Origin of the sequence: Pedobacter sp. HMWF019 (assembly GCF_003061025.1) — a bacterium.
Classification (GTDB): domain Bacteria; phylum Bacteroidota; class Bacteroidia; order Sphingobacteriales; family Sphingobacteriaceae; genus Pedobacter.
Genome location: NZ_QAIL01000037.1, coordinates 1 through 57,671, shown reverse-complemented (window position 1 = coordinate 57,671; position 57,671 = coordinate 1). Strand labels below are relative to the sequence as shown.

37 protein-coding genes (1 of these 37 running past the window's edge) are annotated in these 57,671 nt (G+C 40.7%); 30 read left to right on the top strand and 7 right to left on the bottom strand.

Translation table 11 applies throughout. The features are described 5' to 3' along the window. From DBR11_RS02455 to ligD, 4 genes are all read left to right on the top strand, one after another. Positions 1 to 1,512: the 3' portion of a S41 family peptidase gene (locus DBR11_RS02455; RefSeq protein WP_108550024.1), read on the top strand. 21 nt of this gene lie to the left of the window's left edge; the window shows 1,512 of its 1,533 coding nt (coding positions 22–1,533); the start codon falls outside the window, past its left edge; the stop codon is at positions 1,510 to 1,512. A 1-nt stretch (position 1,513) separates the two neighbouring features. Continuing rightward, entirely contained in the window at positions 1,514 to 1,834 is a 321-nt protein-coding gene (locus DBR11_RS02450; RefSeq protein WP_108550023.1) for a DUF6686 family protein, read from the top strand. 9 nt (positions 1,835 to 1,843) lie between these two features. Then, positions 1,844 to 2,830, top strand: coding sequence for a helix-turn-helix transcriptional regulator (locus tag DBR11_RS02445; protein WP_108550022.1), 987 nt, complete (start codon positions 1,844 to 1,846; stop codon positions 2,828 to 2,830). 82 nt (positions 2,831 to 2,912) lie between these two features. Continuing rightward, on the top strand, positions 2,913 to 5,546 hold the full coding sequence (ligD, locus tag DBR11_RS02440) for a DNA ligase D (protein WP_108550021.1): 2,634 nt from the start codon (positions 2,913 to 2,915) through the stop codon (positions 5,544 to 5,546). Here ligD and DBR11_RS02435 read toward each other — a convergent pair. Both DBR11_RS02435 and DBR11_RS02430 read right to left on the bottom strand, forming a co-directional pair. Then, positions 5,543 to 5,779 (bottom strand): hypothetical protein, encoded by a 237-nt coding sequence (locus DBR11_RS02435; RefSeq protein WP_108550020.1) that lies wholly within the window; start codon positions 5,777 to 5,779, stop codon positions 5,543 to 5,545. The two genes, ligD and DBR11_RS02435, sit on opposite strands and share 4 nt — an antisense overlap. 34 nt (positions 5,780 to 5,813) lie before the next feature. Beyond that, positions 5,814 to 6,722: a hypothetical protein gene (locus DBR11_RS02430; RefSeq protein WP_108550019.1), complete on the bottom strand. Its 909-nt coding sequence runs from the start codon at positions 6,720 to 6,722 to the stop codon at positions 5,814 to 5,816. Positions 6,723 to 6,955: 233 nt separating this feature from the next. On the opposite strand from DBR11_RS02430, the gene DBR11_RS02425 reads away from it, so the two are divergent. Next, positions 6,956 to 9,412 (top strand): glycoside hydrolase family 2 TIM barrel-domain containing protein, encoded by a 2,457-nt coding sequence (locus DBR11_RS02425; RefSeq protein ID WP_108550018.1) that lies wholly within the window; start codon positions 6,956 to 6,958, stop codon positions 9,410 to 9,412. 1 nt (position 9,413) lies between these two features. Here DBR11_RS02425 and DBR11_RS02420 read toward each other — a convergent pair whose 3' ends face one another. Beyond that, complete coding sequence (locus DBR11_RS02420) at positions 9,414 to 10,214, bottom strand: hypothetical protein (RefSeq protein WP_108550017.1); 801 nt, start codon at positions 10,212 to 10,214, stop codon at positions 9,414 to 9,416. Positions 10,215 to 10,397: 183 nt separating this feature from the next. On the opposite strand from DBR11_RS02420, the gene DBR11_RS02415 reads away from it, so the two are divergent. The 10 genes from DBR11_RS02415 to DBR11_RS02370 all read left to right on the top strand — a co-directional run bounded on the left by DBR11_RS02415 (position 10,398) and on the right by DBR11_RS02370 (position 23,204). Next, positions 10,398 to 11,207: an alpha/beta hydrolase family protein gene (locus DBR11_RS02415; protein ID WP_108550045.1), complete on the top strand. Its 810-nt coding sequence runs from the start codon at positions 10,398 to 10,400 to the stop codon at positions 11,205 to 11,207. Positions 11,208 to 11,502: 295 nt separating this feature from the next. Beyond that, positions 11,503 to 13,596: a HEPN domain-containing protein gene (locus tag DBR11_RS02410; RefSeq protein WP_108550016.1), complete on the top strand. Its 2,094-nt coding sequence runs from the start codon at positions 11,503 to 11,505 to the stop codon at positions 13,594 to 13,596. Further along, positions 13,593 to 14,381, top strand: coding sequence for a uroporphyrinogen-III C-methyltransferase (gene cobA / locus DBR11_RS02405; RefSeq protein WP_108550015.1), 789 nt, complete (start codon positions 13,593 to 13,595; stop codon positions 14,379 to 14,381). The genes DBR11_RS02410 and cobA overlap by 4 nt, the downstream gene beginning before the upstream one ends. Before the next feature lie 12 nt (positions 14,382 to 14,393). Beyond that, on the top strand, positions 14,394 to 15,857 hold the full coding sequence (locus DBR11_RS02400) for a TSUP family transporter (RefSeq protein WP_108550014.1): 1,464 nt from the start codon (positions 14,394 to 14,396) through the stop codon (positions 15,855 to 15,857). Positions 15,858 to 15,861: 4 nt separating this feature from the next. Then, positions 15,862 to 16,569 (top strand): phosphoadenylyl-sulfate reductase, encoded by a 708-nt coding sequence (locus tag DBR11_RS02395; protein ID WP_108550013.1) that lies wholly within the window; start codon positions 15,862 to 15,864, stop codon positions 16,567 to 16,569. 10 nt (positions 16,570 to 16,579) lie between these two features. Next, positions 16,580 to 17,485, top strand: a complete 906-nt coding sequence (cysD, locus tag DBR11_RS02390) for a sulfate adenylyltransferase subunit CysD (RefSeq protein ID WP_108550012.1) — start codon at positions 16,580 to 16,582, stop codon at positions 17,483 to 17,485. After that, positions 17,485 to 18,735, top strand: a complete 1,251-nt coding sequence (locus DBR11_RS02385; protein ID WP_108550011.1) for a sulfate adenylyltransferase subunit 1 — start codon at positions 17,485 to 17,487, stop codon at positions 18,733 to 18,735. Before cysD ends, DBR11_RS02385 begins: the two co-directional genes overlap by 1 nt. 356 nt (positions 18,736 to 19,091) lie before the next feature. Continuing rightward, the gene (locus tag DBR11_RS02380; protein ID WP_108550010.1) at positions 19,092 to 20,162 is read left to right on the top strand and encodes a hypothetical protein; all 1,071 of its coding nucleotides are present in this window, start codon (positions 19,092 to 19,094) and stop codon (positions 20,160 to 20,162) included. 352 nt (positions 20,163 to 20,514) lie between these two features. Beyond that, on the top strand, positions 20,515 to 21,921 hold the full coding sequence (locus tag DBR11_RS02375) for a glycogen synthase (protein ID WP_108550009.1): 1,407 nt from the start codon (positions 20,515 to 20,517) through the stop codon (positions 21,919 to 21,921). 11 nt (positions 21,922 to 21,932) lie between these two features. After that, positions 21,933 to 23,204 (top strand): glucose-1-phosphate adenylyltransferase, encoded by a 1,272-nt coding sequence (locus tag DBR11_RS02370; RefSeq protein ID WP_108550008.1) that lies wholly within the window; start codon positions 21,933 to 21,935, stop codon positions 23,202 to 23,204. On the opposite strand, the gene DBR11_RS02365 is transcribed toward DBR11_RS02370, so the two are convergent. Then, entirely contained in the window at positions 23,205 to 24,560 is a 1,356-nt protein-coding gene (locus tag DBR11_RS02365; RefSeq protein WP_108550007.1) for a PAS domain-containing sensor histidine kinase, read from the bottom strand. Beyond that, positions 24,560 to 25,930, bottom strand: coding sequence for a sigma-54 dependent transcriptional regulator (locus DBR11_RS02360; protein WP_108550044.1), 1,371 nt, complete (start codon positions 25,928 to 25,930; stop codon positions 24,560 to 24,562). Before DBR11_RS02360 ends, DBR11_RS02365 begins: the two co-directional genes overlap by 1 nt. Positions 25,931 to 26,133: 203 nt before the next feature. On the opposite strand from DBR11_RS02360, the gene DBR11_RS02355 reads away from it, so the two are divergent. The 15 genes from DBR11_RS02355 to DBR11_RS02285 all read left to right on the top strand — a co-directional run bounded on the left by DBR11_RS02355 (position 26,134) and on the right by DBR11_RS02285 (position 54,289). Continuing rightward, the gene (locus DBR11_RS02355; RefSeq protein ID WP_108550006.1) at positions 26,134 to 27,378 is read left to right on the top strand and encodes an efflux RND transporter periplasmic adaptor subunit; all 1,245 of its coding nucleotides are present in this window, start codon (positions 26,134 to 26,136) and stop codon (positions 27,376 to 27,378) included. 51 nt (positions 27,379 to 27,429) lie between these two features. Then, on the top strand, positions 27,430 to 28,128 hold the full coding sequence (locus tag DBR11_RS02350) for an ABC transporter ATP-binding protein (protein ID WP_108550005.1): 699 nt from the start codon (positions 27,430 to 27,432) through the stop codon (positions 28,126 to 28,128). A 1-nt stretch (position 28,129) separates the two neighbouring features. After that, on the top strand, positions 28,130 to 30,493 hold the full coding sequence (locus DBR11_RS02345; protein ID WP_108550004.1) for an ABC transporter permease: 2,364 nt from the start codon (positions 28,130 to 28,132) through the stop codon (positions 30,491 to 30,493). A gap of 17 nt (positions 30,494 to 30,510) precedes the next feature. After that, positions 30,511 to 32,874, top strand: coding sequence for an ABC transporter permease (locus DBR11_RS02340; protein ID WP_108550003.1), 2,364 nt, complete (start codon positions 30,511 to 30,513; stop codon positions 32,872 to 32,874). Positions 32,875 to 32,892: 18 nt separating this feature from the next. Further along, complete coding sequence (locus DBR11_RS02335) at positions 32,893 to 35,256, top strand: ABC transporter permease (protein WP_108550002.1); 2,364 nt, start codon at positions 32,893 to 32,895, stop codon at positions 35,254 to 35,256. Positions 35,257 to 35,273: 17 nt separating this feature from the next. Next, positions 35,274 to 37,637 (top strand): ABC transporter permease, encoded by a 2,364-nt coding sequence (locus DBR11_RS02330; protein WP_108550001.1) that lies wholly within the window; start codon positions 35,274 to 35,276, stop codon positions 37,635 to 37,637. An 18-nt stretch (positions 37,638 to 37,655) separates the two neighbouring features. Beyond that, on the top strand, positions 37,656 to 40,022 hold the full coding sequence (locus DBR11_RS02325) for an ABC transporter permease (protein ID WP_108550000.1): 2,367 nt from the start codon (positions 37,656 to 37,658) through the stop codon (positions 40,020 to 40,022). Between the two features lie 21 nt (positions 40,023 to 40,043). After that, positions 40,044 to 42,422: an ABC transporter permease gene (locus tag DBR11_RS02320; protein WP_108549999.1), complete on the top strand. Its 2,379-nt coding sequence runs from the start codon at positions 40,044 to 40,046 to the stop codon at positions 42,420 to 42,422. A 16-nt stretch (positions 42,423 to 42,438) separates the two neighbouring features. Continuing rightward, a complete protein-coding gene (locus tag DBR11_RS02315; RefSeq protein WP_108549998.1) occupies positions 42,439 to 44,832 on the top strand; it encodes an ABC transporter permease in 2,394 nt (797 codons plus the stop codon). 20 nt (positions 44,833 to 44,852) lie between these two features. Then, positions 44,853 to 47,243: an ABC transporter permease gene (locus DBR11_RS02310; protein ID WP_108549997.1), complete on the top strand. Its 2,391-nt coding sequence runs from the start codon at positions 44,853 to 44,855 to the stop codon at positions 47,241 to 47,243. A gap of 141 nt (positions 47,244 to 47,384) precedes the next feature. Further along, positions 47,385 to 48,068 (top strand): ABC transporter ATP-binding protein, encoded by a 684-nt coding sequence (locus tag DBR11_RS02305; protein ID WP_108550043.1) that lies wholly within the window; start codon positions 47,385 to 47,387, stop codon positions 48,066 to 48,068. A gap of 25 nt (positions 48,069 to 48,093) precedes the next feature. Beyond that, positions 48,094 to 50,466 carry an ABC transporter permease gene (locus tag DBR11_RS02300; RefSeq protein ID WP_108549996.1) on the top strand — a complete coding sequence of 791 codons (2,373 nt, stop codon included), beginning with the start codon at positions 48,094 to 48,096 and terminating at the stop codon, positions 50,464 to 50,466. 25 nt (positions 50,467 to 50,491) lie between these two features. Continuing rightward, a complete protein-coding gene (locus DBR11_RS02295) occupies positions 50,492 to 52,864 on the top strand; it encodes an FtsX-like permease family protein (protein ID WP_108549995.1) in 2,373 nt (790 codons plus the stop codon). A 40-nt stretch (positions 52,865 to 52,904) separates the two neighbouring features. Beyond that, positions 52,905 to 53,705, top strand: coding sequence for an ABC transporter substrate-binding protein (locus DBR11_RS02290; RefSeq protein ID WP_108549994.1), 801 nt, complete (start codon positions 52,905 to 52,907; stop codon positions 53,703 to 53,705). Positions 53,706 to 53,716: 11 nt separating this feature from the next. Continuing rightward, on the top strand, positions 53,717 to 54,289 hold the full coding sequence (locus DBR11_RS02285) for a DUF1572 domain-containing protein (protein WP_108549993.1): 573 nt from the start codon (positions 53,717 to 53,719) through the stop codon (positions 54,287 to 54,289). Here DBR11_RS02285 and DBR11_RS02280 read toward each other — a convergent pair. Together DBR11_RS02280 and DBR11_RS02275 are read right to left on the bottom strand one after the other, a co-directional pair. Further along, positions 54,286 to 54,816 (bottom strand): OmpA family protein, encoded by a 531-nt coding sequence (locus tag DBR11_RS02280; protein ID WP_108549992.1) that lies wholly within the window; start codon positions 54,814 to 54,816, stop codon positions 54,286 to 54,288. The genes DBR11_RS02285 and DBR11_RS02280 overlap by 4 nt on opposite strands. A gap of 186 nt (positions 54,817 to 55,002) precedes the next feature. Further along, entirely contained in the window at positions 55,003 to 57,477 is a 2,475-nt protein-coding gene (locus DBR11_RS02275; RefSeq protein ID WP_233260619.1) for a M1 family aminopeptidase, read from the bottom strand. Positions 57,478 to 57,671: the final 194 nt, after the last annotated feature.

Genomic DNA, 57,671 nt, shown 5'->3' with positions numbered 1-57,671 from the left:
GGGCTCTTTTTGTTACTTCTTACAGGGTTCTTTGCCTGTAAGAAGACTTCTGTTATAGAAACTGAACTTCCCGTTTCCCCAACAACAGGCAGCAGAACGGCCTTTACGCTCGACTCCATTTACCTGTATGCCAGGCAAACTTATTTATGGAATGATGCCTTGCCCGATTATTCCGTATTCAATCCACGAAGATTTACCAGCGGCGCAACAGATCTTCAAAATTTTAAAGCGGCATTATATGCCTTCAGCCAATACAAGATCAATACTGCATCAGGTTTCCCGTTTGAAAAAGGTGCATTGCCCGGTGTACCAAAATACTCTTTTATTGATCTGTATACAGGGAATAAAGGCGTTGTCGCAAGCCTGGATACAGAGGGAAATGGTTATGGTTTTGGGCTGGAGTTCGCTTCATTTGGAGAGGAATTCTACGTGAAACTGGTATATCCTAATTCTCCGGCCGCCATGGCGGGTATAAAACGGGGAGATGAGGTCAGATTTGTGAACGGAACAGCGGCTTCTTCTGCAAGTTTACTGGCTGGCTTGGATGGAGCCTCTCTGACACTGGACCTGCTCAGGCAAGAAGGACTACCGGTAGCTGTCGAGCTTCAAAAGGCTTCCTACCGTAGTGATCCGGTTTTAGATGCACAATTACTTCGCGTAGCAAACAAACCTGTTGCTTATCTTGCCTATGGGCATTTTGCGCCGCTCAGTAGCTCAAAAGAGGGGTTAAATAAAAACTTTGCTGATTTTGCTGTCGGTGGTCATATAGAAACGATGGTCATAGATCTTCGTTACAACCATGGAGGCTATGTGGAAACAGCCAGGTATCTGGCCAATTTGCTGGCAACAAGTGCACTAAATAATAAGGTGATGTGCAGCGAACAATACAACAGTTTGATGCAACAGGGAAAAGCTACCCTCCTGAAAAATCAGCTCTATTTTGATGGAAACGGACAAGCGGTCTATTTAAATGGGCGAAGGGCAACTTATGCGGATGTGGACTTTTCTACAACAGGGAATACTTATCGCTTTAGTAAGGCTGGAAGTTTGCAGACCCTTCAGAATATCTATTTTTTAATTAGCAATGAAACGGCCTCCGCCAGTGAAATGCTGATCAATATTTTAAAACCTTATTTTAAAGTCAAACTGATCGGTAGCCAGACCTATGGAAAACCTGTTGGTTTTTTCGGCATTAAAATAGATCAGTACAACCTGTATACAGCAGGCTTTCTGATCAAAAATGCACAAGGAAACAGCGATTATTTTGATGGCTTTATTCCTGACATTGCTGCAGATGATGACGTAACACATAACTTCGGAGACCCTCAGGAATCCAGCCTGCAGGCCGCCTTACAGGATATCGGACAAACGGAATCGGGGCCGAATAGCCAGCAAAGCAGTGTTGTTAAACAAAAATATGGGTTAAGGCCCAGCGTACAAAGGCTGTCTGGTAATGGCCCGTTTTTTTCCGGCATGATCAAACAGGAAATGAAACTTATAAAAACAGAATGATATGTGTAAGACAAGGGTATTAAGCACCAGGGGAAACACGGTATTGAGCAGTTGTGCAGGCTGCGGAGTATATTACTTATGGCATAATAATTTACTGCTGAATTTTACAGAAGAGGCTTTTCTCTTATTTAGAGAAGTTGTGAACAGTTTGCCTTTTGAAGATAATAGCTTGCCATTTCCTAATGGTGAGAAACGTATTGTGTTGAATACGCCCAATCATGACATCTGCTTCGCTTTTGCAGAAGAGGAATTTGAGGAGTTTAAAATGGCGATAGATGAAGCTATTTATATGAATGAGGTTTATCAGCTGATGCGTAAATAAGAATTAAAGATGAAGATCAAATCGAAAATAGAGGGATCAGATGAATGGCTTTTTATAGAAGAAATTCCCGAACTCTACGTGGCTCATACGCCTTTGTCCGAGAAACAGGTTAATATTAAAAGCCTGCCGGCAGAAAAGCTGGTTAACTATCAGCTCAGTGCCGGTGGTTTATTCCTTGTGCACTCTACCATGCAATTTAATGAGCACGTTAAGGTCATTTCTGAAGTAGAAGGTGAAGCGATTACCTCCCAGTTTATTTTCTACGGATCTTCTTCCTCCATGGAAAAGAATGCGCCCAAAAACAACAGAAGAACAGGCAGCCGGCACAATATCCGTTATATTCCTTCCTTAAAGGGAAAGTATCCAATGATGCCGGAGCTGGAGTATAAATATTTTTTGCTGGTGATGTCCAAACAATATTATTTTCATTTGATAGATCAGCACTCCCTGTTGCATTCTGAGTTTGTAAAGGAAATCCTTAAAGGAAAGTATAGCTCGTTTGCAGCCAAAGATCTCTCCGTTACATCGGAAATGAAGAGGGTGATCAATGATATCTGTGAGTGTAAAAGAACAGGTGAACTGAAAAGACTGCATACAGAGGCCAAAATATTGGAACTGCTGATGCTACAACTTGAACAGATGCATTCAGGGACGGAAGTAGACAAGTACCTGATCAAGCAGGATGACCTCAAAAAAATTGAACATGCCAGGGATATCCTGGATGCCACCTACCAATATCCGCCAACCATTATTGAGTTGTCTAAACAGGTAACTCTAAATGAATTTAAGTTGAAAAAGGGCTTTAAAGAGTATTACGGAACGACCATTTATGGTTATGTGACTCGTTTAAGAATGGAAGAAGCGAGGAGGCTGATTCTGGAGGAACGGAAAAGTATAGGCCAGGTGGCTGCGGCCGTTGGATTTAACCATCAGAGTCATTTAACGGAAGCTTTTAAACGTTACTTCGGAATTTTACCCAGTGAAGTGATGGTCTAAAGGTTTAATAACCTGGTTTTTATTAAATTCTAAACCATATCATTTTTTAGATTGTTAACCCTGCAGTCAAACCTACAGGGATATGAGTCTGGAAAAATACAGTGCCAAGCGCGATTTTAGTAAAACGAAAGAGCCTGAATCAGGAAAAAGTAAGGATCGGGAAAAACTTTCATTTGTTATTCAGAAACATGATGCCAGCCGGCTTCACTATGATTTCAGGCTGGAAATGGATGGTGTACTGAAAAGCTGGGCGGTGCCTAAAGGTCCTTCTACAGACCCTAAGACCAAACGTCTGGCCATGATGGTAGAAGATCATCCCTTTGATTACCGGAATTTTGAAGGACTGATCCCAAAAGGGGAGTATGGAGGAGGAACTGTAATTGTATGGGACCAGGGTACCTACGAACCTATAGAAAAAATTAAAGGAAAAAAGGCCCAGGAAAGATTTCTGCTCAAACAGCTGGAAGCAGGTTCATTGAAGTTTAAACTTCATGGTGAAAAGTTACAAGGTGAATTTGCCCTGGTGAAAACCCATGGAATGGCGGAGAACAGCTGGTTGCTGATCAAGCATAATGATGATTATGCATCGGTGAAGGACATCACTAAAGAAGATAAATCTGTGATTTCCAATAAAACCATTGCCCAGGCGGAGAAGAGCAGTGACCAGATCTGGCACAGCAATCAAAAGGATGTAAAAGCCCAGCTAAAAAGTACGGCAAAAATGAAATTTCCAACAGCCCAGAAACCTATGCTGGCTACCCTGGTCGATGGACCTTTTGATGATCCTGATTGGCAATATGAAGTAAAATGGGATGGATACCGTGCTTTGGCTTACCTGAATAACGGAAAAGTGGAACTCCTATCTAGAAATAAGAAAAGTTTTAACGATAAATTTTACCCGATTCGTGACTTGCTGGAGGGCTGGAAGATGAATGCAGTACTGGATGGTGAGGTTTTGGTCTTAAATGATAAAGGGGTTTCTAATTTTGGAGATCTTCAGAACTGGAGAAGTGAAGCTGACGGAGAACTGGTTTATTACGTATTTGATCTGCTGTGGTATGATGGTAAAGACCTGAGAGAATTGCCCTTGTGCCAGCGTCAGGATATTTTGAAGACCATTTTACCGCAACAGGACGACCGGGTACGTTTGAGCAAAGTGTTTAATGCCAGAGGTATAGATTTCTATGCGGCTGCAGAGCGAATGGGGCTTGAAGGAATTATTGCAAAGAAAAAAGACAGTACTTATTCTTACAACTACCGTTCAAAGGAGTGGGTCAAAATTAAGGTCCATAAAAGGCAGGAAGTAGTGATTGCAGGTTACACAAAGAATGCCAATACCCCTAAAGCCTTCAGTTCCCTGTTGTTGGGTGTTTATGAAAATGGTAAACTCCAGTACGTTGGGAAGGTGGGTACTGGGTTCAACGATCAGTTGCAAAAGGAAATGATGGCTCAATTTAAACCTTTAATTACAGATAAAAGCCCTTTTGAAGAACTCCCTGATGTCAATAAACCTTCAAGGTTCAGGCCGAACCCTCCAAATGCCAAAGCCACTTGGCTAAAGCCGGAACTGGTTTGTGAGGTTGCTTTTTCAGAAGTGACTTCTGATGGGGTATTCCGGCATCCTTCTTTTAAAGGGATGCGTATAGACAAGAAAGCGAGAGAGGTGCTGCGGGAAACCGCAGCGCCGAAAGAAGATATTTTGGAAAAAACAGAAAAGATTGTGAAAGAAGAAGCTACAGATAGGCATCAGGAAGCCATAACACCTCCAAAAAACAAACAAAGAAAAACCCTGTTGAACCCTAAAGATGAAACGCAGGTTCGAAAGATCTGCGGGCATGAATTGAAGTTTACACATTTGAGTAAACTCTATTGGCCTGAAGATAAAGTAAGTAAACGAGACCTGTTTAATTATTATTACCAGGTTGCTGAATATATTTTACCTTACCTGAAAGACCGTCCAATGTCACTGAACCGCTTTCCCGGAGGCATTCATGGAAAAGGATTTTACCAGAAAGATGTGACCAATACGGCACCAGACTGGGCGAAGACCTTTCCTTATACCACCAGTGAAGGAGAGGAAAAGGAGTATCTGGTTGGTGCCGATGAGGCAACATTACTGTGGATGGCCTCACTGGGTTGTATCGAAATGAATCCCTGGTTCAGTCGGGTAGAATCTCCCGATCAACCCGACTATTGTGTCATAGATCTGGATCCGGATAAGAATACCTTTGATCAGGTCGTTGCTGCAGCGCTTGAGGTGAAAGAGGTGTTGGATGCTATCGACCTACCTTCCTTCTGTAAAACATCTGGATCAACCGGTATGCATATTTATATTCCTTTGGGCGCAAAATACACCTACGACCAAAGCCAGATGTTTGCCCGGATCATTGTGAATCTGGTCCATAAACAAATTCCGGAATATACCAGTCTGGAAAGAATGGTGGCCAACAGAAAAGGAAAAATGTATCTGGATTTTTTACAAAACCGGCCGGGAGCAACTATCGCCGGCCCTTATTCTCTTCGCCCTAAACCTGGAGCCACAGTGTCTATGCCGCTGCACTGGGACGAAGTAAAACCTGGTTTAAAAATGCAGGATTTTACGATTTTCAATGCCATAGACCGGTTGAAAGTAAAAGGAGACTTGTTTAAAGGTGTACTTGGTAAGGGGATTGACCTGGAGAAAGCCATTCGGAAAGCGAAATCTGTCTTCGGCTAAATACCTTCTGCGGGGGCTTCATAGGCGTCGATCTGTTTGCCGATGAGATTAATGATTTCCATTGGTATGGGTTCATCAGAACACCAGCAGTTGTTGTTATCGGTGTCTTTATAAACCACACCAAGGCGGTTTTTGTCTTCATAAACCTCATAGATCGGCTCATAAGGATCTGGAAAAACCAGCAATGTGGTTATATTTCCTGAAATGTTGATCTGGATGTCAAATGGTTCCATAGTTTTTACATAACAATACTGTGCAAAAATGGTTTTACTGGATCAATACCCCCGCTATTCCGCAACATGCTTTCACCAAGATCAATCCATCAATGACGATCAGGTAGAAGAGGATATTTTTTCGCTTGTTCATTGAATAGGCTACAATTGTGGTCAGTACAAAGGGAATAAGGTTTAAGACGACACTCATCAGCAAGAAATGTTTGAGGTAAGCAAAAATGCATAGAGAAAGCATCCCAACCAGCAGCAAAGGAATCAATACATTAAAAATGGTTTTCCTCAAGCCCATTCTAACGGTGAAGGTTTTCAGCTCCCTGTTGGCGTCAATCGCATAATCTTTCATGTCAAACATGATGGCATTAACGGTACAGAACATCCAGTTCTTCATGAAGAGCCATATCCAGAAAACGCCTTCTGCTCCATTGATGCCTGTTTCGATTCTAAGCACCACCAGCGGTACGATATTGGCTGTACAAGCCCAAACAAAACCAATCACAAAAGGCTTTAACCAGCCCGTGTTTCTTAAGTTGAGGTTGAAAAAATAGGAAGGGAGCAGACCATAATATAATACTGCGGCCAGCAGCAGGACAAATACAATGATCCAGTAAATGATCGGAAGATGAAAAATTGCGTAAAAATTATGAAAGAACAGGTAGAGGAAGATCAATATACTGGCTGAGCCCAGAATTAACTGACTCAACTTTACAGTAGGCTGATGTTCTGAATACCATTTTGATCTTGGATTGAGGTCAGAAGCAAATTTATTGACCCCCATATAAGCATAGGTGTAGTACACCACCGGGACCAGGGAAATCAGGATATAGTACCATAAAGAATTGAAAGGCAGTTTTAGCTGGAGGGTGGATTCAATGGTTAAGGCGAGAGCAAGCAGGCCAACAAAGTAGTTTCCAAAAAATATAAATTTTACAATTTTTAATCCCATTTCATTGGCAGCTGTACATAACTATCCTTTTGCAAATAACCTTTGTAATTTAGGAACAAAGAGGCATTATATTGGAATGGAATCTATAAAATATTTTGTGGCCCCTAAAATAGGTTGTAAAAACTGAATCTTTTGCCAATTTAACAGAGTGTTGTGGTAACACTTTGGTTAACTTTGAGATTTATGCCCCTAATTCCTGAAATTAGGCATTTAATAGTAGCCAAATAACCTTTATGTTGAAGAGAAATTTACTTTTGATCTTATTGATCCTGTGCAGTCCGTTACTTCATGCACAATCCTCCAAACGACTCATCCAAAACTGGGAATATCTTAAAGGAGACCTGGGGGGAATCTGGGAAGCTGTAAGGCCCGTTAAAGAGGGGAATCCGGAAAGCCTGCCAATTTGGGAAAAAGTAAATCTGCCACATTGTTTTAATGCACATGATGCCGTAGATCCCGATGTAAATTACTATCAGGGCCCAGGCTGGTACCGCATTTTGCTGGATGTGAATAATCCTTATGCAAAAGGACGGACCCTGCTTCACTTTGAAGGTGCCGGCCAGAAAACAAAAGTATATCTCTATACCACTAAAGTAGTCGAACATACGGGTGGCTATGATGAATGGACCGCCGATCTGACCGAGGCTGTCGAAGCCTTTAAAAAAAGGCCTGAATTTCAGACCCAGTTTAAAGGTAAAGTTCCCCTGGTCATTCGGTGCGACAATTCCAGAGACTTGGAAATGATTCCTTCTAACTTATCGGATTTTAATGTGTACGGAGGTCTTTATAGATATGTAAATCTGGTTTATACCCCAGCTTTGTCGGTTGATAAGCTGTTTGCCCATGCGGAGGTGGATGCAAAAGGAGAAAATGGTAAATTGGATATTAAAGCCAGATTATACAATCCTGATCAGATTGCTTCAGCAATGGTCAAGATTAGTGTGAAGAATCCCTCTGGGAAAGTGGTTTATAATTTTAATAAGCAATTGAATACGTTTAAAAGCGACTCCTTGTTGAGCAATATCCAGGTCAAGTCGCCAAAGCTTTGGTCGCCCGACGTTCCTCAGTTGTATACGGTAAACTTAAGTATAACAGCCAACGGAGAAACGGTGAAAAAGGAAGAAAAGATAGGCTTCCGGAATTTTGAGTTTGTAAAAAAGGGGCCGTTCATGCTGAATGGCAAAAGATTGCTACTGCGCGGAACGCACCGTCATGAAGATCATGCTGATGTTGCGGCCGCGATGACCGAAGATATGATTCGGACGGAAATCAGGATGATGAAAGAAATGGGCGTAAATTTTATTCGCCTTGGTCATTATCAGCAATCCAGAATTGTGCTCAACTTGTGCGATAGTCTGGGCATTCTGGTCTGGGAAGAAATTCCATGGTGCAGAGGTGGTTTGGGTGGACAGATCTATCAGGATCAGGCCAAAAGGATGCTGACCCATATGGTAGAACAGCATTACAATCACCCATCCATCATTATTTGGGGAATGGGAAATGAGAACGACTGGCCGGGTGATTTCCCGGAGTTTGATCAGCAGAAAATCAGGACATTTATGAAGGAACTTAACGACCTTTCCCATCAGCTGGATCCTTCCAGAAAAACCGCCATCCGAAGGTGTGACTTCTGTAAAGACATAGTCGATGTGTATTCTCCCTCCATCTGGGCAGGCTGGTACCGCGGAAATTACACAGAATATAAAGCAGTAAGTGAAGAGGAATTTAATAAAGTAGATCATTTTTTACACGTAGAATGGGGTGGCGACAGTCATGCAAGAAGACATTCGGAGAACCCGGACAATGCCTTAAGCAAAATTAAAATTGGTGGCGGAGCAGATGAACGTGCCGGAGATGCCTCACTTTATGGTGGTGCAGCAAGGGTATCTAAAGATGGTGATTGGAGTGAAAGCTATATTAGTAATCTGATCGATTGGCACTTGAAGGAGCAGGAAAAAATGCCTTGGTTAAGCGGGGCAGCTTACTGGCCATTTAAAGATTTCTCTACCCCTGTGAGGCCGGAAAACCCGGTTCCCTATGTAAATCAGAAGGGTGTTATAGAAAGGGACTTCACAAAGAAAGAAGCTTTCTATGTTTTTCAGTCTTACTGGACAACCCAGCCTATGGCACACATTTACGGTCACAGCTGGCCAGTGCGGTGGGGTGAGGAAGGAGAAGAAAAAATGGTTAAGGTGTATTCCAACTGTGATGAGGCGGAGTTATTTGTGAATGGCAAAAGTTACGGTGTGAAAAAGCGCAATAGTCAGAATTTCCCAGCTGCAGGTTTGCGTTGGCAGGTGCCCATGGTAAAAGGAAAATATACCTTTAAGGTGGTTGCCAAAAAAGGAAAAACAACAGTGACCGATCAGATAGAACAGGAATACCAAAGTGATAAATGGTCTAAGCCAACTAAATTTGTGCTCCAGAAAGCGGGAGAACAGGACGGAATAGCCACACTGGAAGTTAAAGCTTTTGATTCAAAAGGTGTCCTTTGTCTGGATGCGATGAACCTGGTGGAATTCTCTTTGACCGGTGATGGCAGCCTGATCCAGGACCAGGGAACATCAACCGGTTCCAGAAAAGTTCAGCTCTATAATGGCCGCGCCATTATCCGGGTAAAGACAAATGGAGGAAAAAGTGTAGCAAGCGTCAAATCAGCCGGTCTTCCAACAGCCTTTGTAAACTTATAAATCAGGGAAGGGTTTTGTAGGTCAGGGTGAAGGTGGTCGTCAGGCCGCCTTCCATTAAGGTCTGTTTTGAAGGATAATTTTGCGAATTGTATGCGTAACTGCAGGTATAACCTTTGTCAGTGGATATAGCGGTTTTGCTTAATAAGTTGCCTGTAACCGAATAGAAAAGGAATTTGTACTGGCTTTCTAGATTAAACAGGAGCGCATTTGGGACAGCGTTGCACAGTCCCTTTTTTTGATCATAAGTGCAAATGCAGGTCTCTGATTTTAAAGAAGGCTTTTCAATTTCGGTACGGATCAGATTATCCTGCTGGTCATAAGTATAAATTTTATGCTCCAATAGCCGATCATGCAAGTCAAAGGTGCTGACTTCTGATATTCGGTTACCAGAATCATATCCGATCGATAGATGACCAATAGGCGTAAATGCAGGGCCGCTTATTTTAAATTGGTTAATGGTATTTACCCTGCCACCGGCATCCCGAAAATAATCAGATGAATAAACAATCTGGTTGTTTTCGTAGATTTCAAAGCCGGAAGCCAATTTGTTTTTGTTGTATTTGATCAGCTCTTTTCTGCCCGTATTATCTTCTGCAGAAAGGAGCATATTAGAGTTTTCAAGGTATTTCAACTGTATCTGCTGTTTGGGAGATTCCAGCTTAACAGGAATAAATAACTGATTGTTGTTTACCGTAGGAACGACGATTGGTTTTTCTTCCGAAGGCGTAATTTTTCTGCAACCGGTTTCCCAAAAAATGATTACCGTTAAGGCGAATACAGTGGTTTTTACTACAAAATTCATGATGAAAAGAATTGGTTCCTTTCAAATGTGTTCTTTATTTTTACGAAAAAAAAATTAATAACCTAAAAAAGAATGTAATTTCTAAAATAGGTAGTGAATGTCGTTTAATGCAGATGGTCAATGCTTTTTTTTAAAAATTTGAACCTATTTTATATCTTAACCAAAATAAACCGAACCCTTGCTATGAACAAACTCTTTGGAACACTATTGCTGATTTTTTTAACAACATCATTATGGGCCGCAAAAGTAGATACCGCTCTTACCTATAGTCCCTCCATGAAGAAAAATATCAAGGCCGTGGTTGTTTTGCCAGATGGATATGAAGGTCAGTCTCATTTTCCTGTAGTGTATCTTTTGCACGGTCATGGAGGAAGCTATAACGATTACATCAAGAATATTCCGGCCATTAAAGATGTTGCCGACCAATTTCATATGATACTGGTTTGCGCCGATGGAAATGTATCCAGCTGGTATCTGGACAGCCCGGAAGACTCCGGCTGGAAATATGAAACTTATGTTAGCTCAGAATTGGTGAGCTGGATCGATCAACATTATAAAACAATAGCCTCCAGAAAAGGCCGGGCCATTACCGGGCTGAGTATGGGTGGACATGGCGCGCTTTCCCTGGCGATTAAACATCAGGATGTTTTTGGCGCTGCCGGAAGCATGAGTGGTGGGCTTGACCTGCGACCTTTCCCTGACAACTGGAACATCTCTAAACGTTTGGGAACCTATGCTCAATACCCGGAGAGATGGACCGCAAACAGCGTAACCGAGATGTTGCCCCTGCTCAGTAAACATCAACTTTCTCTGATTATTGATTGTGGAAAAGACGATTTCTTTTACCAGGTTAACCTGAAATTTCATGAGAAACTGCTCTATAATAATATTCCTCATGATTTTATTATTCGCCCTGGCAGCCACAACTGGGATTACTGGTCTAATGCCATCACTTATCAACTACTTTATTTCCATAAGTTTTTCCAAAGCTAGGCTATAATCGGTTTTTCTATTGTAAAATTCATAAGCTTTCTCTAGTTACAGTAGCTTGTATTATAGGTTTATAGCCCTTTCTTAAAAATATATAAAATAATTTCATCCATAAAGACTATATATCCTATATACTTTATATATTTGTGATATGAACAAAACAACCATGATTAAAAATAATATGATGTTCCTGTGTTGTAGGCGCAGCGCTTAAGACTGTTATGGGGTAAAATATATAGAAACTTCTTCGGTCTAACCAACGGGGAAGTTTTTTTTTAATCAAAAACTTAGAATAAACATGCAAAGTTTTAGAACAGAACTTGAAAATCCTGTCGTAGAGCAGGATATCATTGATCTTGAAAAAAAGATCCGTCTCTTTAGGGAAGGTCTTATTCATGATGAAAAATTCAGGAGCCTGCGTCTGGCCAGAGGGATTTATGGTCAGAGACAACCTGGGGTGCAAATGATCCGCATTAAGCTGCCCTTTGGTAAAGTTACTTTCAGGCAACTGCTGAAAATAGCCGATGTTGCCGATGAATATGGCAGTGGTAATCTGCATTTGACCACAAGACAGGATATCCAAATGCACTATGTAAGCCTGGACAGAACACCCGAGCTCTGGGATCAGCTGGAAAGAGATGACATCACCTTGCGTGAAGCCTGCGGAAATACCGTTAGAAATGTAACTTCATCACCTGATTCTGGTATTAATCCGGAAGAACCTTTTGATGTTTCGCCTTATGCACATGCTGTATTTTCTTATTTCCTGAGGAATCCGATTTGCCAGGAAATGGGCCGGAAGATTAAGATTTCCTTCTCTTCAACAGAGAAAGATACTGCATTCAGCTATATTCATGATCTGGGTTTTATTCCAAAGATTAATGAAAAAGGAGAACGCGGGTTTAAGGTCTTGTTTGCAGGAGGTTTAGGGGCACAACCATTTTTAGCCCATCCGGTACATGAGTTTCTTCCGGAAGATCAGATCATTCCTTATACAGAATCTGTATTGCGTGTTTTTGATCGTTATGGAGAGCGAAACAACCGGAATAAAGCACGTTTAAAATATCTGGTTCAAAAGCTTGGATTGGATGAAGTGTTAAGACTGGTAGATGAAGAACGTACGGCCAATAAATCTAAAAGTTTTAAAATCGACCTAAATACCGTTCCTCTGCCCGAACCGCCGCCAGCTTTACCTGCTGAAGCGACAGAAGCAGAAGATACACCGGCCTATCAGCGTTGGCTGGCTACTAACGTGTTTGAACAAAAACAAACAGGTTTTTACGGCGTCTATATTAAAGTAAGAATAGGGGATATCCGCACATTTATGGCCCGGGAACTCGTTGCAGCAATACAACCTTATGTTGCCGACGAGATTCGCATTACGCAGAACCAAGGCTTGCTGTTGAAATTTGTACGTAAATCGGCCTTGCCGGTTTTGTTTGAAAAGTTAAACGCGCTGGGCTTTGCTGCCCCGGGCTTTGACAGTATTGCAGACATTACCACCTGCCCTGGAACAGATACTTGTAACCTGGGAATTTCCAACAGTATGTCACTTGCGGCGACGCTCGAAGAATTGGTTTATGAAGAATATCCTCATTTAATCTATGATAAAGATATCAAAGTGAAAATTAGTGGCTGTATGAATTCTTGCGGTCAGCACGGTCTGGCACATATTGGTTTTCATGGCAGTTCGGTCAAAGCCAATGGCAAAGTAGTACCTGCCGTTCAGGTGATGTTGGGTGGTGGAACAGTAGGGGACGGTGAAGGCCGGGTATCTGAGCGCGTAATTAAAGTCCCTTCAAAAAGAGCCACCTCCGTTTTAAGAGTTGTGCTGGACGATTACCACGGTAAAGCGGAAGAAGGAGAAACTTTTCACCAGTATTATGATCGTCTAACCAAAGATCATTTTTATCAGTTGTTGAAGCCATTGGCTGATCTGACCAATCTGAAGGATGAGGAATATGTAGACTGGGGCCATGAAGAAACTTTTGAAACTGCTATTGGCGTGGGCGAATGTGCAGGTGTAGTGATTGACCTGGTTGCGACCCTTTTATTGGAAGGAGAAGAAAAACTGGGATGGGCAAGAAGATCTTATGAGGCAGGTGCCTGGGCAGATGCCATCTATCATACCTACAGTGTTTTAGTCAATACAGCAAAAGCTTTGTTACTGGATAAAAGTGTCAATAGCAGTACACAAGCCGGAGTAATCCGTGAGTTTGATGCTAATTATGTAGATAGCGGAGAGGTACAGCTAAATGGCAGTTTCAGTGATCTGGTATTGCAAATCAATAAGAATGAACCGACTGAACAATTTGCAACCACTTACCTGGAGGCTGCAGAAAGATTCTATCTGGAAATGAAAGCAAAAAGAGAGGGGGCGTTTCAACAATGATTACACAAAAAACAGGGTTCAAAGAACCCAGAATCACTTTAGTTGGGGCAGGTCCGGGAGATCCTGAACTAATCACGATGAAAGGGGCTAATGCCTTGAAATCAGCAGATGTAATCCTTTATGATGCTTTGGTAGACGAGGCCATCCTGGACTACGGACATGCAGATGCGATACGGATTTATGTGGGTAAAAGATCAGGAGAACACTCCTTATCCCAGGATAAGATCAATAAACTGATGGTTGATTATGCCTTGAATTACGGACATGTGGTGCGTTTGAAAGGCGGAGATCCCTTTGTTTTTGGAAGAGGTTATGAAGAACTGGACTATGCTGCCGGATACAGTATTCCGGTACAGGTTATTCCGGGTCTTTCCAGCTCCATTTCTGTTCCAGGGCTTCAGCAAATCCCGGTAACCCACAGGGGCTTAAGTGAAAGCTTTTGGGTGGTTACTGGTACAACAGCATCTGGTGCCATTTCTAACGACCTTTATGAAGCTGCAAGAACGAAAGCGACAGTAGTGGTGCTGATGGGATTGGGTAAACTGAAAGAAATTGTAAAACTTTTTCAGAATGAAGGAAAAAATAAACTTCCTGTAGCTGCCATTCAGAGTGGTTCAACCGAAGAGGAAAAACTGGCGATCGGAATTGTAGATACCATTGAAGAAATTGTTTTGGAAAAAGGAATCAAAGCACCAGCCTTGCTCGTTTTTGGAGAGGTGGTTTCTTTACATCCTTCTTTCCAGCCCATCAAGGATTTTTACAAAGCATTAAAAGAAGAACTCTAAGCAACAGACAATTTGGAAGGCAACCAGTTATTTCCCGTTTTTATTAAGCTAGATACTTTACATACACTGGTAGTGGGCGGAGGGCCTGTTGGATTAGAAAAATTATCTGCACTACTGAACAACAGCCCTTCAGCAAAGATCACCTTGGTTGCTTTGGAAATTTTGCCCCAATTGAAAGAACTGGCAGCAAAATTTCCAAATATAAGCCTTACGCAGCGAGCCTTTGAACTTGGAGATCTGGACACGGCGGAACTGGTCATTGCTGCAACCAATAATGCAGATTTAAACGAGAAAATCCGTGCGGCAGCCAAGGAACGGAAGATTCTCGCCAATTTTGCAGATAAACCCGAGCTGTGTGATTTTTATCTTGGCTCCATTGTTAAAAAAGGAGACTTGAAAATTGCGATATCCACCAACGGAAAATCGCCAACGATTGCCAAAAGACTGAAAGAAACTTTAAATGATGGTTTACCCGACGAATTAAATATAACTCTTCAACAGATGCAGGAACTCAGAAATAAACTAGAAGGTGATTTTACAGATAAGGTTAAGAAGCTCAACAAAGTTACTTCCTTACTGGTCGAAGACCAGAAAAGCAAAGCGATGAAACTGAACTTTAAATGGCTGGTCTGGATCACTATTGTGCTGTCCATCTCTGTAGTCATTGCTGTTTTTTGGCATAAAGAACCAGAGTTTCAAACTTTCCTGCTCAACCTGAATCCTGTATTCTATTGGTTCTTGCTGGGTGGATTTGTTTTTGCGATGATTGATGGTGCAATAGGTATGTCGTATGGGGTAACCTCTACTTCTTTCTCTCTTGCAATGGGTATCCCACCTGCATCAGCCAGTATGGCGGTCCATTTATCAGAGATTCTGAGCAATGGAATTGCGGGCTGGATGCATTATCGTATGGGTAATGTGAATTGGAAACTGTTCCGTTTACTGATCATTCCTGGTATCCTGGGTGCAGTAGCGGGAGCTTATTTGTTGTCCTCACTGGAGCACTACAGCCAGTACACCAAACCGCTGGTTTCTATTTATACCTTGATTCTGGGCGGGGTGATCCTATCTAAAGCCTATAAAACCGGTAAGCCAACTGCAAAAGGAAAGATCAAGAAAATTTCTTTGCTGGGGCTGCTTGGTGGCTTTATTGATGCGGTAGGCGGAGGAGGCTGGGGCTCTATTGTTTTGTCCAGCTTAATTGCCGGAGGTAGAAATCCAAGATTTTCTTTAGGAACGGTAAAAATTACCCGTTTTTTTATAGCTTCGATGAGTTCTTTAACTTTTTTAACGATGTTGAACGGTGCCCACTGGGAAGCGGTTGCAGGCTTGGTTATCGGCAGCGCTTTGGCGGCACCTATTGCAGCGAGGGTGTCCAATAAGATCTCTGTGAAAACCATTATGGTAGCCGTAGGGATTATTGTGATTCTGGTGAGCCTGCGCAGCATCTTTGGTTTTATTTTAAAATTGTTTTAAGACAATGAATACCTATTTAGCAGATATCGCGAAAGACATACAGGGCCTGGACCCGGTGGCGTCACTTCAGTATTTTGCACAAAAATATCCCGGAGAAATTACCTTTTCAACCAGCTTTGGCTGGGAAGACCAGGTGATTACCGATTTAATTTTCAGAAATGATGTTCCAATAGAGGTGTTTACACTGGAAACCGGGAGATTGTTTCCGGAAACTTATTATGTTTGGAACCGTACCCTGGAGATTTATAAAAAGAAAATTCATGCCTACTTTCCACAAGCGGCGCCTTTGCAAGCTATGGTTGATCAGAAAGGGCCAAACAGCTTTTATGAATCTGTAGAAAACCGGAAAGAATGCTGTCATATCCGCAAGATAGAACCCTTAAAGCGGGCCTTAAACGGTAAAAAAATCTGGGTAACCGGGATTAGGGGAGAGCAATCTTTGAACCGTCATGATATGAGTAATATAGAATGGGATGAAGGCAATCAGTTGTTGAAGTTTCATCCTTTGTTCAACTGGACATTGGAAGAAGTAAAGGCTTATATTAAAGAAAACAACGTGGTATACAATACCTTGCACGATAAAGGTTTTCCCAGCATTGGCTGTGCACCTTGTACCCGTGCAGTAAGAGAAGGAGAAGATTTTCGTGCCGGAAGATGGTGGTGGGAAGATCAGTCAAAAAAAGAATGTGGTTTACATGCCACTCAACAATAAGAAATAAGATATGAGTAAGGTTAATTTAGATTATTTAGATGAGCTGGAAGCGGAGGCCATTCACATCTTACGTGAGGTAGCGGGTCAGTTTGAAAAACCAGCTTTATTATTTTCCGGAGGTAAGGATTCTATTACGCTGGTTCGTCTTGCTGAAAAGGCATTCCGGCCTGGAAAATTTCCTTTTCCACTGGTTCATATAGATACAGGCCACAATTTTGAAGAAACCATCACTTTTCGTGATCAGATGATTGATAGAATTGGTGAGAAACTGATTGTGGGTTATGTACAGGAATCCATTGATGAAGGGAAAGTGATTGAACAGACCGGTAAAAATGCCAGCAGAAATGCTTTGCAAACCGTGACTTTACTGGATACCATCGCTAAATACGGTTTTGATGCCTGTATTGGCGGAGCCAGGAGAGATGAAGAAAAAGCAAGAGCGAAAGAACGTATTTTTTCAGTTAGGGATGAGTTTGGGCAGTGGGATCCAAAACGTCAGCGCCCGGAACTTTGGAACATTTACAACGGAAGGATTCATAAAGGAGAGAATGTAAGGGTTTTTCCAATCAGCAACTGGACAGAGCTTGATGTATGGAATTACATTAAAAGAGAGAAAATGGAATTGCCTTCTATTTATTTCGCACACGAAAGGGATTGTATTACCAGAAATGGCCAGCTAATGGCTGCCTCTCCTTTTTTAAATATGGATGAGGAAGATATCGTTGAACGTAAAAAAGTACGTTTCCGTACAGTGGGTGACATGAGTTGTACTGCTGCGGTCAGTTCAGATGCGACTGAGCTGGATGATATTATCGCTGAAATCAGTGCATCTAAAATTAGTGAACGTGGTGCCAGAATGGATGATAAAGTATCGGAAGCCGCTATGGAAGACCGTAAGAAAGGAGGGTATTTTTAATGAACATATTAAAATTTTTTACAGCAGGTAGTGTTGATGATGGTAAAAGTACGCTGATTGGCCGCTTGTTATATGATACAGATTCTATCTTGGCCGATCAGCTGGAAGCGCTGCAGGCCAGTAACCGTAAAAATGATGACGGTACTATTGACCTGGCGATTTTAACAGATGGTTTAAGGGCGGAGCGGGAACAGGGTATCACTATAGATGTTGCTTATAAATATTTCCAGACGGAAAAGCGTAAATTTATTATCGCCGATACCCCTGGTCATATTCAGTATACGAGAAATATGGTTACCGGTGCTTCCACAGCGAAACTGGCGATCATCCTGATTGATGCCCGTAATGGCGTTGTGGAACAAACCATCCGGCATTCTTACCTGGTTTCTTTGCTGGGTATAGAACATGTAGTGGTGTGCCTAAACAAAATGGACATGGTAGGCTACAGTGAGACGGTATTTAATGCGATTACGGAGAAATATAAGGCTTTGGCGGCAGAACTTAACCTTAAGGAGGTGACCTTCATTCCGGTGAGTGCTTTGAAAGGGGATAACGTAGTCAATGAGTCTGAGCATATGCAATGGTATCAGGGTAGAAGTTTATTGCATTTTCTGGAGAGTGTGGATGTGGAAGATGCATTGCCTTATAACCTGGCCAGGATGCCTGTGCAATGGGTGATCCGCCCACAGACGGATGAATTACATGATTATCGTGGTTACGCTGGCCGTATTTTGAGTGGTTCTTTTAATGTTGATGATAAGGTAACGGTGTTGCCTTCCGGGCACAGTTCTGTGATTGACCGGATAGAGATCTTTGATCAAAGACCTGTAGAGGCTTTTGCAGGGCAGTCGGTTACGATTCACCTGAAAGATAATATTGACATCAGCAGGGGTGATGTATTGGTGAATTCTGATCATTTACCGCAAAGTTCGCAGGTGATTGAGGCAGATTTGTGCTGGATGGATGCGCGTCCGCTGGATGACAGTATTACGTATTTGCTGCAGCACAATAGTAAGATCACTAAATGTAAGATTAGGGAGATTGTATATAAAGTAGATATCAATACGCTTGCAAAACAGGATGCGCATGATTTTAAGCTGAACGATATTGGACGTGTGGTTTTGAAAACGGCTGATGAGTTGCCTTTTGACTTATATACCGAGAATAAGGCAAATGGTGCGGCGATATTGGTGGACAGCAGGACAAATCTGACCGTAGCTGCATTGATGTTTAGAAATGTAAGCTATTAAGTAAAAAATCGATATACTCTTCGGATACTACGCTTTCTGCGCGCCGCTTTGCGGCCTGCTTCGAAAGCTGAGGTCTCCTCTGAGTAATATCGATTTTTTCTGGGCGCTTAGCTGGGGGGAGAGTCCGGGCTGGGCGTATAGGAGTTGATACGTCTTACCCGGTCACCACCCTTCTCTGCAATTTGCTGCGGAAAATTTTCGTACGCTGCGGAAAGACCTCAGAGATCTGTCCGCTCCTTCAGCGGATCTGATATCGTTAGTCTTGAAGCAGCTGTACAGAATTTTCTGACATAATTCTCTTCCCTTCCTCGCTAAGCCAAAGAAATTTCTAATCTTTGTTTACCTAAGAAAACAATATGAATTTGAACATCTATCTACAAAGAGTGGGGATTGTATTGGCGTTTCTGACGCTTTCTGTGTCCGTTCAGGCGCAACATTTCAAGCTTAAAAAATTTAGTGAGGAAGACCTTGATTTTTTCCTTTTAACCGGGAAAACGTCTGCTGAAAAGCAAATCAATACTTTTTTGCATGGTGCTGAGCTGCACAGTCTGCCTGGTAAGTATAAGCAAAGTCCTTTTGAATCTATAAGGCCGGCTGCTGGCTCCAATCAGGGGGTAACCGGATTGAGGTATACTGTGCTGAATAATACCAGCCAGATCTTTTCGGTGGAGGTGAACGGAGAATACAGTTCGGCTTCTCTCAATGAATATGGACATGTCTATAATTTTGATGCTTCTACCGGAAAACTGATTAAATTCAGGGACTTGCTTACGGATGCTGGGTATGAAGCCATAAATAAGATGGTGATTTCCAATCGCAAGAAACGGTTGAGTGCTTATCTCAAAACCATGAAAGATGTTACCGGGGAGCATAAAGCTGTTTATACGACCTATTCAGAATGTCTCCGGGATATGGATGGGGATGAGCTCAACGACGATGACCTGAAATTCCAAAAGGAGGGCTTACTGCTCATCAGGAGGTCTTGTTCGGGGCAACATTATTTCCAGGCACTGGAAGACAAAGCAGATGTTTATAATAACCGCTTAACTGTAAAATCTCTGGAACCATATCTGAACGCTTATGTTAAATGCCTTTTACTGACCAAAAATGCGAACTGCAGTCCAGCTATTGCAAAAGGCTTTCATGAAGGGCTTTATACTGGAAAGATCAATCATCAATATGCGATTACTTTAGTGATTGACCGGATTTATAAAGACCGGATTTATGCCTCCTATTACTATGACAAGGTTGGAAAGGAGATCAACCTAAGGTGTAGTATGGAGAAAGGACAGTTAAAAATGAAAGAAGACAGTATGGATGGTAAGGAAAATACACCTGCCATTTTTCTGATTTCTCTGCCTTCTAATGGAAAGATGACCGGGACCTGGAGTAATGGAAAAAACACATACCCTGTAGAACTTCAATAAGCAAAGTACCCGGTCACCTCCTTCTTCTGCAATTTGCTACGGAAAATTCTCGTACGCTGCGAAAAGACCTCAGAGATCTGCGGCTTCTGCAGCCGCCTGATATCGTTAGTCTTGAAGTAGCTGTACAGAATTTTCCAACATAATTCACTTCCTTTCTTTTTTCTAAACGACTATAATTTTTTATTTTTTTCTGACGATCTGAACTTTACTTCTTCGTAAAACCCAACATACTTTCAGATGGTCTATTTTTCGAAATTAGATCAAATCGGGCTAAACAAAATTATTTTGGGCTAAATATTTGCTTTACGTATTCTAATCCCTAATTTGAGAGGGTTTTTGAAACTGTTAAATTATGGAGATTATACATGTAAGCGCCGAGTGTTATCCCGTTGCAAAGGTAGGGGGATTAGGAGATGTGGTTGGTGCTTTACCCAAATATCAGAATAAGCTTGGGCATTTTGCAAAAGTAGTGATGCCGGCCTACGAAACCCGGTTTATGCAGGAAAATGAATTTGAAGTGGTGTATGATGGCTGGGGTAAACTGGGCTTTCGTGATTTTACGGTACGAATATTCAGGGAAAAGACCAATAAACTCGGATTTGATCTTTTTCTTGTCCATATTGCCGGGCTGACAGACCGTCCTCAGGTGTATGGTTACGAAGATGATACGGAACGTTTCCTTGCCTTTCAGATAGCCATTTTAGACTGGATAGAACAATGGGAGCATCAGCCGGATGTTTTGCACTGCCATGACCATCATACGGGTCTAATTCCTTTTATGATGTCACACTGCGTGCGCTACAGGAAACTCAGCAGGGTACCCAGTGTATTGACTATTCACAATGCGCAATACCAGGGCCAATTCGGATGGGACAAGCTCCATTATATACCCGCATTTGATACCTGGAAATCTGGTCAGCTGGACTGGAAAGGTGCAATCAATCCACTTGCGGCTGCAATTAAATGTGCCTGGAGGGTAACTACTGTATCACCAAGCTATTTGGAGGAGATCCGTTACAATGCCAATGGCCTTGAAGAATTGCTTGCTCAGGAGCGTGGAAAATCAGTAGGTATCCTCAACGGAATTGATAATGAAGTTTGGGATCCGGCAAAAGATCCCATGTTGCATAAGAACTTTACTATAAAAACAGCGGAAAATGGAAAAGCAGCAAACAAAGAAGCGCTTTGCGATGTTTTTGGCTTGAATCCTACAAAACCCCTGTTTACTTTTATTGGCAGGCTGGTTGGGGAAAAGGGCGCAGATTTGTTGCCCGATATTTTTTACAATGCTTTAAATCATTTTGAAGGAGAGGTTAATATATTGGTTTTGGGTTCTGGCGATCCGCAGGTAGAAGGAAGATTAATGCATTTGAAAAATTTATTTCCAAAGAATTATAATGCCTATATAGGTTATAATGAGCAATTGTCTCATCAGATCTATGCGGGGGCAGATTTTCTGTTAATGCCTTCCAGAGTAGAACCTTGCGGGTTAAACCAAATGTATGCCCTGCGGTACGGTACTGTGCCTGTGGTGAGAAGAATTGGAGGATTAAAGGATACTGTTATTGATATTGGGGATGGTGGCTTTGGCATATGTCACGACCAGACCAGTATCTGGGATGTAGGCCATGCTATAGGAAGGGCTTATGAGCTTTATAAAGAGAAAACAAGGATGAAAGAGATCCGAAAATACATGATGCAGCTGGATCACTCCTGGGATAGGGCTGCACAACAATATATAGATTTATACCAAATGTAAAATTAAGAGTTATGACCGAAAAAGTTTTGGGTGTTATCCTTGGCGGTGGCCAGGGCTCCCGCTTGTCTCCGCTTACCCAAACCCGCTCCAAACCAGCGGTGCCTATTGCAGGTAAGTACCGTTTAGTTGATATTCCTATATCAAATTGTTTAAATTCGGGCATACACCGCATGTTTGTACTGACACAATTTAATTCGGCATCTTTAAACAAGCATATAAAGAATACCTATCACTTCAGTCATTTCAGTGATGCTTTTGTAGATATTCTGGCTGCAGAGCAAACACCAGAGAACCCAACCTGGTTCCAGGGTACGGCAGATGCGGTAAGGCAAACCATGCACCATTTGCTGAACCATGAATTTGAATATGTACTGATCCTTTCGGGAGACCAGTTGTACCAGATGGACTTTAATGAAATGCTGGAGGCACACATTAAAAGTGAGGCAGAGATTTCGCTTGCAACAATTCCGGTAAATGCAAAGGATGCAACAGATTTTGGGATATTGAAAGCCAATGAAGAGAATATTATCACCTCTTTTATAGAAAAACCAGCTGCGGAATTATTGAAAGACTGGTCATCAGATACCGGTGAGGCGATGCATGCAGAAGGAAGGGACTTCCTGGCTTCTATGGGTATTTATATTTTTAATAAGGACCTGCTGATCAAGATTTTTGCGGAGAATCCGGATGAGAAAGATTTTGGGAAGGAGATTATTCCGCGTGTAATCGAAGAACATCGGGTGCTGAGCTTTCAGTATGAGGGATACTGGACGGATATTGGTAATATTTCCTCTTTCTTTGAGGCTAATCTTGGTCTGACAGACGATATTCCCAAGTTTAATTTGTTTGACAGTCAGCACAGTATTTTTACCCGTCCGCGGATGCTTCCACCATCTAAAATTTTAGGAACAACATTGGATAAGGCAGTGATTGCCGAGGGATGTATCCTGCAGGCAGACGATATTAAGCATACTGTAATTGGCATCCGTTCAAGGATAGGAAAGGGAACTAAAGTAGAACATGCCTATATTATGGGCAGTGACCGGTACCAGACCCTGGAAGAGATCCAGGAGGAAACCGATCGTGGTCATCCATTGATTGGTATTGGAGAAAGATGTGTAATTTCCAATGCGATCCTGGATAAAAACTGCAAGATCGGTAATGATGTCCAGATTATAGGCGGTGTGCACCTTGCAAACGGTGATTTTGGTACTTATGCTGTTAAGGATGGTATCGTCGTTATAAAAAAGGGCGCAATTATTCCAAATGGCACTAAAATTTAATTATTGATATTTAAACACCAGCGAGAAAACAGTCTTTTCGAAAGGAATGGAATTGACTTCCAAACTTCCCTGGTGCATTTTCATAATGTTTCGGGTAATGGTTAATCCAATACCCGAACCATTTTTCCTCGTGGTAAAGAAGGGTACAAATATTTTATCGATCAGTTCGGGATCTACACCTTTACCGTTGTCCGATACATCCAGGAAAAGTCGATTCTGTTCTAAACGGTAATTGATTTCAATCACCGGATGTTCACAGCCTTCAACAGCATGAATACTATTGGTCACCAGGTTAATTAAGGCTTGTTCTATAAGTTTAAGGTCTAGTTTGATGGTTATTTTTGAAGAGGTTTGTTCAATTTTTAGCTGGATATTCTTGCCGGAAGCAAAAGGCTGCATCAGAACTTTAATGTGTTGAAGAATCTCGCCAATGGTATGGCTCTGCAGGTCAGGAGTGGGTAATTCTGCAATTAAGCGGTAGTCTTTAACGAAGTCAAGGAGTCCTTCGGACCTTCTTTTTATGGTTTGTAATGCAGGTTTCAGATCTTCCAGATCTTCAGCATCCAGGGTTTCTTTATTAGCTACCATACGGTGAACCGTATCTGATAAGGAACTGATGGGGGTTATGGAATTTAAGATTTCGTGGGAAATTACGCCAATAAGCCGGTTCCAGGCTTCGGCTTCTTTCTGCTCTATTTCATCTTTAATGTTCTGGAAGCAGATAATGATATAATCTGTGTGGTACAAGTTCAATGGAATCACCTCTGTTGACAGTTGTGTCAGTTTATCCTGTATCTTCAGCTCTATAAACTTTTTTCCACCTTCCTTTATATTGTTGATTTCTGTAGTGAAAAAGGGGAGGTGTTTCTTTAAGCGGTGCCAGTACTTATAGGCGGGCACCTGTAAAAGGTTTGTTGCGGCCATGTTGAAGAAAACAATTTCCGATTGCATTGTATCTATTTCTTTATCTTTAACTACAATAACACCGACTGGAACTTGCTCCAGGATGGTTTTAATCAGCTGGAACATGGAATCCTTTTCCAGGTGGATGTCTTTGTGGATTTTAATGATATCGTTGAATGATTCATACAGTTCAGGAAAACTGCCCCGGGTCACTTTGTTTTTAAAGTTAATGGTATTGTCCTGCATCTTAACCGCCAGAATGAAGCGTTTTATGTCTTCCCTCATTTGGTTAATATAATAGTAAAGGGAAATGATGCTGGTTAGAAGAATAAGGCCAATACCTGAAATGGTGAACCAGAGTTCTGTATTTTTGATGAGATAAACCAGGAGTATGGCCAGCATATTGATAAACAATAGCCGGATGAGCAGCTGGAAGGTGAAGCTTTTAAACATTACAGGTCAAATTTTTCTATGCGTCTATATAAAGCTGCACGGGTTAGTCCGAGTTCTGATGCCGCTCTGGAGATATTGCCTTTGTGTTTATCTATGGCTTTCTGGACCATGAGTTTTTCCATGTCTTCCAGGGCCATGTCCGTTTGCATGACGGGGGTACCTCCAAATTTCTGCGGACTGAGCTGCAGATCGTCTGTGCTGATGTGCAGACCGTCGGACATGATCACTGCCCTTTCAATGACGTGTTGCAGTTCGCGTACATTTCCTGGCCACTGGTAACTTAACAGCATCTGTTCTGCTTTGGTGTCAAATTTTTGAAGGTTCTTGTGGTATTTTACATTGAAACTCTGCAGAAAATGTTCGGCGAGCAGCAAAATATCATCTCCGCGATGAGAAAGTGGTGGCAAGACCAGTTCTACAGTATTAATTCTGAATAAGAGATCCTGTCGGAAAGTACCTTTACCGACCATTTCATTTAAAGGCATATTGGTCGCGGTAATTAAACGTACATTAATTTTTCTTTCCTTGCTTTCTCCTAATCGGTTTACCGTTCTGTTTTGAATTACACTGAGGAGTTTGGCTTGCAGGGGCAAGGTTAGGTTTCCAATTTCATCGAGAAAAATGGTGCCACCTTCAGCCAGCTCGAAACGGCCGGGTTTGTCTTCTTTGGCATCTGTAAAAGCACCCTTTGCATAACCAAAAAGTTCGCTCTCAAAAAGGTTCTCATTCAAAGAGCCCAGATCTACGTGCATAAAGATATTGTTTTTACGCAATGAGTGTTTATGCAGCTCATAGGCAAAGACTTGTTTTCCAGTTCCGTTTTCTCCAAGGATCAGCACATTGGCGTCCGTTGGGGCTACTTTAACCAGCGTACCCTGCAGGCGTTTAACGGGCTCAGAGTTGCCAACGATATGTTCAAAAGCCCGCGCCATGTCTTTCTGCATGGAACTGTGGATTTTCTCCAGTTTTTTTACTTTTTTGGTAGATTGTCTTAACCTGGAGGCCGAAGATAAGGTTGCGAAAAGCTTGTCGTTTTCCCAGGGTTTGAGGATAAAATCTGTGGCTCCTTTTTTTATGGCCTGAACCGCCAGTTCGACATTACCATAGGCGGTCATTAAGATGACCACATAATCTTTGTCTATAGAGAGAATATGTTCTAGCCAGTATAAACCTTCACGGCCATCACTTGCCCCTTTCTGGTAATTCATGTCGAGCAGAATGATGTCAATTTCGTTCCGGCTCAGCAATACATTAATTTCTTTGGGTGATTTACAGATGATCACTTGTTTAAAATGCTGCTTCAGGAAAAGTTTGGCACTGAGCAGGATGTCGTCATCATCATCTATCACTAAAACGTTGGCATCTATCATTTTCAGGAAATTAATTATGGTTATATTTTGGTTTAATGTGATCAAAAATACATAAAGTGTTCGATGATGTACAATAACTGTTCGCTTATGAACAGTTATAAGGTGGTATTGATTTTAACTTGTTGATAATTAGTGATATAATTATTGTTTTTTGCTTTGGCATACCCTTGGCTAATCTCCGGACAATAAGGTGATAGATCAACATGGACAAGAAAATAGAGAAAAAGAGATTCAATAAAAAAACGATACTGATGATGGTTGGCGGCCTTGTATTTTTAGGCCTGGTGGCTTATGGATACAGTTTGTCGCTTCATAAAGTATATAAAGCAGATGCAGATAAAATTACAATCAGTAAGGTTATTTACGGAGATTTTGAAGATGTGGCCTTATTAAATGCGAGTGTGGTACCTCTGACTTCGGTGATCGTAAGTTCTTCTGAAGGCGGAACGGTAGCAGAGATTTTTACCGAAAATGGTGCTTCTGTGGCAAAAGGAACACCCTTGTTAAGGATAGCAAATCCTAATGCGCTTTCCAATTACACCAGCAGTGAAACCAGTATTACGGAACAGATCAATCAATTGCGGAAGGTAAGACTGGATCTGGAACAGAACCAGCGGGTGATGAGCCAGGATATGATGGTCATTGAAAACAGTTTAAGATCGGCGACAAGAAAATATAAAACAGATAGTATTTTGTATGCTAAAAAGATCATCACCAGAGAAGAATTCAGTGCTTCCAGCCAGGACTATGAATATTATATGGGACGTAAAGATATCCTGAAACAGGCTATAAAACAGGAAAATCAAAGTCGGGTGATGCAGTTGAAGCAAATTGATGTTTCAGTGACAAGAATGAACGAGAGTTTGGAAACCATTCGTCAGAATATTGAAAACATGACTATAAAAGCACCTGTGGCTGGAAGGTTGTCTTCTTATGATCCTGTGATTGGAAAATCCTATAACTCCAATGAAATGTTAGGAAAGATTGATGTGATGCAGGGCTATAAGCTGCAGGCTGGGGTAGACGAGTACTACATTAACCGGGTAAAAGAAGGCCAGAAGGCGACTTGTGAATTTGATGGAAAGACCTATCAGCTTTCGGTAAGGAAAGTGATTCCTGAAGTAACTGCCGGACAATTCCAGATAGAATTGGTATTTGAAGGTAAATCGCCGGATGAATTGAGAAGAGGCTTATCTTTACAGGTAAAGCTCACCTTATCTGACAACAGTAAATCTTTGTTGCTGGCACAAGGACAGTTCTTTCAGAGTACAGGGGGCAGTTGGGTGTTTGTGGTCAAAGATGGACAGGCGACCAAAAGAAATATAAAAGTGGGCCGTAAGAATTTTAAATATTATGAAGTTATGGAAGGCTTGCAGAAAGACGAGGAGGTGATTACTTCTTCTTACGATCAATATAATCAATACGATATTATTCAAATTAATAAATAAAAATACAGTGCTGAACACTGCTTTATCTCAAAACGCTATTAAACGAAAGCTATGATAAGAATTGAAAACCTCGAAAAAGTTTATAAAACTGAAGAAATTGAAACGACTGCATTAAACGGAATCAACCTGCATGTTAAAGAGGGGGAATTCGTTTCTATCATGGGACCATCGGGCTGCGGTAAATCTACTTTGTTAAATGTAATGGGGTTACTAGATAAACCAGAAAGCGGAAGTTACAAGTTTATGGAAACAGAATTACTGAAGCTGAATGATCGGGAACGTTCTAACTTCAGGAAGAAACATATGGGGTTTGTTTTTCAGAATTTCAACCTGATCGATGAACTTACGGTTTTTGAAAATATTGAGTTGCCGCTTATTTATAATAAAATTCCAGCTGCAGAGCGTAAAAAACTGGTTAATGAGATCATTGAACGAATGAATATTGTGAACCGGAGCGGTCACTTTCCACAGCAGCTTTCCGGGGGACAGCAGCAACGTGTAGCGGTGGCCAGGGCCCTGGTCACCAAACCAAAACTGGTACTGGCGGATGAGCCTACGGGTAACCTGGACAGTTCTCATGGTAACGAGGTGATGGAGCTTTTATGTGAGTTGAACGAAACGGGAACTACGATTGTGATGGTGACCCACTCTTCGCATGATGCGAGTTTTTCCAACCGGATCATCAACCTGAAAGATGGCCATGTGATCTCTGAAAAAATCAATAAAGGACGTACTGAAGAATTGATATAAGATGTTTAAACTGAATTTGAGCATAGCCCTTCGAAGCTTATGGAAGCATAAAGGATATACCCTGATCAATGTGGGCGGCCTGGCCATTGGATTGGCCAGCTGTATGTTGTTGTTGCTTTATGTAGCTTATGAATGGGGCTATGACAAGCAGTTTTCCAATTACAAAACTACTTATGTGACCTACAATAACCAAACTGCAAATGGAACGATTCTTAGCTTTAATGCCACCCCGGGCGTATTGGCCGAGGCGGTTAAAGCAGAGATTCCGGGGGTAGAGCATGCGGTACATGTGTCTTATCCTGATGAAAGATTGCTCACCTATAACCGGAATAGTTTTAAAAAGACGGCTTTGTTTACCGGGCCAGATTTTTTTAAAATATTTGACTTCAAGGTACTGAAAGGAAATCCTGCTGCGCTGTTAAAAAATCCGGATGGGGTGGTGCTTTCTCAGTCTATGGCTAAGGCATTGTTTGGAAATGAAGACCCGGTTAATAAAATTATTAAACTGGACAATACAGAGGTTTTAAAGGTGGAAGGTGTGGTGGCTGATGCTCCAAAAAACTGCAGTATCAGTTTTGATTATTTGCTCAGCTGGACCATGTTTGAAAAAATCAATCCCTGGGCAAAGGGAAATATATGGGGCAGTAACTTTTGTACGACCTTTGTTCAGCTAAAAGACAATAGCTTTTTTGACAAAGCCAATACACAGATCCATGGGATGATCAAGGCTAAAGAAAAAGGTAGTAATGGAGAGCCTTTTCTCCATCCCTTATCCAGGTGGCATTTGTACAGTACTTTTGAAGGCGGAAAATCTGTGGGTGGAAAAATACAGCAGCTGCAGATCTTTTTTATGCTGGCTTTCTGTATATTACTTATTGCCTGTGTGAATTTTATGAACTTGTCTACGGCCAGGTCTGAAAAGAGGTCTAAGGAAGTTGGGGTACGTAAAGCCATTGGTTCTTCACGGAAAGATCTGATCCGACAGTTTTTGATGGAGTCTGTATTACTTTCTTTGATTAGCATGGTATTCGCCTTTATCTTGCTGGAAATTGCATTGCCTTATTTTAACGGCCTGCTTGGAATAACTCTTGTGATTGAATACAGTTCCTGGCAGTTCTGGACGGTTCTGCTTTTGCTGGCCTTGTTTACCGGGGTTATAGCGGGCAGTTATCCGGCTTTTTATCTATCTTCTTTTGATCCGATAAAGGTTTTAAAGGGTTTTACTTTACCTGGAAATTCTTCTTTATCTATACGGAAATTGCTGGTGGTCTTTCAGTTTGTATTTGCTGCTTGCCTGATCATTTGTATTACAGTTATTTATCAGCAACTCAATTATATTAAGAACAAGCCAATTGGCTACGATAAAAACAACCTGATTGAGATTCCGGTTCAGGGGAACCTGAAGGATGCAGGTAAATTTCAAGTGCTTAAAGCTGAGCTGTTGAAATCCGGGTATGTGAGTGGGGTAACTTATTCTTCCAGAACGATTACAGGTGGGGGAAACAACGGTTATGGGGTATCATGGCCGGGAAAGAATCCGGAAGAAAAAATATTGGTGAACTATAGGAATACAGGTTATGATATGATCAAAACAGCAGGAATGGAATTGACTGCCGGACGGGATTTTTCTATAAGTCATGCGGATTCGACTAGTGTAATTATCAATGAAACATTGGCTAAAATTATGGGCATAAAGGAGCCTGTCGGAGCGAAGATTACCTGGGACGATACTCCGGTGACTATTATTGGTGTGGTGAAGGATTATGTGTTTGAATCTCCTTATCAAAAAACCAGTGCACTGATCATGTCTCACACTAAATATATTGGATCGGCGATGCTGATCAGGGTGTCGCCAGATCAGAACCTGAGTAAAGCCGTTCAGTTTATTGAAGATAAAATCAAGACATTGAATCCGGAGTATCCTGTAGATAGGCATTTTGTAAATGAGGATTTTGAAATGAAATTCCAGAATGAAAAACTTCTGGGTACGATATCGAACTGGTTTGGAGGCTTTGCTATATTTATCTCCTGCCTGGGTTTATTGGGCCTGGCTCTGTATATGGCTGAACAGCGGAAAAGAGAGATCAGTATCCGGAAAGTGCTTGGGGCAGATTCTCTTAATATCCTGATTCTGCTGAATGCTGATTTCATTAAACTGGTTCTTATTGCAAACCTGATTGCTTTTCCGCTGGGTTATGTAATTGTGAATAAATGGCTTTCTGGTTACGACTTCAGGATTGGTCTATCTGTTCTTCCTTTTGCAGTGGCCTTTCTGTTGTCCATGTTGATTGCGCTGCTTACGGTCAGCATACAGTCGTTTAAAGTAGCAAAAGCGAATCCGGTGGATGCACTTAAATACGAATAACCCAAAAATAACCTCCTATGTTTAAACTGAATTTGAAAATCGCTTTGCGAAACCTCTGGAAAAATAAAGGTTATACCTTCATCAATGTGGGTGGTTTGGCTATCGGATTGGCCAGTTGCATGGTACTGCTGCTTTATGTAGCTTATGAATGGGGCTATGATAAACAGTTTAAAAATTACGATAAGACCTATATTGCTTATCATAATTCTAAAACAGCAGTAAAGACGTTTACCTGGGCGGGTACGCCTGGAGTGATGGCAAAGGAGGTCCGAAGTAAAGTTCCGGGTATAACCTATGTGTCCCGATCTTCTTTCCCAAGCCCGCAGCTGGTGAGCTATAACGAAAACAGGTTTAAAAAAGATGCAGTGTATGCTGATCCTGAATTTCTTAAGATCCTAGACTATAAATTTATTAAGGGAAATCCAGATAAAGTACTGAAGGACATTAATTCTATTATTTTAACAGAAACGATGGCCAGAAATTTATTTGGAAATGAAGATCCGCTTAATAAGACTGTAAAGTTAGATGGCAAGTATGTATTAAATGTAGAAGCCGTTATTGCAGATGTACCAAAAAACAGCAGTTTTCAATTTGATTACCTGATGCCATGGGATCTTTTTGCAGAGCAAAATCCCTGGGTTAAAACTTCCGACTGGGGAAATAATTTTTGTACGACCCTGATTCAGTTAAAAAACAATGCATCTTTTGCTACTGCAAATGGCCTGATGGAGAAAATGTATCAGAATCATGATCCATCAACTACTGATATTTCCTTTTTGCATCCTTTATCCAGATACCATTTATACAGCACCTTCGAAAATGGTAAATCAGTTGGGGGTAAGATAGACCAGATCAAAATTTTCTTTATCCTGGCTTTTTGTATTTTGCTCATTGCCTGCGTGAATTTTATGAACCTTTCTACCGCCAGGTCTGAAAAAAGAGCAAGGGAGGTAGGTGTTCGAAAAGCTATCGGTTCTTCCAGGAAATCGCTGATCAGCCAGTTTATGCTGGAGTCAGTTTTACTTGCCTTACTAGGTATGATTGTGGCTTTTGTTTTAATAGAACTGTGTCTGCCGTATTTTAATAATCTGTTAAATATCCAGCTGACCGTCAACTATGGGGAATGGAAGTTTTGGGCAACTTTATTGGGCTTAACACTTGTTACAGGTTGCATTGCAGGAAGCTATCCTGCTTTTTACCTTTCTTCTTTTGAACCGGTTAAAGTTTTAAAAGGTTTCAGTATGGCTGGAAATTCCTCGCTTTCCGTAAGGAGGGTCCTGGTTGTTTTTCAATTTGTATTTGCAGCTTGTTTAATTGTTTGCACATCGGTGATTTATCAGCAGCTGAATTTTATAAAGAATAAACCAGTTGGATACGATCAAAATGGATTGATAGAAATACCGATCCAGGGGAATCTTAAACGCCCTGAAAAATTAGCATTGCTGAAAGAGCAATTGCTTAAGACAGGTGCCGTTACGCATGTAACGTATTTTAGCAACAGTTTAAATAGTGGCGGTAACAATACTTTTGGGGTAGAATGGCCAGGGAAAAATCCAAATGAAAATGTGTTGTTCAACTTTAGAGATGCCGGGGCTGATTTGACGGAAACTTTGGGTTCTCAAATGGTGGCTGGTAAGGAATTTTTAGAAAACCAGCGGGATTCTACAAAAGTGATTGTGAATGAGGCTGCAGTAAAGGTGATGGGATTGAAAGAGCCTTTGGGTACCGTTATTACCAGGTGGGATAGAAAGGTGACCATTATTGGGGTGATGAAGGATTTTGTGATGGAGTCACCGTATCAGGGAGCGGCGGCTATGATTATTGGAGATGATATAAATAATCTTGCGTATGTGACGATGAGATTAAACCCGGCGCGGAACATTTCTGCTTCTGTTGACGAGATTGATGGTGTGGTAAAAAGAATTAACCCTGATTTTCCTGTAGACCGGCATTTTATCAATGATGATTTTGAACAAAAATTTCAGAACGAGCAGTTATTGGGTACTTTGTCTAATTGGTTTGGTGGTTTTGCCATCTTTATTTCCTGTCTGGGATTGCTGGGGCTGGCCTTGTTTATGGCAGAACAGCGGAAAAAGGAGATCAGTATCCGTAAGGTTCTTGGTGCCAGTACAGTCAATATCCTGACTTTGCTGAATAAAGATTTTATTAAATTGGTGGCTATTGCCAACTTAATTGCTTTTCCATTGGCGTATATCATCATTAACAAATGGTTGTCTGGTTATGAGTTTAGGGTGGCGATATCCATTCTGCCTTTTGTCATTGCCATTGGCCTGTCTTTGATCATTGCGGTAATCACGGTAAGTGTGCAGTCTGTAAAAGTTGCGAAATCCAATCCTATAGATGCGCTTAAATATGAGTAGTTTTTAAACAAGAAGAAGATGTTTAAACTGAATTTGAAAATCGCTTTGCGGAACCTTTGGAAAAACAAGGCGTTCACAGCAATTAATGTAGGTGGCCTAGCCATTGGTATTGCCAGTTGTATGGTCTTGTTGCTCTATGTTGCTTATGAGTGGGGCTACGATAAGCAATTCAGTAATTATGAAAAAACTTATGTGGTATACCATAATATGGACGCCAATGGCGAAATTTCAAGCTGGCCATGGACACCAGTCCCGATGGCAAGGGAAATCAGGGATAAAATAGCTGGTGTGGCTTATTCGTCTCATTCCACTTACCCGGAAAATATATTGATCGGTTATAAACATAATAACTTTAAAAAGATGGCTTTGTTTGCCGAGCCTTCCTTCTTGAAAATATTGGATTACAAATTTATTAGGGGAAGTGCTGCTGGTGCTTTAAAGGATGTCAATACGGTAATCTTAACGGAAACATTGGCAAAGAGTTTATTTGGTAATGAAGATCCCATCAATAAAACGGTGAAGTTAGGAGATAAGGATGGTTTAAAAGTAGAAGGTATTATTGAAGACATTCCTCAAAACAACAGTTTTCGTTTTGACTATTTACTGCCCTGGGCTTTGAAAGAAAGGCAAAATCCATGGCTAAAAGAACTGAACTGGAAATCCAATAATGGTTTGACTATTATACAGTTAAAGGATAACAGTTTTTTTGATCAGGTAAGCCGGGAAATGAAAGGAATCTATAAGCGAAACAGAAAAGTTTCTACCAGTGAAGCCTTTTTGCAGCCACTGGCAAAGTTGCATTTATATGATAAATTCGAAAACGGAAAACCTATAGGTGGTAAGATTGAGCAACTCCGGATTTTTCTGGTTTTGGCATTTTGTATTTTGTTGATTGCCTGTGTAAATTTTATGAACCTTTCTACAGCCAGATCTGAAAAAAGATCGAGAGAGGTGGGCGTGCGTAAGGCGATAGGTTCTTCCAGAAATTCTTTAATCGGACAGTTTATGCTGGAGTCAATACTTCTTGCCATTATAGGTATGGGAGTGGCGTTTATGCTGATTGAATTGGTTCTGCCATATTTTAATGGCCTGCTCCATATTCATCTTGCCATTGCCTATAAGGATTGGCGGTTTTGGAGCACGCTGTTGGGTTTATCTCTGTTAACCGGTTTTATTGCTGGAAGTTATCCTGCGTTTTATCTTTCTTCATTTGAAGCGGTAAAGGTATTAAAAGGTTTGAACAAGACTGGAAATTCCTCATTTTCTATCCGAAAGGTATTGGTGGTTTTTCAATTTGTATTTGCTTCCTGTTTAATTATTTGTACCTCGGTGATTTATTTGCAGTTAAATTACGTGAAAAATAAGCCTATTGGATACAATAGGATAGGGCTGATGGAAATTCCCATCCAGGGAAATTTACAAACGCAGTCCCAATTGTTGCTGGTGAGAGAACAGCTCCTTAAATCCGGAGCCGTTACCGATGTAACCTATTTTAGTCAGCCATTAAATGAACTCGCGAATAATACAACTGATTTCAGCTGGCCTGGTAAAAATCCGAACGAGATGATCTTGATTAATGATCGGTATTCGGGATATGATTTTAGTAAAACGACAGGGACGAAAATTTTGGCGGGAAGAGATTTTTCGCCCCGGTTTGCAGATTCGACGTCTATTCTTGTAAATGAAGCTGCGGTAAAAACGATGGGGTTAAAACAACCTGTAGGGGCAATGATCAGATATGTGAATAAACCTTATACTATAATTGGGGTAATGGAGGATTTTGTTACAGAATCACCTTATAAAAGAGTTGATCCCATGGCCATATTTTACCAGATGGGAAGGGTAAGTTCTATTATTGTCCGGTTAAACCCTGGTGACAATATAAGCAGTTCTATTGGGAAGATTGATGAGATTTTTAAAAAGATAAGTCCGGATTTTCCTGTAGAACGGCGATTTGTGAGCGATGATTTTGAGGATAAGTTTCAGAGTGAAAAGTTGTTAGGTACTTTGTCTAATTGGTTTGGCGGTTTTTCAGTTTTCATCTCTTGTTTGGGTTTATTGGGCCTTTCCTTATTCATTGCAGAACAAAGAAAGAAAGAAATCAGTATCCGTAAAATTTTGGGAGCCAGCACCATAAATATTATGGTATTACTAAATAAAGATTTTGTTAAACTCGTAGTGATCGCCAATTTAGTTGCGTTTCCATTGGCCTATGTTATGATTAATAAATGGTTGTCTGGTTATGAATTCAGGATTACGATCTCCATCCTTCCATTTGCCATTGCTATTGGGCTTTCGCTAATGATCGCGCTACTTACTGTAGGTATGCAATCGGTGAAAGTTGTAAAATCTAACCCGGTAGATACCTTGAAATATGAATAATACCTAACCTAAAAGATATGTTTAAACTGAGCTTTAGAATAGCATTGCGCAACTTATGGAGACATAAGGGATTTACGTTTATTAATATTGGAGGTTTGGCTATTGGGCTGGCCAGTTGTATGTTGTTGCTGTTGTATGTGGCGTATGAATGGGGCTATGATAAACAGTTCAGTAATTATGATAAAACATTTGTGGTATATCTGAACTCTAAAAGCAGTACAGAAATAAAAAGTTATCCTTTTACACCCAAGTTAATGGCGCCAGAGATCAGCGAAAACATACCAGGTGTAGCCTATGCATCCCATGCCTCTTTTCCGGTTGATGAACTGATCAGTTATAAGGAAAAGAATTTAAAAAAAGCTGTCGTTTTTGCAGATCCTTCCTTTTTGAAAATTTTGGATTATACGTTTATTAAAGGAAATCCTAACCGTGCGCTTCAGGATATTAATGCCGTGATTTTAACGGAAACCATGGCGAAAAATTTATTTGGAGATGAAGATCCGATCAACAAAGTCTTAAAATTCCAAAATAGGGAGCCGTTAATTGTAGGAGCTGTTATAGCCGATATCCCTAAAAACAATACGATTCAGTTTGATTACTTATTGTCGTGGTCCTTGAATGAAAAGCTTAATCCCTGGGTAAAGACCTCTACCTGGGGAAATAATTTCTGCTTCACGATTATGCAGTTAAAAGATCTTAAGTACTTTGATGAAGCAAGCAGACTGATTAAAAGTATTTACGTACGCAACAGTGAAGGTTCACCCAATGAGGGCTTAATGCACCCCCTTGCTAAGTGGCATTTAAATGATCAGTTTGAGAATGGGAAATCAACAGGCGGAAAAATTGATCAGCTCAAGATATTTATTGTTCTGGCCTTTTGTATCCTGTTAATTGCCTGTGTTAATTTCATGAACCTTTCTACTGCAAGATCAGAGAAAAGGGCAAGGGAGGTGGGTGTTCGAAAAGCAATAGGTTCTTCAAGAAATGCACTGATCGGGCAGTTTATGCTGGAATCTATGTTGCTTTCTTTGATGGGTATGATCATCGCTTTTACTTTAGTAGAATTGAGTTTGCCGTATTTTAATGGTTTGTTAAATATTGAACTTGTTCTGAATTATGGTGACTGGAAATTTTGGACTGCTTTAGCTGGCTTAACCTTATTTGCCGGATGTATTGCCGGAAGCTATCCTGCTTTCTATCTTTCTTCATTTGAACCAGTAAAAGTATTGAAGGGATTTAGTATGACGGGAAGTTCCTCTTTTTCAGTTAGAAAAATACTGGTTGTATTTCAGTTTGTTTTTGCGGCTTGTTTAATTATTTGTACAGGTGTAATTTATCAGCAGCTTAACTTCATCAAAAACAAGCCTATTGGTTATAATCGGAATGGCCTGATTGAACTACCACTTCAGGGAAATCTCTCTCAGAAAAAAAAGATGGATCTGGTTAAAGATCAGCTGTTAAAATCAGGTGCTGCGGTTTCGGTAACTTACTACAGCCAGAGTTTAAACCAGGGCGCTAATAATACTCATGATTTTTCCTGGCCTGGTAAAGATCCAAATGATCTTGTTTTGATTAACTATCGCGGTGCCGGGGACGATTTTACAGAAACTTTGGGCGCCAGGCTTATTGCAGGAAGAGAATTCTCACCAAAATTTGTGGATACGGCTAATGTGATGCTCAACGAAGCAGCAGTAAAATTGATGGGGTTAAAAAAGCCTGTAAGCGCAGTTATTAAATGGGACGGTACTCCCGTGACTGTTATTGGTGTGTTGAAGGATTTCGTCATGGAATCTCCGTATCAAAATGTTAATCCGATGGTGATATATCATCCAAAGTCTGCTTACAGTTATATGATTGCAAGACTAAATCCTGACCAGAACCTCAGTACCACTCTGACTAAGGTTGATGGGATTATTAAGGCAATAAACCCTGATTTTCCGGTAGACCGTCATTTCATCAGCGATGATTTTGAAAAGAAATTTCAAAATGAACAATTACTGGGTACACTATCCAATTGGTTTGGTGGATTTGCAATTTTTATCTCTTGTTTGGGTTTACTTGGCCTGGCATTATTTATGGCTGAGCAGCGGAAAAAAGAGATCAGTATCCGTAAAGTTTTAGGTGCCAGTACCATGAATATTTTAACGTTGCTAAATAAAGACTTTATAAAGCTGGTGGCTATCGCCAATTTAATAGCCTTTCCATTGGCTTATATCATCATTCATAAATGGCTGTCTGGCTACGAGTTTAGGGTGAAGATTTCCTTTCTGCCTTTCGCTATTGCCATTGGCCTGTCTCTGATCATCGCTGTGCTTACGGTCAGTATGCAGTCTGTTAAAGTAGCGAAAGCCAATCCAATTGATGCGTTGAAATATGAATAATGCTTAATAAGGGGTAATATGTTTAAACTGAATCTGAAAATCGCCTTAAGAAACCTTTGGAAAAACAGGGCCTCCAGTCTGATCAACATAACCGGCCTGGCCATTGGTTTAGCTTCTTGTTTATTGTTGTTATTATATGTTTCATACGAATGGAATTTCGATAAGCAGGGGGAAAATTCCAGCCGGATTTATCAGGTCTTGATTAACTTTGAAAAACCGGAAGGCATAACTACTGGCGTTCAGACGCCTGGTATTATCGGGCCGGTATTAAAGCAGAACTATCCAGGTATAGAAGCCATGAGTAGAATGGATTATGGCAGTCCCTGGTTAATTGCCAATGGCTTAAAGAGTTTTAAAAAGAACGGACGATTTGCGGATCCTGATTTACTGAACATTTTTGATTATACTTTTATCGCAGGTGATCAAAAAACAGCCTTGAACGACCCCAATAATGTTATCCTTTCAGAGTCTACCGCAAGGGTGCTTTTTGGTCGTACCGATGTACTAAATAAAACGCTGCTTTTCGACCATAAGGTGAATTTGAAAGTTACCGGGGTGATTAAAGACCTGCCAGGCAATGTATCTTCAAACTTTGATTTTTTAATGCCATGGAGCCTGTTAGAGGCTATGAACGCGTGGGTTAAAGAACCGCATTGGACAAATAACCAATGGATAACTTTAGTTAAACTGAGCCCGTCAGCTGATCCTGTAGGGATCAACCGTATGATCAAAGGTTTGATCCAAAAGAATGCCTCAAATGTAAAATCTTCCCCTTTTCTTTTTTCCTTTAATAAGCTTCACCTATATGATACTTTTAACAATGGGGTTAGTAGTGGTGGAAAAATAGATCAGGTCATTTTATTTATGGGACTGGCGATAGGTGTTTTGCTGATTGCTTGTATCAATTTTATGAATATGGCGACTGCAAAATCTGAAAAAAGGGCCAAAGAGGTGGGGGTTAAAAAAACAATTGGTGCTACACGTGGTAGTCTGATCAGTCAGTTTTTGATGGAGTCTATGGTCTTGACCTTATGTAGTGCGGTAATGGCTGCGGCTTTAATTGAGTTCTTTCTGCCTGTATTTAATAACATCCTTGGGATAGAATTAACCATAGCTTATTCAAATCCAATGATATGGGCCAGCTTGGTTACCGTTGTTGTGCTTACAGGCCTGATCTCAGGAAGTTATCCTGCATTCTATTTATCTTCTTTCAACCCCGTTCAGGCGCTCAGAAAAAAGATTGGATCAAGCGGGTTGTCCAGTATTAAACTGAGGCAGGTGCTGGTGGTTGGGCAGTTTTGTTTTGCTGTTATTTTGATGATCTCAACTGCTGTGATCTATAAACAAATTCAATATATTAAGAACAGGCCAATCGGTTATCAGTTGGACCAGCTTGTGGAGATGCCGCAGGAAGGAGAACTTCAGGCAAGATTTGAACCCCTGAAAGAAAAACTGCTGCAGTCGGGCGCGGTAACAGCAGTCTGCCAGACATCAGGAACAATGTCTGATTCGAATTCAGACTTTTGGGGTTTGGAATGGGCTGGGGCAACGGATGCAGAAAAGCATATCGTATTTTATCAGATGGCAACGACCTATGATTTTGCTAAAACCACAGGTTTAAAGATCACTGCCGGAAGGGATTTTTCCCGTCGCTTCGCTTCGGATTCCTCAGGAGTGATGCTGAGCCAGCTGGCGATCAAAAAGATGAACTTGCAAGATCCAATTGGAAAAGTGGTGAGATATCAGGGCCAGTTATGTACGATCGTTGGCGTTTTTGGTGATTTCACCTGGGATTCTCCTTTCAAAACCGGTAAGCCAATGCTCATCAGTTTTAACAAAAAAAATGGCGGCATGATTACGATGAGACTGAATACTGCAAAGCCAGCTTCTGCTAACCTGGCTATGATTGAGCGAATTACCAAAGAGTTTAACCCTGCTTATCCTACTGATATTAGATATGTAGACCGGCTTTTTGCGGAGAAACTTCAAACACAAAAAACATTAGGTGTCCTATCTAATCTTTTCGGTGGCCTGGCGATTTTTATATCCTGCATGGGATTATTTGGTTTAGCTGCTTACAGTGCTGAACAAAGAACTAAGGAAATTGGAGTTAGAAAAGTACTTGGCGCTTCTGTCGGCAGTTTAATGCAGCTGCTTTCTATCAATTTCTTAAAAATGGTGATGACTGCAGTGGTCATTGCAGTGCCGATTGCGAGTTATATCATGTCGTACTGGCTAAAAGGTTTTGAATTCCATACCGGTATCAGCTGGCTAATTATTGCCGGTGCGGCAATAGGTACACTAAGCATAGCCTTGCTTACAGTAAGTTTCCAGGCCTATAGGGCGGCTAATAGTAATCCTGTCGAAGCCTTAAAATATGAATAGCTAATCTTAAATGAACCTCAGATGTTTAGACTGAACCTTAAAATCGCCTTACGGAACCTGTGGAAGAACAGGATTTATACAACCATAAATATTGGAGGTCTTGCTATTGCGCTGGCAGCTTTTATCGTCGTGGTTTTATATGTTACTTATGAGACCAGTTATGATAAAGATCTGCCGAATTATGATCGCATTTATTTGGTTGGAAGAAGCTTGCCGGATTCTAAAACAGATTATACGCCAGCGCCTCTTTCTAAACTGATTAAAGATAGTTTTCAGGAAGTCGAAGCGGTTGGAAGGGCAAGGAATACCTGGTTTGAGTTTCCTCTAAATACCGCGCGGGGAAGGGTATATTCGAACAAGGCAATACAATTGGACTTAGAAACGGCTAAGATGTTTGAGATCTGGCCGGATAAGAGGCTAATAGAGACCAAAAGCATGATGCTCGAAATGTATGTACCCAGTCTGTTTCGAAAGGAATTGTTCCCAAATGAAAAGGTCAGTTTTCCCAGACTGGTTGGCATTGGGTCGAAAAAAGCCGGGCAGACCGTAGAAATCAAGGGGATAATCAATCGGTCGGATGAGCACTCAAATCTTAAATTTGACATCCTCGCTTTAGGAAAGGACATTAGCTTTGGTGATCAGGATTATGGTACCAATAATTTCCAAACCTATATCCAGGTTAGAAAAGGGACAGATATTGGTGCTCTTCAGCAAAAAATAGATCTGTTGTATAAAAAGGAACTGATCAAATCTGGTGTTCCGGCCGCAGATCCAAGAATAGCCGGTCGGTCGGTCATCTTTCTTGACCCTTTGAAGAATTTGCACTTGAAACCCATGGCTGGCACAGATACCAACAACAGGATGGTCATTGCGCTTTTTTGGCTCAGTGTATTGATCATGGTTATTGCCTGCATCAATTTTACCAATCTAACCATTGTACAGGCAACTAAAAGGGCTAAAGAAGTGGGGATGAAAAAGGTAATGGGGGCTTATCGGATTGATCTTATTGTTCAGTTTATTGTGGAAATCTATATTCAATGCTGTGTGGCGATGGTTCTGGGTTTGATTATGACTGAAGTATTGCTGCCAGTTTTTAACACACAATTTAATCTGCCGCTTAGCTTATTGAACGGTGACTCTGCTTTGCTCTGGCAATTGCCATTGATATTGTTTGTCATTACAGCTATCTCTGGCGTTTATCCTGCGTTTGTACTTTCAGGTTATAAACCTGCATCTGTTCTTAAAGGTAATTTGCAAACCAGTTATAAAACATTTTGGCTAAGAAATGCACTCCTGGCCGGACAATTTAGTATAGCGGTTATTTTTATCGTAGGGTTGTTCATTATAAATGATCAGCTAAAATATATGCGCACCGAAGATACCGGATTCAAAACCGGACAAGTGGTATATATCAAAAACATACAATTTTATAATAAGCCTAAAGACTTTGATCAGGCAAGAGCAAGAATTATAAAAATACCTGGAGTAAATCATGTTACGGTTAGCTCTGATATTCCTGATGGATCTAAACCAGGAACAAGTATATACAAATTGAGCAATAAAGCGTTATCGCTGGATTTTCTGGATGTTGATTTTGATTACTTTGAAACGCTTAACATTAAACTTAAAGAGGGGCGTTTTTTCTCTCGTGACTTTTATGCAGATAGTGTTAATTCTGCTATCATCAATGAAACTGCGGCGGCCAGATATGGGCTTGTCAATCCGGTTGGTAAAATAATTCGTGGTTGTGATATGGATTATAAGATTGTTGGCGTCATTAAGGATTTTAAGGCACAGGGATTTGAAAGGGCTGTTGAACCGGCTATATATGCGATAAAGAATCCATGTAATAACAGGAAAACGAAGATTATTGTTAATATAGATCAAAATAGAATGGCGGCCGTTCTTGCCACACTAAAATCTCAGTGGTCTGATATTAATAAACTTGACGGTGAAGATTTCAGGTATGAATTCCTGGACGAATTATATGGACGGTTGTTTAAAAAGCAGGAACAGCTACAATCCGTTTTTTTCTTTGCAGCTATACTGACTATTTTCATTGCTATACTGGGGTTGTTTGCTTTTTCTGCTTTTACAACGAACAACAGGATTAAAGAAATATCGATAAGAAAGATACTTGGTGCTACTGATTTGCAGATGTTTAAGTTATTGAATGTGTTTTTTATTTGGATTGTATTGATTGCTAACCTGATCGCCTGGCCATTGGTTTATCTGCTGGCCCGTCAGTGGCTTGCGATGTTCGCTTACCGGATTGATATGCCTTTTTTTCCATTCCTGATTGCTGGAATTGTATCCATCACGCTGACTTTGTTGACCGTTACTATACAGGCTGGAAAAGTAGTTAAAATGAGTCCGGTTGATGCTTTGAAATATGAATAATCCTTAACTGATCTATATGTTTAAACTGAACTTAAAGATTGCACTGCGTAATCTATGGAAATATAAGGGGTATACCCTGATTAATATCGCTGGCTTATCTATCGGGATGGCCAGTTGTATCCTGATCTTTATTTTTATCAGGTATCAAATGAGTTTTGATCAGCAATTTAAGCATAAGGAACGAATCTTCAGGGTGGTATCTTATTGGAAATACGCTGATGGAGAAGAATACCAGAGAGGTGTACCTATCCCTCTGATGTCTGCAGTGCGCAATGATTTCGCACAGATGGAGCAAGTCGCTCCGTTGCAAAGAGGTGGTGGAATTATTCGGGTTAAAGATGATTTGGGTCGCGAAAAGATTAAAGAAACGGTTACGCTGTATTATGTGGAACCACAATTTTTCAAAATATTTGATTATAAATGGCTTCAAGGGAATCCCCAGGAGGCTTTATCTTCTCCAAATACGGTGGCATTGTCTGAGGAAATGGCTGCCAAATACTTTGGAGACTGGCATAAGGCTGTTGGGCAGACCATTAATTATCAGAATAAAAAGGATTTAAAAGTAACCGGTGTATTTGAAAATATCCTGGAGAATACCAGTAATCCGATAAAAATTGCAGTTTCTTATCTGACCTATAGCAAGCGCGATGATAAACACTGGGGAAATGTTTCTTCAGGCACTGAATGTTATGTTCTGTTAAAAGAAGGGGTACGCCCTGCAGATCTCAAGGCGGGGATGAAAAAATTTATAGAGAAATATTATGATGAAGAAGACCGGACAAGGACACAACATTTCTTTCAGCCACTTTCTGAGATTCACTACGATGGCCATTATGGGAATTTTGCAGATAAGTTGATGCCAAAGAGCCAGATTCTGGGCCTGGTTGTGATCGGTTTATTTTTACTGATTACAGCCTGTATCAATTTTATCAACTTGGCAACTGCCCAGGCCATTAGTAGATCTAAAGAGGTTGGGGTACGCAAGGTAATGGGTAGTTTACGGCGTCAGCTGATTACGCAGTTCTTAACGGAAACATTCACCATAACTCTTATTGCACTGGTTTTAGCTTGTACACTTACCGAACTCGCCTTGCCGGGGATGGCCTCTTTGTTTAAGGAGAGGATTTCTTTTAGTTTGCTGGAGCATCCTGTTGTCTTTGTTTTTCTTACAGGTATGGTGGTATTGGTAAGCTTTCTGGCTGGATTTTATCCGGCAATGGTGATGTCTGGCTTTAGTCCTGTATTGGCTATTAAAAATAAAGTGAGTTCGGTCAATTCTGGCGGAGTAGGGCTTCGTAAAGCGCTTGTGGTGGTCCAGTTCTCGATTACCATCATCCTTATTATCGGAACGTTGGTGGTGCTGGCACAAATGAAATACATGCGGGAAAAGCCACTTGGTTTTAATTCGAAGTCTATTGCATTGATTGATGTTCCATTTGATAGCCTGAGCCTGCAGAGATTTGATGGTTTTAAAGAAAAGATATTAAAAGTGCCTGGTGTATTGAATGCAAGTTTTTGCATGGCTGCTCCTTCTTCAGACGACAATAATTTAACGACGATCAATTATCGCAACAACAAGGATGAAGATTTTCAGGTTAACGCCAAACCGGCGGATCAGGATTATTTTAAAACATTTGGTTTAGAGTTGATTGCGGGAAGAGGATTGTCCAGAAGTGATACAACAACAGAGTATGTGATTAATGAAACCTTATTGAAGAAGCTGAATTTTTCCAGTCCGGAAGAGGCCCTCGGGAAAGTGATTAAGGTGGGGGGAAAGACAAGGGCGCCTATTGTAGGTGTAACAAAGGATTTTAATAACCTTACGTTAAAGAAGGGGATCTCCCCGATTGCAATTTTCTCCTTAAAAAAGACTGCCAATATTATTGCAGTTAAAATGGAAACCAAAAGTATGATGTCGGCAATGCCTGAGCTGGAGAAAATTTGGAACAGTACGTTTCCTGAAGATGTATACAGCTTTGATTTTATGGAGGATTTGATTGGAAATTATTATAGGAGTGAACAGGTGATGGGAATACTGTTCAAGGCATTTGCTGCGGTCATCATTTTTATTTCATTCATTGGCTTGTTTGGCTTGATCTCTTTCATTGCTTCACAAAGGACCAGGGAGGTGGCGATCAGAAAAGTATTGGGGGCCACTACACTGGAATTGATTAAAATGCTGAATGGATCCTTCCTGCTTATGGTTTTCTTTGCAAATCTGGTGGCATGGCCACTGGCTTATGTCTTTATTAGCAGGTGGCTTGCAGGGTATACCTATAGAATAGACCTAAGTATTTGGCCTTTTGCTGTCGCGATGTTGATTTCAATGGGTATAACATTGATTACGGTGAGTTTACGGTCTTATAAAGCAGCCAGAACCAACCCTGTTGATGCTTTGAAATACGAGTAAACAATTAATCAGAATTAAAGATGTTTAAACTAAATTTGAAAATCGCGTTAAGGAATTTGTGGAAAAATAAAGGCTTTGCTTTTATCAGTATTGGCGGACTAGGGGTGGCTTTAGCCATTTTTATGCTCGCAATGTTGTATGCAAATTATGAAAAGGGTTACGATTCCTGGAACAGTGGCTATGAAAATATTTACCGGGTAAATTATAAATCACCAGATGAAGATGTTGCTTTGAGCCCGGGTAATATGGCCACTACAAGTAAAGAGAAAATTGCTTCAGTAGCAGCTTCTACCAGGATCCAGGAATACTGGCGGGGAGATCTCTTGTTGAAAACCAAAAATAAGAGCCTGTATTTAAATGATGTCTTGCTGGCAGACAGTAATTTCCTTAAAGTTTTCAATTATCCTTTGCTGTATGGGAATACAAGTAAAGCATTAAATACGCCAAAATCGGTCATTATCAGTAAAGAATTAAGTGAATCTATTTTTGGAAAAGGGATCAATCCGGTAGGTGAAACGGTGATACTTGATCAGAACTCAGGATATATTGTTGATGCTGTAGTGGATGTGGCAAGGTATCCATCACATTTTCGCTTTAGTATGATCAGGAGGTTTAAGAAAAGTATGTCTGATGATTATTATACTAATAATTACTACACGTACATTAAGTTACGATCCCAATCAGATCTTAAGCTGACTACTTCTTTATTAAACCGTAATCGGGAAGAACTCTTAAACGCGGAGTTATTAAAGACGCCGAATGAGGACAAAGCAGATTTTAATGAGTTTATAAATACCAATAAACTTTACCTGCAGCCAATTAAAGATATTCATTTGAATAAAAGTAATGTGGAATATGAATTTGCTGGTAATGGAGTAGGGCTGTATTTGTATCTCATGCTGATTGTGGCTTCACTGGTACTGATCATCGCAGCAGTTAATTTTACTAATCTTTCTGTGACCGTAGCAACCAGACGGGCGAAGGAAACCGGGGTAAGAAAGGTGCTGGGTGCAGATAAATTTCAGATTGGTGTTCAATTTATATTGGAAACCGCGGTGCAATGCGTGGTTAGTTTAGCGATAGGTTTTGTTATACTTGAATTGGTTCTGCCTTCATTTAATGTTTTAATTGATCGGTCTATTTTGCTGGAGAAAGTGTCTGATTATTATGAAATCCTGGCCCAGGTGATGATGGTCTTATTGGTGGTTACTTTAATGGTCGGATTATATCCCGCCTTGTTGATCAGTAATATTGTACCAGCTAAAGTTCTTAAGGGAAACTTTAGCAGCAGTAATAGGGGGGCACTGATCCGGAACGGCCTGATCGTTCTTCAATTTTTTATTGCTATCCTTTTTATTTCTGGCGTTTGGGTGATCAATAACCAATTAAAGTTTATGCAGAATAAAGACCTTGGTTATAAACCAGGTCAGGTAATGGCTTTAACGATTATGCAAGATAGTGGTGATGAGCATTACAGAGCAATTAAGAATGCTTTGAGAGGTATTGAAGGCGTAAATATGATTTCTAGGGCTGATCACCTTCCTGGTGAGGATATGGGCGGAAATAGTTATGGTAACGGAGGGAGGAATTATAACGCCAATTTTATTACGGTAGACGTTGATTATTTTAAAACAATGGGGCTTAAGATGCTGGAGGGAAGGTCGTATCAGGTTGAAAATAAAATGGATACGATGAATTCCCTGATCTTAACACAGTCTGCTGCCAAATTATTTAATCTGGAGAACCCTGTAGGTAAAACGCTTAATTTTCGGGGTAAGAACGTTCGCGTGATTGGGCTGGTAAAAGATTTTAATCATTATAGCCCTGAAAAAAAATATCAGCCAATTGTATTCCAGTATGCCAATGGAAATCCTTTTCTATACGTACTGGTCAATATCTCATCTGGTCAGCCAATGGAAACGATTGCCAAAATCGAAGCCGCATGGCAAAAATTGGAACCAAATTTTCCAGTTAAGTACACGCTATTGGACAAAAAATTTAACAGCTTATTACATAAACAGACTCAATTACGGTCTGTTATCGGTTTCCTTTCTGTTGTAACCATTGGGCTGGCTTTAATGGGCATATTTGCCATCGCAACTTTTACAGCACAGAGAAGAAGTAAGGAGATCAATATTAGAAAGGTGCTTGGTGCTTCGATCTATGATATTTTATCTTTTCTTAATATAGGGTTTGTCAAGCTCGTTATACTGGCAAATATAGTGGCTTGGCCAATTGCCTGTTTTTTGTTGAACAACTGGCTTAATGACTTTGCTTTTAGAATAGAGATGCCCGTTCTTCCTTTTGCTGCTTCCGGAGTGATTACACTCTTATTAACTGTTGCTGTAGTGAGTATGCAATCGTATAAGGCAGCAACAACGAATCCTGTTGATGCACTGAAGTATGAATAAAGAAAGCTGTTCGGGACTGAACGCTTTTATGTCCGATAATGAACAGCGTTCTTCGATAAAATAGTCTTAATTTTGAATAGAGGCCGCTTTTTGCTCTTGGCACATCGTTGGTAACAGGATGAATAATTAATGACACAGAAAATGATAGAATTAAAGAATATAGAAAAGTATTATGCAAACAAAGGGGTAAAGAGTTATATACTCCGACATGTAACCACTTCAATTAAAGAAGGGGAGTTTGTAAGCATTATGGGACCTTCTGGAGCAGGAAAGTCTACTTTACTAAATATTCTGGGTATGCTGGAAGATCCTACCTATGGAGAATATGAGTTTATGGGAGAAAATATCACTTCTTTAAATGAACGTAAGCGGATTGAATTGTACCGTAACCATATTGGTTTTGTATTCCAGGCCTATCATTTGATTGATGAGATGACTGTGGCTGAAAATATTGAGGCGCCTTTGCTTTATAAGAAGATCGGTGGTTCTGAGCGCAAGAGCCGTGTAGCCGATGTACTGGACCGTTTTAATATGGTGGCTAAAAAAGATCTTTTTCCAAATCAATTGTCGGGCGGCCAGCAGCAATTGGTTGGTATTGCACGTGCCTTGGTGGCTCAACCTTCTATCATCTTGGCAGATGAGCCTACAGGAAACCTTCAGTCGGCTCAGGCACTGCAGATTATGGACTTATTTAAAAAGTTAAATGAGGAGGAGGGGATTACGATTGTACAGGTAACGCATTCGGAAATCAATGCCGGTTATGGGTCGCGCATTTTGCATTTGCTGGATGGGGTGATCAAGGAAGATGTGGCAACAACGGTATAGGATCAATATGGATTAACTTCAAGCGATGTTTAAACTTAACCTAAAAATAGCTTTCCGGAACCTCTGGAGAAATAAAACGGCTTCTTTCATTAATGTTATCGGTTTGGCTATAGGTCTGGCTTCCTGTTTGATGTTGCTGTTGTATGTTTCTTATGAATGGAACTTTGATAAGCATTTTAAAGAGGCAGGGCAGGTTTACCAGGTGATGACTAATTTTAAGGATGCTAACGGAAAGATCAATGGTACCGGAGATGTGACTGGGAATGTCATTGCCGGGGCAATCAAAGAGGAAATCCCAGGGGTAGAAGCCATAAGCAGATTGGGGTATGGTGGGCAGTCATTGATTGCAAACGGATCCAGCAGTTTTAAAAAAGAAGCCAAGTTTGCTGATCCTGATCTTTTGAAGATTTATAATTATGAGTTTATTGCCGGTAATCCGGGGACTGCCTTGAATGACCCCAAATCGGTTGTTCTGACAGAAAGAATGGCTAAACTTCTGTTCCCGGATGGTGATGCCCTTAACCAGTCTGTTCGTTATGACGACAAGACGGATTTGAAGGTGAGTGGAGTGATTAGAGACCTTCCTTCTAATACCTCTAATAGGTTTGATTTTTTAATGCCCTGGTCATTTTATGAAACATTGTTTGATTGGGTAAAAGATCCGAGCTGGACAAATTTTAATTGGCAGACACTGGTTAAATTAGACAAGCATGTAGATCTGAATCTCGTCAATTTAAAGATGAAAGGGATGATGGAATTGCATCAAAAAGATACCCGTGCAGAATCTTTCTTATATCCGTTGTCAGAAAAGCATCTGTACGGAAAATTTGAAAATGGAAAAGGGGTTGGCGGTGACGTAGAACGTATTTATCTCTTTGCAGGATTGGCATTGGGTATTTTATTGATCGCTTGTGTCAATTTTATGAATATGGCTACTGCCAAGTCAGAAAAACGAGCAAAGGAAGTAGGAATTAAAAAAACAATCGGAGCTGGCAGAGGTTCATTGATCGCTCAGTTCTTTTTAGAAGCTATGCTACTGACCATGATTGGTGTATTAGCTGCCATCGCTATGCTGGAATTGTTGCTTCCTACATTTAACAACCTGCTACATATTCAATTAAGTGCCTCTGTACTTAATGGAGGCTATTGGGTATGGATTTTACTTATTGTACTTATTACGGGATTATTGTCTGGAATTTATCCTGCTCTTTATTTGTCTTCATTCGATCCTATTCAGACCCTGAAGAAGAAAGCAGTCAGGGCAAAGGCTGTTCCAATGAGTTTGCGGCAGGTATTGGTTGTGGGACAGTTTTGTTTTGCCTTGTTACTGATTATTGCTACTCTTGTGATTTATAAGCAGCTTTCTTTTATTAAAAACCGCCCCCTGGGATATGATACGAACTTGCTGGTTGAAATGCCTCAGGATGGTCTTTTGCAGGGGAAATATGAATTGTTAAGAACAAATTTGCTGAAGTCGGGTGCAATAACTTCTATGTGCCAGTCTTCCATGAGTATCTCTAATGAGGGGTCCAGTTTCTGGAATTTTGAATGGCCCGGTATGGCAGATCAGGACAAACAAATTGTCTTTAATCAAATAGCTACGACATATAATTTTATTAAAACCAATGGAATAAAATTAATTCAGGGTCGTGATTTTTCCAGGAATTTTGCTTCTGATACGGCAGGGGTTTTGCTGAGCAGTTCTGCTGTGAAAATCATGAACTTAAAGGATCCGCTGGGCGCAAAAGTAAAATATCACGGACAGGACGCTGTTGTTATTGGTGTATTCAAAGATTTTATTTGGGGATCGCCGTTTTACAGTGACCGGCCAATGGTGGTGGCTTATAGTAAAAACTGGAATGGTGTTGTTACGATGCGTTTGAATCCTGCAAACAGTTTAAGTCAGAATATAGATCTGATAAAGACCGTTACTAAAAATATTAATCCAGCTTATCCGGTAGAAGTGAAGTTTGTGAATGAACTTTATGCACATAAATTGCAAGCGGAAAATACCTTGGGAGTCTTGTCGAATCTTTTTGGTGGGCTATCCATTTTTGTTTCCTGTCTGGGATTGTTTGGCCTGGCGGCTTATAGTGCGGAGCAAAGAACGAAGGAATTTGGCGTTCGCAAAGTATTGGGGGCTTCTATGCTCAACCTTATGCAATTGCTCTCTTTGTCGTTTATGAAGATGATCTTTATCTCTGTTGTTATTTCAATCCCTCTGGGCTATTACTTGATGGGAAAGTGGCTGTTGAAATTTGAGTTCCATACAACGATCAGCTGGTGGATCATTGGTATTGCTGCAATAGGTACTTTGTTTATTGCACTATTGACTGTTAGTTTTCAAGCCTACAAATCTGCAAGAGCCAACCCGGTGGATGCTTTGAAATATGAATAATACCTGAGACCTCAATTGTACATATATGTTTAGGTTAAATCTGAAGATTGCTTTAAGAAGTTTGTGGAAGAACAGGTCTTCTTCTGTCATTAACATTACAGGTCTCTCTATTGGTCTGACTTCCTGTTTGCTCCTGATCTTGTATGTCTCTTATGAATGGAACTTCGATAAGCAATTTAAAGATTCAAAAGGTATTTACCAGGTGATGGTCAATGTGCAGGACCTTAATGGCCATAAAGTAATGACCATTGACCAGACACAGAATGTGCTTGCCCAAACTTTGAAGCAAGAGTATCCGGAGATTGCGCAAATTGCGAGAACGACAGGTCTTTCTAAAAGGTTGCTTGCAAATGGTCAAAAAAACATCAAGGTACAGAGCCGCTATGCTGATCCTTCTTTTCTTGATATTTTTAATTACCAGTCCGTTAGAGGAGATCTGAAAAGTGCATTAACGCAACCAAATTCTATTCTTTTAACAGAAAGTACAGCCCGGCGTTTATTTGGAACTGTAGATGTTTTAAACAAGACTTTGAAATTTGAGAATCAAACGGATTTGAAAGTAACGGCGGTAGTTAAGGATCTTCCGGAAAATATAACTTATGCTTTTGAGGCCTTAGTACCCTGGCGGATATTTGAGGCTCTAAACCAATGGCCTGAAAAACCCAATTGGGGAAACCATAGTTTCAACACGATTCTGAAGCTAAACCCTGGTGCTGTAGCAGAGCAATTGAATCTGAAAATAAAACATACCGTTGAAAAGCATTTTCCTGTAGCTAAAGAGGATGTCTTTGTTTACCCGCTTACTAAACTGCATCTATATGGTCATTTTGTAAATGGAGAAAGCAGTGGAGGAAAAATACAACAGCTGAGGATCTTTGTGTCACTCGCACTCGGAATTCTACTTCTGGCCTGTATCAATTTTATTAATTTGAGTACAGCACATGCACAAAGGAGAGCAAAAGAAGTTGGAATTAAGAAAAGTGTTGGTGCATCAAAGCGTTCGCTTGTTCTTCAATTTCTTGTAGAATCGTTCATTTTAACTGTAATCAGTGTTGTGATCAGTATCGTGCTGGCGGAGCTCTTTTTACCCTGGTTTAACCATTTACTCGACATTAATATCCGGATAAACTATCTGGATCCTGTAAGCTGGCTCATTTTGACTGGCGTGTTATTGTTAACCGCTTTTCTGGCGGGCTTTTACCCTGCCTTTTACCTGGCAAACTTTAATCCTGTCCAAGCCTTAAAAAAACAGGTGCAGCAGCCTGGGATTTACACCTTGAATCTGAGGCAAATTCTGGTGGTATTCCAATTTAGTTTTGCCGTTATACTTATTGCAGTAACCCTAACAATCTATAAGCAGATTCAATTCATAAAAAACAGGCCATTGGGTTATCATTCAAACGGCCTGATCGAGGTTCCTCATGAGGGGCTTTTATATGAACGGTATGATTTATTAAAAAACAGGTTGTTGTCAAGTGGTGCAGTAACTGCAGTTACTCAATCTTCAGATGGAATTACTGAACGTGAAAGCAGTATTCGTGGCTTGGTATGGGAGGGGATGTCTGCAGGAGACAAACTGATTGATTTTGACCAAATCTACACGACAACGGATTTTACAAAGACGATGGGCATCAGGCTGTTATCCGGCCGAGATTTTAATAGCAAAATGGCTTCAGATACCCTGGGGTTGTTGTTAAGTAAAAAGGCGGTTCAGGTTATGAACCTCAAAGAGCCGCTTGGGGCGAGAATACTTTACCAGGGACAAAAAAGGACCGTGGTTGGTGTATTTGAAGATTTTGTATGGGGAGACCGCAGTAAATTTGGTGCACCTATGGTCATTGCATATGCCACAGGGATTAGTGATGCCATTACAATGCATTTGAATCCTGAACAGAGCCTGACTGAAAGTGTAGAGGTCATTGCTGCACTTTTAAAGGAACTTAATCCTGACTTTCCGGTAGAGATTAGGTTTATTGACAATCTGAATGCAGCGAAATTGAAGGAAGAGGCTATTTTGAGCAGTTTATCCAATTTGTTTGGTTTTCTATCCATATTTATTTCTTGCATGGGATTATTTGGGCTTTCGGCCTATAGTGCAGCACAACGTACCAAAGAAATTGGAATACGGAAGGTACTGGGGGCATCTGTGAAGGAATTGATGACAATGCTATCTTCAGATTTTGTGAAATTGGTGCTGATCTCTATCCTTATCTCCTTGCCAGTGGCCTATATGATAATGGTAAAGTGGTTGCAGAACTTTGATATCCAAACCCCTTTGAGCGGGTGGATCTTTATCCTGACCGCATTGATTACTGTTTTTATTGCTGTTTTAACCGTAAGCTGGCAAACGTATAAAGCTGCCAGGACTAATCCGATAGATGCATTGAAATATGAGTAATAGTTTTGTAATGCTGAATGATGGTTAGTTATCTTTGTGTATGCCAAGAACTTTTACCGATCAGTTGGGGAGGGAAATCGTTATAGAGTATCCTCCAAAGAGAATTGTCTCTATTGTGCCTTCTCAAACAGAGTTGTTGTTTGACCTTGGGCTGAGTAATGAGGTGATTGGTATTACTAAATTTTGTGTTCATCCGGAAAGTCGCTTTAAAGAAAAAGTGAAAATTGGAGGAACTAAAAAACTGAATATCGAGCTGATCCGAAGCTTGAAACCGGATCTTATTATTGGTAATAAAGAGGAGAATGAACAAAGTCAGATGGAATTGCTGATGGAGGAATTTCCGGTATGGATGAGTGATATTGCTGATCTGGAGGGTGCAAAGCATACCATTTTGCAGATTGGTGAACTGGTGAACAGGGAGCCGGAAGCCGCGTATTTGAACCATTTGATCCAGGTTGGTTTTGCAGATTTGCAAGTCCTGGCCTTGCAAAACAACCTTCATAAAAAAGTAGCCTATCTGATTTGGAAAGACCCTTATATGTTTGCTGGTCAAGATACCTTTATCAATGATGTTTTAATGAGGAATGGATTGCAGAATGTGGTGAAGATGTCCCGTTACCCGGAACTCGGGCTAAGTGACCTGGCCGAGCTGGAACCTGATCTTGTTTTTCTTTCTTCTGAGCCCTATCCTTTTAAAGAGAAGCATCTGGGACAGGTGAGGGAGATGGTGCCTGGGGCGAGAGTGATGCTGGTGGATGGAGAAATGTTTTCCTGGTATGGCAGCAGGTTGGTTAAAGCGGTGGAGTACTTTTTTTATTTACAAAAGGAACTCTATTCTTAATTATTAAAAGTATGACGACAGATTATTTAGATAGTGTAATTAAACAATTTGAATATTACAAACTGATCGGAGATAAGGCCATTGCCCAAGTCCCTGAAGATAAACTATTCTGGCAGTTTAATGAAGACAGCAATAGTATAGCTTTAATTATAAAACATCTGAGTGGGAATATGCTTTCCCGCTGGACTGATTTCCTGATATCTGATGGTGAAAAGCCCTGGCGAAACAGGGATGAAGAATTTGAAGCTCCGGTTTTTGATAAAACGGAGCTTCTGGAGCAATGGGAAAATGGTTGGCGTTGTTTGTTTAGTGCAATCCGCCCTTTGAAAGCGGATGACCTGGATAAAACTGTCTACATCAGGAACATGGGGCATACTGTAACAGAAGCCATTAACAGGCAACTGGCGCATTATCCATATCATATTGGCCAGATTGTTTTCTTAGCAAAAATGCTTTGCACCAATGCATGGGAATCTTTGTCTATACCAAGGGGAAATTCACAAATTTACAATGCGGAAAAGTTTAATCAGCCCAAACGCAAAGCACATTTTACCGATGAGTTTATAAAACCCAAAGAAGATTAAATCCCTTTAAGCAAGGTAATTTCTACTCTGCGGTTTTTTAAACGGCCTTCTTTTGTTTTATTGTCGGCAATGGGTTGTGTATCTCCAAGTCCCGCTGTTTTGATCCGTTCGGCATTGATTCCAAGACCGACAAGGTAGGTTTTTACCGAAACAGCACGTTTTTCTGATAGCCACTGATTGTATACTGCTGTGCCTGTTTTATCGGAATGTCCTTCGATAAGGATTTTCCTGCTTTTGTCTTTTTCCTGAATCACTTTTGCAACATCAGCTAGCCTTTTCTTCGAATCTTCACTGAGATAAGAGGAATTGGTTGGAAATAAAATTTCAGAACTGAAGGTGAATTTAATACCAGCATTTGTACGTTCTACCTGATCTTGTGGAAGGTCTTTCTTAATCTTATCTAATTCAGGATCTGGGGTGGTATTTTCTACCTGTTGTGCTGGTGTCTGAACCAGTTTTTTCTTGGTTTTACAAGAGAGCGTAACGGTAAGCAACAAGGCTAAAAGGAAGGTTGTTTTATGCGTCATATTAAAATGGGTAAACGTAAAGATAATAAAACCATCATGTGTAGCACTACACAAACCGAAATGAATAAATTGTTAGTAGCACATGATAGCTTCATAACCTTTAAAAATCAAATTATATACGGATGAAAAAAAGGAAGGGTGATTTACCCCTCCTTTTTTCTGTCTTATTGAAGCTCTAGATTTAGCTTATTTAAGCTCAGCCAATGCAGCATCTATATAAGATAAGCTGGCCTGGTCTTGTTTTTTCTGTTTAAGCTGGTTTAAGAAGTTGCTTACAAAGGTGTTTGCTCCGTAAGATTTATACTTAATTCCTATGCTTTTTACGGCGTCAACTCCTTTTTTAAGTTCATTAATGTCATTAACCTTGCCCAGCATATTCATATAGCCTGGGATCAGTTGTACTTGTTCCTGCGGACCAAGCGCTGTGAATTTTTCGGTAATGAAGGGAAGTTCTTTCTCTGAACCGTATTTTGAATAGACATTCACGATGGCTTCGGTTAATGCTTTTTTATTGTCTTTCTCCAGATTTTTTGCTGCTGCGAGGGCTTCGTCAGATTTTTGCAGCGACAAAGCCATAAGAGACGCACCTTGAATAGCATAAGATGGACTTTGCAGGCCCTTTTTGAATAACGGAAGATCTGCTGGGTTGGCACTTGTTCCGATGGCGCTTATGGCTGCTGCCTGTACCAATGTGTTCGGATCTGAAGCAGCTAGTTTCTGGATCAGAGGTAATGCTGCTTTAACAGTTTCCGGGTCAGTTAGGTCAGTGGCTTCCAGAGCCTCCAGGCGAAGACCATAATACTTGTCATTTAAAGCTGCGAGTAGAATTTGAGCTGCATTTGGATCTTTCTTGTTTTTGTCTGCAGCAATAATGGCTTCTAATCTGTCTGCATATAGTGGAGCATGTGCATATTGAAATGCATATTCACTCAGAGATTTATGATCTGTTTTTACGGCGAGTAGAACCTTGTCTGCATCTACGTTGACCAGATCAGGTTTAGCAGCTGCAGGGAAGGTGAAGGTTTGCTCAGCGTCTTTCATCGTAATTTGAAAGCGCTTTTTTGCCGCTCCGGAATAGACCTCAACCGCCATAGGCAGGATGAAAGGTATGCCGCCTTGTGTTTGTTTCAGGGTTACTTTTTCTGTTTTAGAAGCCTCATCCCATGCATAATCTATGGTTAACAAGGGGTGGCCAGCACTAAAATACCACTGGTTGAAGAACCAGTTCATATCCTGTCCGCTAGCCTCTTCCATAGCCAAACGGAGCTGGTGTGCTTCGCCATTTTTAAAGGCATTTTGTTTTAAATAGATGTTTAAACCTTTGAAAAATACCTTGTCACCAAGATAATTACGCATCATGTTCAGGATGCGGCCGCCTTTTTGATAGGAAACCAAGTCAAAAACTTCTTCTTTGTCTGCATAGTGGAAACGAACGAGGTTCTTAAGCGCATCATTCTTAGAGCCCAGGTAATTGGCCATGTCTTTATAGTTGTGGGCGTCCCCTTCGTCTTTACCATACTTATGTTCCGCCCACAGGACTTCGCTATAATTAGCAAAAGATTCATTAACGGTGAGGTTACTCCAGCTTTCTGCGGTCACATAATCCCCAAACCACTGGTGGAACAATTCGTGTGCAATGGTGCTTTCTGCTTGTCCGTAATAGTCGTCCAGGATTTCGCGTTGTGTACGCTGAACGTACTCTCCATGGAGCGTAGCTGATGTATTTTCCATAGCCCCGCTCACATAATCACGTACGACAATCTGACTGTATTTGTTCCATGGGAAATCAATTCCTAATGTATTGGAATAAAAATCAATCATTTGAGGCGTCAAACCAAAGATTTGTTTGGCGAAAGGGGCGTAGGCAGGTTCAAGATAATAGTTGACCTCTTTATCCTTCCATTTGTCTTTATAGATTTTGAAATCTCCTACAGCCATCATAAACAGGTAAGGGGAGTGTGGAAGATCCATTTTCCAGGTATCTGTTCGTGTACCATTAGTGTTTTTGATTTGGGTTGTCAATTTTCCGTTAGACAGGGTCACATATTTGGCTGGTACAGTCATACTGATTTCTGCAGTAGTTTTCTGATTCGGTTTGTCGATGGTAGGAAACCATGCAGATGAAGATTCTGTTTCTCCCTGGGTCCAGATTTGTACGGGTTTACCTTTTATGGTACTGTCAGGATTGATAAAATAAAGTCCTTTTGCATCTGTAATCGCGGCGCTGCCTTTGGCTTTAAGTTCATCAGGCTTGGCTGTATATTCAATGAATATGGTGTAGTTCTGACCGGCAGGATAAGTTTTTCCAAGCTGGATCTTCAGCTGTTCATTATCGTAGACATATTTTAATTTTTGTAGTTCTTTACCGTTAACTATGGCAATGGTTTTAATATCCATGCCTTTAGCATCCAGTGTTAAAGAATCTGTAGAATAAGCATAAGGTTTTAAGGTTAGCCATTCTTTGCCGAATAAATAGCGTTTGGAATAATCAAATCTAACATCCAGCTTGGTGTGTACCAATGCATTGATTTTTGTTGCAGAAGCACGGTAAACAGACTCGGTTTTAGCCGGAGTTTGAGACTCGGTTTGCGCCATAACGCTGCTTGCTGCCAGTACAAATAACATACAGGCATAAGTTGATCTTCTGAATATATCTTTCATTTAAGTTAATTAAGCTCCTAAAATACAGAATCACTTTAATATAGAAAAGTGGAATCCAGATCTTTGATCATCCAGATGGTGCAGGCGTGATGCCCTGAATTTCCAAGTGCGTGCTCCAGGTGAATAAAGCCTGCTTTAATATACATACTTACGGCTTTTTCCAGTTGGGGGAAAGATTCAAGGTACAATTGATG

Coding starts and splice junctions, on each gene's coding strand:
- DBR11_RS02450 (WP_108550023.1), top strand. CDS start 1,514: ATGTGTAAGACAAGGGTATTAAGCACCAGGGGAAACACGGTATTGAGC.
- DBR11_RS02445 (WP_108550022.1), top strand. CDS start 1,844: ATGAAGATCAAATCGAAAATAGAGGGATCAGATGAATGGCTTTTTATA.
- ligD (WP_108550021.1), top strand. CDS start 2,913: ATGAGTCTGGAAAAATACAGTGCCAAGCGCGATTTTAGTAAAACGAAA.
- DBR11_RS02435 (WP_108550020.1), bottom strand. CDS start 5,779: ATGGAACCATTTGACATCCAGATCAACATTTCAGGAAATATAACCACA.
- DBR11_RS02430 (WP_108550019.1), bottom strand. CDS start 6,722: ATGGGATTAAAAATTGTAAAATTTATATTTTTTGGAAACTACTTTGTT.
- DBR11_RS02425 (WP_108550018.1), top strand. CDS start 6,956: ATGTTGAAGAGAAATTTACTTTTGATCTTATTGATCCTGTGCAGTCCG.
- DBR11_RS02420 (WP_108550017.1), bottom strand. CDS start 10,214: ATGAATTTTGTAGTAAAAACCACTGTATTCGCCTTAACGGTAATCATT.
- DBR11_RS02415 (WP_108550045.1), top strand. CDS start 10,398: ATGAACAAACTCTTTGGAACACTATTGCTGATTTTTTTAACAACATCA.
- DBR11_RS02410 (WP_108550016.1), top strand. CDS start 11,503: ATGCAAAGTTTTAGAACAGAACTTGAAAATCCTGTCGTAGAGCAGGAT.
- cobA (WP_108550015.1), top strand. CDS start 13,593: ATGATTACACAAAAAACAGGGTTCAAAGAACCCAGAATCACTTTAGTT.
- DBR11_RS02395 (WP_108550013.1), top strand. CDS start 15,862: ATGAATACCTATTTAGCAGATATCGCGAAAGACATACAGGGCCTGGAC.
- cysD (WP_108550012.1), top strand. CDS start 16,580: ATGAGTAAGGTTAATTTAGATTATTTAGATGAGCTGGAAGCGGAGGCC.
- DBR11_RS02385 (WP_108550011.1), top strand. CDS start 17,485: ATGAACATATTAAAATTTTTTACAGCAGGTAGTGTTGATGATGGTAAA.
- DBR11_RS02380 (WP_108550010.1), top strand. CDS start 19,092: ATGAATTTGAACATCTATCTACAAAGAGTGGGGATTGTATTGGCGTTT.
- DBR11_RS02375 (WP_108550009.1), top strand. CDS start 20,515: ATGGAGATTATACATGTAAGCGCCGAGTGTTATCCCGTTGCAAAGGTA.
- DBR11_RS02370 (WP_108550008.1), top strand. CDS start 21,933: ATGACCGAAAAAGTTTTGGGTGTTATCCTTGGCGGTGGCCAGGGCTCC.
- DBR11_RS02365 (WP_108550007.1), bottom strand. CDS start 24,560: ATGTTTAAAAGCTTCACCTTCCAGCTGCTCATCCGGCTATTGTTTATC.
- DBR11_RS02360 (WP_108550044.1), bottom strand. CDS start 25,930: ATGATAGATGCCAACGTTTTAGTGATAGATGATGATGACGACATCCTG.
- DBR11_RS02355 (WP_108550006.1), top strand. CDS start 26,134: ATGGACAAGAAAATAGAGAAAAAGAGATTCAATAAAAAAACGATACTG.
- DBR11_RS02350 (WP_108550005.1), top strand. CDS start 27,430: ATGATAAGAATTGAAAACCTCGAAAAAGTTTATAAAACTGAAGAAATT.
- DBR11_RS02345 (WP_108550004.1), top strand. CDS start 28,130: ATGTTTAAACTGAATTTGAGCATAGCCCTTCGAAGCTTATGGAAGCAT.
- DBR11_RS02340 (WP_108550003.1), top strand. CDS start 30,511: ATGTTTAAACTGAATTTGAAAATCGCTTTGCGAAACCTCTGGAAAAAT.
- DBR11_RS02335 (WP_108550002.1), top strand. CDS start 32,893: ATGTTTAAACTGAATTTGAAAATCGCTTTGCGGAACCTTTGGAAAAAC.
- DBR11_RS02330 (WP_108550001.1), top strand. CDS start 35,274: ATGTTTAAACTGAGCTTTAGAATAGCATTGCGCAACTTATGGAGACAT.
- DBR11_RS02325 (WP_108550000.1), top strand. CDS start 37,656: ATGTTTAAACTGAATCTGAAAATCGCCTTAAGAAACCTTTGGAAAAAC.
- DBR11_RS02320 (WP_108549999.1), top strand. CDS start 40,044: ATGTTTAGACTGAACCTTAAAATCGCCTTACGGAACCTGTGGAAGAAC.
- DBR11_RS02315 (WP_108549998.1), top strand. CDS start 42,439: ATGTTTAAACTGAACTTAAAGATTGCACTGCGTAATCTATGGAAATAT.
- DBR11_RS02310 (WP_108549997.1), top strand. CDS start 44,853: ATGTTTAAACTAAATTTGAAAATCGCGTTAAGGAATTTGTGGAAAAAT.
- DBR11_RS02305 (WP_108550043.1), top strand. CDS start 47,385: ATGATAGAATTAAAGAATATAGAAAAGTATTATGCAAACAAAGGGGTA.
- DBR11_RS02300 (WP_108549996.1), top strand. CDS start 48,094: ATGTTTAAACTTAACCTAAAAATAGCTTTCCGGAACCTCTGGAGAAAT.
- DBR11_RS02295 (WP_108549995.1), top strand. CDS start 50,492: ATGTTTAGGTTAAATCTGAAGATTGCTTTAAGAAGTTTGTGGAAGAAC.
- DBR11_RS02290 (WP_108549994.1), top strand. CDS start 52,905: ATGCCAAGAACTTTTACCGATCAGTTGGGGAGGGAAATCGTTATAGAG.
- DBR11_RS02285 (WP_108549993.1), top strand. CDS start 53,717: ATGACGACAGATTATTTAGATAGTGTAATTAAACAATTTGAATATTAC.
- DBR11_RS02280 (WP_108549992.1), bottom strand. CDS start 54,816: ATGACGCATAAAACAACCTTCCTTTTAGCCTTGTTGCTTACCGTTACG.
- DBR11_RS02275 (WP_233260619.1), bottom strand. CDS start 57,477: ATGAAAGATATATTCAGAAGATCAACTTATGCCTGTATGTTATTTGTA.